Here is a 55,709-nt window from a genome sequence, read left to right on the forward strand (position 1 = left end):
CCGTGGCTGACGACCACCGACTGGCCGGTGAGCGCGGCGCTCGGGAATGCCGACAGGAACAGCACCGTCTGCGCGACATCCTGCACCGTCGTGAACACGCCATCGACCGTGTTGCCCAACATCACCTTCTTGATCACGTCCTCTTCGCTGATGCCGAGCTCCTTCGCCTGCTCCGGAATCTGCTTGTCGACCAGCGGCGTACGCACGAAGCCCGGACACACGACGTGCGAGCGCACGTTGTGCTTCGCGCCTTCCTTCGCCAGCACGCGCGCGAGACCCAGCAGACCGTGCTTGGCCGTCACGTACGCCGACTTCAGCGGCGACGCTTCGTGCGAGTGCACCGAACCCATGTAGATCACGACGCCGCCGCGATCGTCCTTGTACATGTGCTTGAGCGCGGCCTTGGTCGTCAGGAACGCGCCGTCGACGTGGATCGCCTGCATCTTCTTCCAGTCGGCGAACGAGTAGTTCTCGATCGGGTTGACGATCTGGATGCCCGCGTTCGACACGAGGATGTCGACCGAGCCGAACGTTTCGGCCACCTTGTCGATGCCGCTGTTCACGGCCTCCTCGTTGGTCACGTCCATCGCGACGCCGATCGCCTTGCCGCCCGCCTTGACGATCTCGTCGGCGACCGCGTTCGCGCCGTCCTGGTTCAGGTCGGCGATCGCGACGGCCGCGCCTGCCTTGGCCAGCTCCAGTGCGATTTCCTTGCCGATGCCGCTCGCGGCGCCCGTGACGACTGCGGTCTTGCCATTCAGGTTGCTCATGTTCGTATTCCCGTGGTGAAAGGATTGACAGGGAGAAAGGACTGCGGACGCGTTACTGGGCCAGGTAATCGTAGACGACTTCGCCGAGGCCCAGCGTCAAATCCGCAACGAGGTGGCGCGCCTCGACGATCTCGAGCACGGGCAGATCGGCCACCGGCGCGAGCGCGTGCGGCGCCAGCTCGAGCGATGCGGGGCCCGTCCACGCGCCCTTCATCTTGATGTCCTGCATGTAATAGCGCACCAGTTCGCAGACGCGCGCGGTGCCGTCGACGTGCGGGATGATCTTCAGCAGGAAATTGGGGCCGGCGAGCCGCTTCGTCTGCTCGTCGATGTCGAGTTCCTGGTGCTTGTAGCCCATCGTGCCGGTCGCGACGCGCACCTTGCCGTAGTCGAGCGTGCCGAGAAGGTGATCGGTGTTCACGTGCAGCGTGGGCGACGCGAGCTTTTTCGGAAAGCCCCACAGCTCGCGGCCGCCGGCGATCGGCGGGTGATCGTCGAGATACATCGCGAGCGTATAGCCGCCGGCCTGGCCGTTGTATTCGACGGGGATCACCTGGCCACTTTCGGTGTAATCGCCGAAGCCGGTCGAATCGGCCATGCGGATGAATTCGTAATGCACGAGCGGCTCGGTGACCTGCAGCGGCTCGGGGACGATTTCGCGGAGGCGCTCCGGATCGGTGCGGTACGTGATGATCAGAAACTCACGATCGACGAAACGGTACGGGCCCATCGGGAACGCAGGGCTGGTCAACGGCATCGCAAACGCTTTCGATCGGACATCGCTGGGTTTCATGCGGACTCCTTGTTGTTGAGCGCTTCGTGGATGAGTGGTCGTAATCGTATGCCTGTGCGTTGCCGTTGTGCGATGCCGCAATCGGAATTAATTGTTGCCGATTTCGAATAATTTGCGGCGTAAATATTGAGATGAATGATGCAAACGGCCTGAATGGCGCTCCGGCCGCGCAATGGTCGCGCGCGTCGATGACGCCATGATGTGAAAAAGGTGAGTCTTTACGGGAGCCATGGTGAGCCTTTCCGGGAGACGGTCTCGCGAGAATATGACAATTGTGTGAACTTGTGCTGCAGTGCAGGCTCTAAGTGCGTTCGCCGCGCGAGCCTCGTCCGCGCGGCGCGCGCATTAAGCACCGCTTAAGCGGGCAACCCCTAGCATCGTTCGTATCCGGCCGGACAACCGGCCGATCCTTTCCGCCCCACGCAACCGGATTCATGCAGAACCTCAATCTCGCCCTCTTTTCCGCCATCAACGCCGGCGGTGCGCCGCACCCGGGCGTGGCCCGCCTCGCGATCTTCGCCGCCGACTGGCTCGTCTATGCGCTGCCCGCGATGCTGCTGCTGACCTGGATCTTCGGCGCGCGCCCCGCGCGGCGCCAGGCGATCGAAGCCGGTGTGGGCGTCTGCGCGGCGCTCGTGCTCGCGCAGGTGCTCGGGCACGTCTGGTTCTCGCCGCGCCCGTTCATGGCCGGCGTCGGCACGCAGCTGATTCCGCACGCACCGGACAGCTCGTTTCCGAGCGATCACATGACGTTCGCGTGGAGCATGGCGGTCGGCCTGCTGCTTGGCGGCACGACGCGGGTCACCGGATTCGTGATGGCCGCGATGGCCGTGACGATCGCATGGGGGCGCATCTACGCGGGCGTGCACTGGCCGTTCGACATGGCAGGCGGCGTGCTGGTCGGCACGGTGGGCGCACTGGCCGCACACCTGTACGGGCAACGCGTGACCGCGCTGCTCGAACGGCTCGGCGATTCGGTGCATGCAATCGTGATGGGGCGCCGGCAGGCGCCGTAACCGAAACGAAGCGGCTGGGCGGTCAGCCGGGCGAGCCGGCTGTGCGGCCCGGTTCGGCCGAGGCGGACGGGCCGCTGCCCACGTCGTGCAGTTCGGGCGTATCGGCCGGATGCCGCGCGGCATCGCGATCGAGGGCGCTTTCCTTCAGGATCGCGCACATCGCGACGAACAGCGCGAGGACCACTGCGGCGAGACCGCAATAGCCGGCGATCTTCAAGTGGCGAAGGAACGGCGAAGCGTGGTTTTCTTTTGTCATGACCGGGCGCTCCTGGCGGGCTGCGGCGGCTGTCGCCCGACAGCGGCGTCGCAGCCATACATATATACCAGCCGCGATGCCGATGCCAAGCCCGCCGCTGCGCCGGCGCCACGATTGTTGCGCCCGCCGGTCGACCGGGCGCGCCGGTCAGTCTTCCAGCGTTTCGTGCACGGCCGCCGCGCCGCGCTTCCAGTAGGCCGCCGCGCGGATACGCGACTTGTCGACGCCGCGCTCGCCGGTCAGGTGCTGGCGCACGGCGCGCATCGACAGCGCTTCGCCGGCCGCCCACACGTAGCCGTCGCCGGACGACGGCAAAGGCAGATCGCGGACGGCATTGAGCAGCACGTCGCCGTCCGCCGCGTCGGCTTCGGCGCGGAAACGCCAGATTTCATGCACGTCGGCGCGCGTATCGAACGAGATCTGCGCGGTACGATCCGCGACTTCCAGCACGACCGCCGCGCGCGCACCGGCCGGCAGTTCCTCGAGGCGCCGCGCGACGGCCGGCAGCGCCGTATCGTCGCCGATCAGCAGGTGCCAGTCGAAACCGGTCGGCACGACGAACGAACCGCGTGGGCCGCCGATGCCGAGCCATTGGCCGACGCGTGCCTGCGCGGCCCACTGCGATGCCGGGCCCGGATGGTTCAGCACGAATTCCAGATCGAGCTCGCCGGCGGCGCGGTCGAAGCGACGCGGCGTGAAGTCGCGCGCGACGGGCTTCGGTTCGCCTTCCGGAAACTCGGGGCCGTTCGCGCCGAGCGTCGGCAGCGCGGGCCGTTCCGCGCCCGGCAGCGGGAAAAATACCTTCACGTGATCGTCGAACGACGCGGATTCGAAATCCACGAGATCGGGACCGCCGAGCGTGACGCGCAGCAGATGCGGCGTCACGGGCCGCACGCGCAGGACTTGCAGCAGGCGGAACTTGAGGGTGTGGCGCACGCGGGTCACGGTGCGTTCGGACGTGTTTTGCATCGATCCGTTCTCCTTGGGTAGTGACGGGGCGGCGCGGATCACGCGCCGGCGCCGCCTTCGATTTCGGCCGTCGCACGGCGCATGATGGCCGCGATGCGGCGCTGTTCGTCGGGATCGGCGGCGCTCTTGTGCAGCAGCGCGCGCTTGAGCGCGAGACGTGCCTCGACGAATTCCGGCAGCCAGCCGGCTTGCGACTCGTCCTGCGCTTCGCTGCCCGCCGCTTCCCCGGCGAACGCGCGGCGCATGAACTCCATCTTGCGGGCGAGGTGCGTGAGGCGCGCGAACAGCGTGTCGACGCGTTCGCGCTGGGCGTCGAGATGGGCGCGGCCCGCGTCGGTCAGCGCATAGCGCTTGCGGTTGCCTTCCGCCTGCGACGCGACGAAGCCGACTTCCTCGAGATACGTGAGCGCCGGATACACCATGCCGGGGCTCGGGCTGTAAAAGCCGTTCGAGCGCGTGTCGAGTGCCTTGATCAGTTCGTAGCCGTGGCTGGGTTGTTCAGCCACCAGTGCGAGCAGCAGCAACTGGAGATCGTCGGAGCTGAACTGGCGGCCGCGCGGCATACCGTCGTCGCCGAAATCGCCGAAGCCGCGTCCGCCCCGGCCGCCGAACGGGCCGCCACCGCCAAACGGATCGTGGCCGCGGCGATGGCGGCCGATTGCGTGCAAGACGCCGGCAAACCAGTCAGGGCCGGCATGCGCCCCATGACCGTCGCATCGGGCATGGCCGCGGGAGGGGTTGTGTCGCATGATCGTGTCCTATATGTCGGAAAATATATCTAAAGATATATATCGAAAGATAGGGTGTCAAGGACCATTATTGGGGGCGGGATGGTGGATTGTGGTTGTGTAGGTTGGCAAAAAAGGTGACCCTTTTTGCAGTATTTGATCAAAGCTATTGATCTTGGAATTTGATAAAGCTTGTTGTTCTTTTATTTGCGAGTAGCCACCATTTTCATGGATGCGCGTCTGGCACCTTGGGCCTAGTCGGGCTGTAATCGCGGTGTACTGTTTGAGGCTACGCACGCAGCATCGACCGTTAAGCAGTGCTTGGCCGAACAGTCTGTAACCCGACATAGGCCGTGCGCGCGAACAGCCCGCCGCCGATAATCGAGCCGTTGCCGAGCGAATACTGGTTGACGAGCCGGAAGATCGCACGCGTGCCCGCGCCGAGGTCCTCCTTGCCTTCGAAGCCGAGCAGGTTCGGAAAGAAGATGTTGTCGTCGAGTTTCGCGGCGCCGTGGCCGCCCTGGTTGCTGACGTAGCTGATGCCGGCATCCATCAGCCCGAACATCGTCACGCTGCTCTGCGCGAACACTGCGGCGGGAAGCGTACAGGCCGCGAGCGCCAGAAAGGTCTTTTTTATCATCTCCAAAATGCTCCTCCAGGTCCGATCGAGCCGGGTGCTTTTTAATGGGACTACTGATTAATGTGAGGAAACAGAAACCGGGCGAACCCGGTTCAGCGTCAGTCGAAGAAAGATGCGCACCGCACCGCGCATCGGCAGATCGGGTCGATGCGCCGATGCGCCGCGTGCCGTGCGCTAGACCGTCGAATACCCGCCGTCCACCGGCACGACCGCGCCGGTCACGAACGACGCGCCGGGCGAGCACAGGAACAGGATCACTTCCGCCACTTCGTCGGCCGTGCCCCAGCGTCCGAGCGGCGTGCGCTCGAGGATGCGGCGCGACGCCTGTGTGTCGGCCATCAGCCCGCTGCTGAGCGGCGTGTCGATCCAGCCCGGCGCGACCGCATTCACGCGGATGCCGCGATCGGCCCACGCTTGCGCGAGCGAACGCGTGAGCTGCGCGATGCCGCCCTTGCTCGCGCTGTACGCGGGCCGGTCCTTGCTGCCGAAGTACGTGTACATCGACGCGATATTGACGATGCTGCCGCCGTTGGCCGCCAGCGCGGGCCGCGCGGCGTCGGAGGCCCGCATCACCGACGTCAGGTTCACGTTCAGCACGTGCTCGAACTGATCCATCCGGTATTCGTCCGCGTGGCGGCTGATGCCGACGCCGTTGACGAGCACGCCGAGCCGCGGCAGCGCGGCGATCGTGCGCGTCAGTGCATCGCCGTCGGCCACGTCGAGCTCCACGCACCGGATGCCGGCATGCACGGGCGCATGCGGGCCGGCTGCATGGAGCCCGAGCGCGACGACCGATGCGCCCGCCTGCGCGAACCGCAGCGCGGTGCGCGCGCCGATGCCCGACGTGCCGCCCGTCACCACGACGGACTGCCCGTCAAACGTCCACTGACGATTCATGCTCGACACTCCCGTTGGTGGAGGTACGACGGGCCGGCCGCTGCGCGGGTGAAACGAGGATCTTGATCTGCGTGCGATCGGCGAGCAGCGCGTCGAAGCCGTCGGCGACCGCATCTTCGAGCGACACGGTGCGCGTGACGATCGACGTGAGGTCGAGCGCGCCCGACGCGACGAGGCGCAGCAGGTCTTCGTACGCATGCCGATAGCCGACGCTCGCGGTGAAGGTCAGCTCGTCGTTGACCGCGCGGAACGCGTCGAAACCCGCGTGCGGCATCAGGCCGACCATCACGACGCGGCCACCCTTGCGCAGCGCCTGCATCGCCGATTCGAACGTGACCTGCAAGCCGGCCGCTTCGAAACTCGTATCGACGCCGAGCCCGCCCGTGACCGCGCGAATCGCGTGCTGCAACGCCGATGCATCGAGCCGGCGCGCATCGAACGCATGCGTCGCACCGAGGCGCGTGGCGGCGGCGAGCCGCTCGGGCGACACGTCGACGGCAATGATCGTCGTCGCGCCCTGCAGCTTCGCGAGCATGATCAGCAGCAGGCCGATCGGCCCGAGCCCGAACACCGCGCAGGTGTCGCCGAGCCGCAGTTCGCCGCGCCGCAGCGCATGCAGCGCCACGGCGGCCGGCTCCATCACCGCGGCCTGTTCGAGGCTCACGCCGTCGGGCAGCCGATGCAGCATGTAGGCCGGCACGACCGCGAAGTCGGCCATCCCGCCGTCGCCCATCAGCCCGGCGAAGCCCATCGACACGCACAGGTTGTACGACCCCGAGCGGCAGTACGCGCACTGGCTGCAGCGATATTCGGGCTCGACCGCGACGCGATCGCCCGCGCGCAGCGCCGTCACGCCTGCGCCGACTTCGACGACGGTGCCGCAGAACTCGTGGCCGAGCGTGAGCGGCGCGGTGCGGCGCGACAGCGGATGCGGCGCATCGACCGGAATCGCGTGCGGGCCGTCCGCATATTCGTGCAGATCGCTGCCGCAGATGCCGCAATACGCGACCGCGATGCGCACGTCGCCGGGGCCGACGCGCGGCGTGTCGATTTCCACGAGACGGACGTCGCGCGGGCCGTGCCATTGAAGTGCGCGCATGTCAGCGTCCTCCGAGGTTTGGCGTGTCGAGGCGGCCGGCCGCGGCGCCGGCGAGCGCGCGCTTGCGCAGCACGGCCGGCGCGGTTTCGACGAGGCCGAACGACAGCACGCACGCGAGGATCGCGCCGATGCTCGACGTCCACATCGCGAACTGCAGGCCGTACCTGTCGGCCGCGAAGCCGGCGACGGTCGGCGCGACGAAGCCGCCGATCAGCTCGCCGGCGCCCATGATCAGCCCGAGCGCGCTCGCGATCGCGTGCGGCGGCACCGTTTCGGCCGGGATCGTCGCCATGAACAGCGTGAAGCAGCCGAGGCCCGTGTACGTGGCGAACACCAGCGCGCCGAGCGCCCACACCGAGCCGACGTGGATCAGCACGACCGGGCACACGGCCGCGATCAGCGCGAACGCGATCATGGTCGGCTTGCGGCCGATCCGGTCGGAGATCGCCGGCACCGCGAAGCCCCAGAACACCCACGCGGCGCCGAGGCACGTCATCACGACGCCCATGTCGGACGGCGACAGGTGGCGGCTCTCCACGAGGAACACCGGCGCGAACGAGATGACCACGACGAACCACGTGAGGAAGAAGCAGCTGATCAGTACGCACAGCAGGATGTTGCGCTCCTTCAGCAGCGCCCAGCGGCTGACCGTCGCGCCGCCGGTGGCCACCGACGCGGTGGTTTCTGCCTGCGCGTGACGCACGCCGCCGGGCGGCACTTCGCGCACCCAGCGCCAGAGGCAGAACGCGATCAGGAAGCCCGGGATGCACGACACGTAGAACGCCTCGCGCCAGCCGTATGCGGTGGCGATGCCGATCACGACCGGCGGGCCGATCATCGCGCCGAGCAGGCCGGCGGCCGAGCCTTGCAGCAGGCCCATGTTCAGCCCGCGGCGGCTCGGCGTCGAACTCTCGACCATCAGCGATTGCGACAGCGGCAGCACCGGGCCTTCGGCGATGCCCATCAGCGCGCGAAACGCGATCAGGCTCGCGAAGCCGCCGACGAGACCCGACAGCGCCGAGCACACGGAAAAGCCGAGCACGCTCGCGATCAGCAGCGGCTTGCGGGTGCCGCGCGCATCGGACCACGCACCGGTGGCGGCGCCCGACAGCGCCCACGTCAGCGCGAGCGCGGACGACACCATGCCGAGTTGCGTGTTCGTCAGGTGCAGCTCGGCCGACATGAACGGGAACAGGAACGACAGCGCGAGGCGGTCGAAGAACACGAAACCGAACGTCATGAACAGGATCAGCAGCAGCCTGTTCTCGTACGTCCAGACGGGTCTGGAAGAGGAAGGAGCAGACATTGTGAGCCTCGCCGCGCGTCAGCGGAACAGCTTCTCGATCGCTTGCGCGCCGAGGCCGACCTTCTCGTAGTGCGCCTTGCACATCGCGATATACGAATGCACGTCGAAGTAGCCGTCGGGATTGCCTGCGTCGTCGAGCCAGATCAGCGGACCCTTGACGATGAAGAACGCGCGCATCGGCTCGGGGTGATCGAACGCGACGAGCGTGTGGCCTTCACCCGGTGTCTCGTATACGAAATCGCCGCGCGTCGCGGTCCATTCGTGTTCCAGGTAACCCCATTTGCCCGACAGCGTGTACGCGAACACCTCGTGCGGGTGATAGTGCCGGTTCACGAGCCCGGCCTGCTTCGCCATCAGGATGTCGCACCATTTGTTCTGCGACGGCGAGATCCACAGCGGCCGCGACGAAACCGTTTCGGTGAACGGAACGTAATAGCGCTCGTCGTCGGTGGCCGCGTTCGGGATGTAGGCTTCGGGCAGCGCATCGGGCTTGAACGGATTGGCAATCGCCGGAATGTTTTGCCAGAATTCGGATACGGCTTTGTCGACCACGGTGTGTCTCCTTGTATGTAGGGGGTGTCGTGGGCTCGACTTTAGCCAGCCGGTGCGCGCCGCTCTTGACTGGGCCGGACGCATTGCTTGACCGCGCCGGACATTGCATCGCATCAAAATCCAGACGAACCTTCCCCCAATCCGTGCCGCTCCGCACGCAGGCGCCAGCAGGAGGCGACGTGACGAATTCGACCGTTTTTTCACGCACGCGAGGCTCGACGGCCGACGTGCCGGTGCGCGACCGGATGGCGTACTGGGATGCGTTCAACGCGGCGACGCTCGTCGGCCTGCGCTGCTCGTCGCTGTCGCCGGCCGGGCTCGAGGCGGAGAAAACCGACATCGCGTTGCCGGAGCTCGGCATCGCCGACATCAGCGGGCAGGACCACGTGATCGAGCGCAGCCCCGCGCTGGTGCGCCAGTTGCCGAAGGAGTCGCTGTTCGCGTGTCAGATCGTGAGCGGGCGCGCGTATTTCATCCAGCGCGACCGGTGCCTGCTCGCGGAAGCCGGCGACGTCGTCGTCTACGACACGCGCGTACCGTATCTGTTCGGATTCCTGACGCCGATGCGGCAACTGCTGATCGATATCCCGATCACGACGCTCGACGATCGCCTCGATGCGGAACTGGCCGCGCTGCCGCTGCGGATCGCGCCGAAGCCGGGCGCCGGCGCGATGCTCGGCGCGACGTTGCGCGCGAGCGTCGAGCGGTTCATGAAGGCGCCCGTCGAGCGCGACGCCGCGCGGTTCACCGAGCACACGCGCACGCTGATCGCGGAGCTCATCGACACGGAAGTGAACGGCGCGGGCGCATCGCGCGCGTCGCTGTCGTACCTGCTGACCGCGAAGCAGTACATCGCGACGCATCTCGGCGAGCCGGAGCTCGCGCCGCAGGCCGTCGCCGATGCGGTCGGGCTGTCGCTGCGGCATCTGGGCCGCCTCTTCGCGGCCGAAGGCGAATCGATCACGCAGCACATCTGGTCGGAACGGCTGTCGCACGCGCACCGCGAACTGACCGACGCACGGCTGCGCAAGACGAGCATCGGCGAGATCGCGTTTCGCTGGGGATTTTCGAGCCAGGCGCACTTCAGCCGCGCGATTCGCGAGCGCTACGGCGCGTCGCCGATGGCGCTGCGCGACGCGGCGCGTGAGGCCGGGGGCTGATACCGGTTTTTCGATGATTCGACGGCGGCGGCGCGTGCATCACGCGCCGCTTTCGTTTTCGGCGCGCCGTCGCGAGATGGGGAGCAGGTGCGGCGCGAAACAGCCCGGTCGGGCCGCGCGGCCATCGGGCGGCCGCCGTTGTATTCATCCACCCTGCGCGCACCGCAGGCGGGCCGTGGAACCGTAACGCCGTTCACCCGGCCGCCCTGCCGCCGCCACGAGCCTCAGGGCGCGCTGGCTTCGTCGATCCGGCGGATGTCGTCCTGGTCGAGCGTGACGCGGATCGCTTCGCCGAGCAGCGCGAGCTGCGCGAGCGACGTGGCGCTCGCGATCGGCGCGGTGATCGTCGGCCGCGCGATCTGCCATGCGAGCGCGATCGCGGCCGGCTGCGTGCCGTGCTTCGCCGACACGGCGTCGAGCGCCGCGAGGATGCGCAGGCCGCGTTCGTTCAGATAGCCGGCGACGCGATCGCCGCGCACGCTCTTCTTCAGGTCGGCTTCGCTGCGGTACTTGCCCGACAGGAATCCGCTCGCGAGCGCGTAGTAGTTGACGACGCCGAGCTTCAGGTCGCGCACGACCGGCTCGAGATCGCGCTCATAGTCGGCGCGGTCGAGCAGGTTGTATTCGGGCTGGATGACCTGGTAGGCGGGCAGCCCGTCGCGCGCGCTGATCGCGGCGGCTTCGCGCAGGCGCGCGCCGCTGTAGTTCGACGCGCCGATGAGGCGCACCTTGCCCGCGTCGATCAGCGTTTGATAGGCGCCGAGCGTTTCTTCGAGCGGGGCCGTGTCGGCGAGATCGCGGTGCGAGAAATACAGGTCGATGTAGTCGGTCTGCAGACGGCGCAGCGAATCGTCGACGGCCTTCAGGATGTTGTCTTTCGACAGACCCGCGCGCGCGCCGAGCAGGCCGACCTTGGTCGCGATCACGACTTGCTCGCGCTTGCCGGAGCGCTTCAGCCACTTGCCGATGATCGTTTCCGATTCGCCGCCGTGGTTGCCGGGAACCCAGGCCGAATAGACGTCGGCCGTGTCGATGAAGTTGATGCCGGTGTCGGCGAGCGCGTCGAGCAACGCGAACGATGCGTTTTCGTCGACGGTCCAGCCGAAGACGTTGCCGCCGAATGCGAGCGGCGAAACCTGAATGCTGGAGGTACCGAGGGTGCGATGTGCCATGTTCTGCTCCGATAACTGCAGATAACGGGATTGAACTGCGGGATGGGTCGAGGCGATCGCGGCGGGACGGCAGGACGCGCGGGGCGGTACCGCCGTTGTCGCGGGACACTGGACATTCTCGCCGATCGTTTCGATTCGTGCAGGCGCAGTCGCGTCGCGATGGTGGACGGTTTGCGGCAGATGGCGGAGACCGTGTCCGCTGCGTGAGGATTCCGTGCGGCGGCGTTCGATCGGGAGCGAATTTTTGCGGCGACGTGCGCGTCGGGAATCAGGCAGATTGCGCCGGCGTGGCGCCCACGCGGAGGGAAAGCCGGGCGGCAGGCGGCCGCCCGTGCGAGACGGTTCGGTCAGCGCAACTGCACGGCCGCGAGAAACAGCACCATGCTGCCGATCGCGCCATCCAGCACACGCCACGCGACCGCCTTGCGGAACCATGGCGCGAGCAATCGCGCGCCATAGCCGAGCCCGAGGAACCACACGACGCTCACCGTCATCGCGCCGATCGCGAACGCGAGCCGCGCGCCTTCCGGCTCGCGCGCGCCGGCCGTGCCGATCAGCAGGAACGTGTCGAGATACACGTGCGGGTTGAGCCACGTGAACGCGAGCGTCATCAGCACGATCGCAACCGCGCCCTGCGGCGGCGGCGCGACCGCGTCGCCGCGCACGTCGAGCGTGTCGTGGCCCGGCTTGAACGCACGGCGCAGCGCGTTGATGCCGAACCACGCGAGATACGCGAGGCCGACGTACAGCACCGCATGGACGAAGGTCGGATAGCGCTCGACGAGCGCCGACGCGCCGCCGACCCCCGCACCGATCAGGATCATGTCGGACACCGCGCACAGCAGCACGATCTTGCCGACGTGCGAGCGCATGATGCCCTGGCGCAGCACGAACGCGTTCTGCGCGCCGATGGTGACGATGAGCGACGCGCACAGTGCGGCGCCGTGGGAAAAAGCGAGCCAGTTCATGAGGAGGACAGCCGTGGAAGCAATGGACGAATGAATCGGGTAGCGCTAGTCTGCGATCAGCGTGAAAATAAGAGAAGCTAAATCACCTAATGCAGATTAAGGAAATCTAATGCTCGACTACGCGTTGCTCGATGCCCTCGCGGCCGTGATCCGGCACGGTTCGTTCGAGCGGGCGGCCAAGGAGCTGAATGTCACGCCGTCGGCGGTGTCGCAGCGCGTGAAGCTGCTGGAGGAGCGGGTCGGCAGCGTGCTGGTCAAGCGCGGGCAGCCGTGTGTCGCGACCACGTCGGGCGCGCTGCTGTGCCGGCATACCGAACGCGTGCAGTTGCTGGAAGCCGAACTGGGCGGCCGGATGCCTGCATTGCCGGGCCAGATCGCGAGCGCGTGGCCGACGCTGCGCGTGGCCGTCAACGACGACAGCGTCGCGACGTGGTTCATCGACGCGGTCGGGCCGTTCTGCACGGCGCGCGAAACCCTGCTCGACCTCGTGATCGACGACCAGGATTACACGGCGTCGCGCATCCGCGACGGCAGCGTGCAGGGCGCCGTGACCGCGCAGGCCGAGCCGATCCAGGGATGCCGGTCGGAGCGGCTCGGCCGGATCCGCTATCGCGCGGTGTGCTCGCCGGCGTTTTACGCACGGTATTTCGACGCGGGTATCACGCGCGATGCGCTGCGTCGCGCGCCGTGCGTGATGTTCAATCCGAAGGACGGGTTGCAGGCGCGTTTCATCCGGCGCGTGACGCGCGCGGATCTCGATCCGCCGCAGCACTGGATACCGCACGTCGCGGGCTATCTGCGCGCGTGCGAGACGGGATTGGGATGGGGGATGTGCCCGGACCGGATGGTCGACCGCCAATTGGCGGCGGGCGAGTTGATCGACATGTCGCGCGGGCGAACCATCGACATCGATCTGTACTGGCAGAGCTGGCGTCTGTCGATCGGCTGGCTGGACGATTTCAGCGCGGCGCTGAAGGCGCGTGCCGCGCTGTTTCTCGATTGACCGGCGACGTCAGGACGCGAGGCAGGCGGCGCGCGACGGGTGCGCGCCGTGCGCCGTCAGAGGTGCTGCAAGCCGTCGAAGTCGACGATCTGCACGTGGCGGCCCTGCATCTCGATCAGGCCGCGCTTCTGGAATTTCGACAGCGTGCGGCTGACCGTTTCGAGCGTCATGCCGAGATAGCTGCCGATGTCCTCGCGCGTCATCCGCAGGTTGAACTCCGACGGCGAATAGCCGCGCTTCAGGTAACGCGACGAGACGTCGAGCAGGAACGCGGCGACGCGCTCCTCGGCATTCAGCGAACCGAGCAGCATCGTCTGCGACGTTTCGCGCACGATCTGTTCGCTCATCAGCTTGTGCATGCGCAACTGCATCGAGCCGGCTTCCGAGCACAGCGCCTTGAGCGCGCTGTACGGAATCACGCAGACCGAGCTGTCTTCGAGCGCGACCGCGGTGCGCGGATGCGTATCGTCGCAGATGCCGTCGAGACCGAGCGCTTCGCCGGCGAGGTGCAGGCCCGTGACCTGTTCGCGGCCGTCATGGCGCGTCGCGACGGTTTTCAGCGAACCCGAGCGTACTGCGTACAGGTTGTCGAATGCGTCGCCTTCGCGGAACAGCGCCTCGCCGCGCTTGACGGGGCGTGCCGCGCAGATGACCGTCTCGAGGCGGCTGAGCGCTTCGGGCGCCAGGCCCTGCGGCATGCACAGGTGCCGCATCGCGCACGACGAGCAGTGCGCGGCCTGGCGGGGAGCCCAGCTACCGGCATGGGGCGTGGCGGCGGGGCGGGTGGCGACGGGCGTCAGCATGATCGTTTACTCCGGCGTTGAATCGACGAAATCATTGTCCCACCGCAAGTTGCCGCTGTCGGGTGACAAAACGTCGCGACCGGCCGCGCTCGCAGGATGCCGCTCAGGCGGCCGGCTCGTCCGCGTGGGCGGCGGCCGGGATCAGCAGCACGGGCAGCGTCGCGTGGCGCACGCATTGTTCGGCGATGCTGCCGAGCACGAGGCGGCGGAAGCCGCGGCGGCCGTGCGTGCCGAGCACGAGCAGATCGGCGCCGAACGCCTTCGCGCCGTCGAGGATCAGCGACGATACGTCGTTGAGCGATGTCGCTTCGTTCAGCCGCGTTTCGCCTTTCACGCCGGCGGCCTGCATCAGCTTCGCGAAATCCTGCGCGAGTGCGTTGCCTTGCGCGACGAGCTGATCGCGCAGCACGGACGGATCGTAACCGGGCACGTTGTAGTAGATCGCGGCGTTCTCGACGACGTAGAACGGCTGCAGCTCCGCGCCGTGCGCTTTCGCGAGCGCCAGCGCGGCATCGAACGCGTGGCGGGACGTGTCGCTGCCGTCGACGGCAACCAGAATACGCTTGTACATAGTGTCTCCGAGTGGCGGGTTGAAACGAAGTCGGCCGGACGGCCGATCGGGCCGGGCAATGCGCGATGCTGCGAGGCAGAGTAAACCAACGGGCACGATCGTGCAGCGAGATGCCCCATGTCGCGCGGTCGCGCGGTGCCTGTCTGTCGCGGCCGTGCATGGTCATGCGCACGACGCATGTTGCACCGCCCGATGCGTGTCGCGTGGTGCGGCGTGCGTGGGTCGCACAGGTCGCGTAAACGCGTGCGCATGCATCGCCATTCAATCGCAATCGCGCCGTGGCGCCATGACTTCGGTCAATGCAAGTGCGTCGATGCGATGCGCGGCATGCATGATTTCGAATGCCGATGCCGATGCCGATGCGCGGAATCGTTCGCTTCGGCACCGTGCGAGCGAGTCCGGCACGCAGTCCGATCGCGCGCGCCGGTTCACCGCCATCGATCGATGGCGATTGCCCGACGAACGATCGATTCAAACGCCGCGCCGGCTATCTCGGCACGGCCGTCAGCTCGATGACGCGCTCCGGCCGGCGGCCATGGCCCGGCCAGTACGCGCTGCCGTACATCCGATGAACGGGACCGAACGGCGCGTCGCCCGCGGGCGGCGTGTCGAAGCCTTTCTCGATCACCATGTAGCCGGCGCGCAAGGCGAACGCAGGATGGTTGCCGTCGGGGCGGCTGTCGAAACCGGCGAAGCCGTCGCCGGCTTCGGGCATCGCATTGACGAGCGACGCGTTGCTGCGCGTGACCTGATCGGGCGAGATCGGCCCGACCCCGGCGAGGCGCGCGGCTTCGCGGTGCTTGCCGTCGGTATCGACCGTGCTGTCGTGCGTGTCGTCGTTGTCGAGTTCGATGCTGCGCGGATGCGCACGGCCTGTTCGAGCGGATGGTTCCATCGCGGCGCTCCTGGCGGCGATACGCTCCGGATCCAAGCAAATCCCGTTCCGGGCACGACGGGAAAAGGCGCGCGGGCGATCGCCGCGGTCGCGCGACGCGCACTGATTTGTCATGATTTATTTCAGCTAGAAGACGCGTTTTCTACAGAGTATGATTCTTTTCCTGCGAAGCGGCGACAGGGGATGAAGTCTCGCCGCCTCTGCCCGCGCCGGGGCGCCGCAGCACCCTTAAAGACGGGTAGCGAACAACAAAGCAAGGGACTAGAGGTGGCGGACTCATGCAAGCGACTACTGCCTTCACGCACCGCGGTTATCTGTTGAATTGCGCGCCCGCACGCGCCAGTGACGGTTCGTTCAAGCCCTACGTCGTGATCTCCCGATCGAGCGACGGGGAGCTCGTCGCGAACCGTTTTTTTCCGATCGAGCTCCAGTTCAACGACGAAGGCGACGCGATCGCGCACGCGCGCGACTGGGCCGTACGCTGGATCGACGCGAGCAGCATGTCGATGTGACGCCGTCGCTCGCATGCGTGCGGCGTCGGCCGTCCGGCCGGTCGCCGGGGTGCCGCTTCCGGACAAAAAACGCGGTAATCTTGCGGAACCCGTCACTTTATTAGCGGCCGTGCAACCCAGCGCGGCTGCCCGCATTGGCATATGTCGACATCACCCGCCCGTCAGTGGGGCCTCGAAGAAATCGTCGCCGGCTTGCGCGAATCGCGCGAGGAACTCCATCGCACGCGCCATCCGCGCGGCATCCGCGAACTGCCGTCGCGCGATGCGATCTGCAAGATTGTGACCGGCCTGCGCGCGTCGATGTTTCCGACGCACTATGGCGCGCCCGACCTCACCGACGAAAGCGTCGACTACTACGTCGGCCACACGCTCGAAAGCACGCTGCGCATCCTGTCCGAGCAGATCCGCCGTGCGTTGCCGTTCCTGCCCGAGCATGCCGATACGCCGTTCGCCGAGCTCGACGAACGCGCATTCGAGATCGCGCGCGAGTTCGGCCGGCAGTTGCCGGCGATCCGCGCGCTGCTCGTCAGCGACATCCAGGCCGCGTACGCGGGCGATCCGGCCGCGCAGCACATCACCGAGATCCTGCTGTGCTACCCCGGCGTGCTGGCGATGATGCACCATCGGCTCGCGCATGCGCTGCACCGGCTCGGCGTGCCGCTGCTCGCGCGGTTCATCAATGAAATCGCCCACTCGGCGACCGGCATCGACATCCACCCCGGCGCGCAGATCGGCCCGAGCTTCTTCATCGACCACGGCACCGGTGTCGTGATCGGCGAAACCGCGATCATCGGCGAGCGCGTGCGCGTGTACCAGGCCGTCACGCTCGGCGCGAAGAGTTTCCCGGCCGATGGCGACGGCGCGCTGGTGAAGGGCAATGCGCGGCACCCGATCGTCGAGGACGACGTGGTGATCTATGCGGGCGCGACGATTCTCGGCCGCGTGACGATCGGGCGCGGCTCGGTGATCGGCGGCAACGTGTGGCTCACGCACAGCGTGCCGCCCGGCACGAGCGTCGCGCAGGGCAAGGTCCGCGAAGGCGGGAGCGCCGAGAAGCCGTAACGCGGCGGGTATCGGCGCGCCCGGTGCGCGCGGGTGTGCGCCGTGTGCGTCAGTGCTTGCCGGCGGGCGAGCGGTGCTTGTACAGCACGTCCTGGTCCACGCGGATCAGGTTCTGGCCCGCATCGACGACGAAATCCACGCCGTTGTATGCGTTGCCCGTCAGCAGCAGGATCGCGCTGGCGACGTCGTCGGGGCCCGCGATGCGCGCGAGCGGCGTCGATGCGCGGCTCGCGTGTTCGAAGTCGGCCTGCGTCTGGTCGTCGCTCGGCAGCATCAGCCCCGGGAATACCGCATTCACGCGCAGCACCGGCGCGGACGACAGCGCGAGCATCTGCGTCAGGTTGCCGAGCGCGGCCTTCGCGACCGTGTAGCTGAAATGGTCGCGGTGAAAGTTTTCCTTGATCTTCTGGTCGACCACGTTCACGACGACACCCTGCGTGCCGGCCGCGCGGGCCCGCTCGTAGAACGCGCGCGTGAGCAGGATCGGCGCGCGGCAGTTGACGGCCCACGCCTGGTCGAACGCCGCGAGATCGAAGCTCGGGAAATGGTCCTGCCAGAACACCGACGCGTTGTTGACCAGCACGTCGAGGCGCCCGAAGCGCGCATAGACCTGATCGATCAGCGCGGTGATCTGCGCGGCATCGGACAGGTCGGCCTGCAGCGCGACCGAATCGTGGCCGCATTCGGCCATCGCGCGGGCGGCGGCCTGCGCGGCATCGGCCGAACGGTCGTAGTGCACCGCGGTGCGATAGCCGTGCGCGGCGAAATACTCGGCGAACGCGCGCCCGGCCCGGCGCGCGGCACCGGTCACGAGCACGACGGGCGCGTGCGCCGTTTGCTTCGTCTGCTCCATCAGGTATTCGTCAGGTTGACCGAGGAAGGATTCGCGACGATCGACAGGAATTCGCGACGCGTCGACGGATCGGTGCGGAACGTGCCGAGCATGCGCGACGTGACCATCTCGACGCCCGGCTTGTGCACGCCGCGCGTCGAGATGCACTGGTGCGCGGCTTCGAGAATCACGCCGACGCCCTTCGGCTGCAGCACGTCGAACAGCGTGTCGGCGATCTGCACGGTCATCTTTTCCTGGATCTGCAGGCGCTTCGCGAACGCGTCGACGAGGCGCGCGAGCTTCGAGATGCCGACGACGCGATGGTTCGGCAGATATGCGACGTGCGCGCGGCCGATGATCGGCACCATGTGGTGCTCGCAGTAGCTTTCGAAGCGGATGTCCTTCAGCACGATCATTTCGTCGTAGCCGTCGACTTCGCTGAACGTGCGCGCGAGGATGTCGCGCGGCTCCAGCGCATAGCCTGCGAAGAACTGCTCGTACGCGCGCACGACGCGCGCGGGCGTGTCGAGCAGGCCTTCGCGCGCGGGATCGTCGCCGGCCCAGCGCAACAGCACGCGCACGGCGTCTTCGGCTTCTTCACGGCTCGGCCGCGAGGCGAGCGGCTGGGGCTGCGCGGATTTCTTTCCCTTACCCATGTAGTGGCTCCATCGAAGGCCGCCTGCGGCGGCCGATATCCGGCCATTGTTTCATGCTTTCGCCGGTCGTGCGTGCGGGCCGTCGCGCGCCTTTCTTCACTTCGGCCATTCGTCCTGTTCGTCATTGAACAGCGACGCGACGACGCCGCGCAGCCACGCGGTGCGCGGGTCGTTGTGGTACTTGCGATGCCAGTGCTGTTTCAGGTCGAAACGCGGCAGCGCGAGCGGCGGCTCGACGGGCACGATGAACGCGTGCTCGGCCGCATACGCATAGCCGATCGCGTGCGGCACCGTCGCGATCAGGTCGGTGCGGCTCAGGATGAACGGCAGGCTCATGAAGTGCGGCGTCTCGAGCACCGCGCGGCGCTGCATGCGCTGCTTCGCCAGGTATTTCTCGAGCACTTCCTGGCTGCGGCCTTCGGCACGCACCACCGCGTGCCCGCACGCGAGGAATTGCTCGACCGTGAACGGCGGCGTCTGCTCGAACGGATGGCCGCGCCGCATCAGGCAGACGAACCGGTGCGTGAACAGCCGCTGCTGGAAGAAGTTGTTGCCGTCGAGATCGGGAAAGTAGCCGACCGCGAGATCGATCGACCCGGCTTCGAGGCCGCGTCCGACTTCGTCGTGCGCGAGCGAGACCGAGCGCAGGTTCGCGTGCGGCGCATGCGTCGCGAACGCCTGCAGCAGCTTCGGCAGGAACACGATCTCGCCGACGTCCGACAGCGCGATCGAGAACGTATGCGTGCTCGCGGCCGGATCGAAGTCGTGCGGCGCGACGAGGCCGCGCTCGATCTGCGCGAGCGCGTCGCGCGCGGCCGGCAGCAGCGTGAGCGCGCGCGGCGTCGGCTCCATTCCGCGCGACGTGCGCACGAACAGCGGATCGCCGAAGTACTCGCGCAGGCGGCCGAGCGCCGTGCTCACGCGCGGCTGGCTCACGCCGAGCAGGTCGCCCGCGCGGCTCACGTTGCGCGTGTCGTCGAGGGCGACGAGGTAGGGAATCAGGTTCAGATCGAGCGCTTCCATCGCCGGGGCCGGTATCTCCAGAACGTATACAACATATCTCCTGAATCGCGTTGCCGCATAGTCGGGAAAGCGCTCAAATGTGTTCCACGATTCGAATTAATGTTCTGGAGACGAACAATGCGCACCCAAGTCGCGATCATCGGCGCCGGTCCGTCCGGCCTTCTGCTGTCCCACCTGCTGCGCCTGCAAGGCGTCGATTCCATCCTCGTCGAAGCGCGTTCGCGCGAATATTGCGAGAACCGCATCCGCGCCGGCGTGCTCGAGCAAGGCACGGTCGACACGCTGAACGAAGCGGGCCTGGGCGACCGGATGCGTCGCGAAGGGCTCGAACATCACGGCATCGAGCTGCTGTTCGATGGCCAGCGCCATCGCATCGACCTGTCCGGACTGACGGGCGGGCGCGCGATCACCGTCTACAGCCAGCACGAAGTCGTGCGCGACCTGATCGCGGCCGGCGTCGAGCACGGTCATCAAATGCACTTCGAAGTCAGCGACGTCGCGCTGCACGACGTCGAAAGCGCGCACCCGTTCGTCACGTTCAAGCACGCGGACGGCCGCGCCGACCGCATCGACTGCGATTACATCGCCGGTTGCGACGGCTTCCACGGCATCGCGCGCCAGACGATTCCCGCCGAGCGGCTGAAGACGTTCGAGCGCGTCTACCCGTTCGCGTGGCTCGGCATCCTCGCCGACGCGGCGCCGTCGCTCGATGAGCTCGTGTACGCGCATCACGACAACGGTTTCGCGCTGTTCTCGATGCGCTCGCCGACGGTCACGCGTCTGTACCTGCAGTGCAAGCCGGATGAAGACCTCGCCGAATGGTCCGACGCGCGGATCTGGGACGAACTGCACACGCGCTTCTCGAACGACACCGGCTGGACGCCGACCGAGGGCCGGATCACGCAGAAGAGCGTGACGCCGATGCGCAGCTTCGTGTCGGAGACGATGCAGCACGGGCGTCTGTTCCTCGCCGGCGACGCCGCGCACATCGTGCCGCCGACCGGCGCGAAGGGCATGAATCTCGCGGTGGCCGACGTCCGCGCGCTGTCCCGCGCGCTCGGCGCGCGCTACCGGACGGGCGACGCGACGCCGCTCGAGCGCTATTCGGCGACCTGTCTCGAACGCGTGTGGCGCGCCGAGCACTTCTCGTACTTCATGACGAACATGCTGCATGCGTCGCCGGACGATTCGCCGTTCGTCAATCGCCTGAAGTTTGCCGAGCTGAAATACGTGACGCGTTCGCGGGCCGCCGCGCAGTCGCTCGCCGAAAACTACGTCGGCTTGCCGTTCGACGACGCGACGGCCCCCGAGGGAACCCGCCTTGACAACGCGCTGTGCGCGACTCTATGATCGGCCCATCGTTCGCTAATCGAATCTAGGTTCGATTGGCGAACAAATGCCGGGTTCGACATCGGCCCCGGTGCGGCACGCGGCACGCGCGTGTCCCCTCGACAGGCCGCGCACGAGCCGCGGGTTCGCATCAGGAAGAGACATGGTCAACAAGATTTTCGAATCGCTTCAGTCGGCGGTTGCCGACATCCACGATGGCGCGACAATCATGATCGGCGGCTTCGGCACGGCCGGCATGCCGTCCGAGCTGATCGACGCGCTGATCGAGCAGGGCGCGCGCGACCTGACGATCGTCAACAACAACGCGGGCAACGGCGAGACGGGCCTCGCGGCGCTGCTGAAGGCGAAGAAGGTGCGCAAGATCATCTGCTCGTTCCCGCGCCAGAGCGACTCGCAGGTGTTCGACGCGCTGTACCGCGCGGGCGAGATCGAGCTGGAGCTCGTGCCGCAGGGCAACCTCGCGGAGCGGATCCGCGCGGCGGGCGCCGGCATCGGCGGTTTCTTCACGCCGACGGGCTATGGCACCAAGCTGGCGGAAGGCAAGGAAACGCGCGTGATCGACGGCAAGCCGTACGTGTTCGAGACGCCGATCCACGCCGATTTCGCGCTCGTGAAGGCGTACAAGGGCGATCGCTGGGGCAATCTCGTGTATCGCAAGACCGCGCGCAACTTCGGGCCGATCATGGCGAGCGCCGCGAAGGTCGCGATCGTCCAGGTGTCGGAAGTCGTGCCGCTCGGCGCGCTGAACCCGGAGCACATCGTGACGCCGGGCATTTTCGTGCAGCGGATCGTCGAAGTGCCGCAGGCCGCGCACGCGGCCGAGCTGGCCGCCGAACACGCTGCATCGCAAGCCGCCTGACCCGCCTGGAACTTCATATGGGACCGGAGCAAGCGCTGAAGCGCCGACTCCGATCGACAGGAAACCGACATGAAACGACTGACCCGCGATGAAATGGCCAAGCGCGTCGCCCAGGACATCCCCGAAGGCGCGTATGTGAACCTCGGCATCGGCGTGCCGACGCTGGTGGCGAACCACCTCGACCCGAGCAAGGAAATCTTCCTGCACAGCGAGAACGGCCTGCTCGGCATGGGCCCGGCGCCCGCGCCCGGCCAGGAAGACGACGAACTCATCAACGCCGGCAAGCAGCATGTGACGCTGCTCACCGGCGGCGCGTATTTCCACCACTCGGATTCGTTCGCGATGATGCGCGGCGGCCACCTCGACTACTGCGTGCTCGGCGCGTTCCAGGTGTCCGCGAACGGCGACCTCGCGAACTGGCATACGGGCGCGCCCGACGCGATCCCGGCCGTCGGCGGCGCGATGGACCTCGCGATCGGCGCGAAGCAGGTGTTCGTGATGATGGAGCACCTGACGAAGCAGGGCGAGAGCAAGATCGTTGCGCAGTGCTCGTATCCGGTCACCGGCGTGCAATGCGTGAGCCGTATCTATACGGATCTCGCCGTGCTCGACGTGACGGCCGACGGCCTCGCGGTGAGCGAAATCTTTACCGACCTGTCGTTCGACGAGCTGCAGACGCTGACCGGCGTGCCGCTGATCGACGCGACGCAGAAGGCCGCCGCCTGAACGGCAAGCATGCCGGTGCGCGCATTCGAGCGCACGCCGGCACGCTTGGGTAGACAATAGGCGCACGCCGTTTCCCCATTCCGATGCCATGCTCGAAGACAGCGCCCGCCTGACCTCCCTGATCTGCGGCACCGAGCCGCTCAACCGGATCTGGTCGCCCCGCGCGACGATCCAGCGCATGCTCGACGTCGAGGCCGCGCTTGCGCGCGCGCTCGCCGCGCAGCAGGTGATCCCCTCCGCCGCGGTCGCGCCGATCGAGCGCGCGTGCGACGCCGGCCGGCTCGACGCCGATGCGCTCGCGCACGGCGCGGCGCTCGGCGGCAATCTCGCGATTCCGCTCGTCAAGCAGCTCACCGCGCAAGTGAAGGCCGACGACCCCGAGGCCGCGAAGTTCGTGCACTGGGGTGCGACGAGCCAGGACATCATCGATACCGCGACCGTGCTGCAGCTGCGCGACACGCTCGACGTACTCGAACCGATGCTCGACGAAGCCTGTGCGTCGCTCGCGGCGCTCGCGCGCACGCATCGCGCGACGCCGATGATCGGCCGCACGTGGCTGCAGCAGGCGCTGCCGATCACGCTCGGCCTCAAATTCGCGCAGTGGCTCGATGCACTGCTGCGTCATCGCGCGCGTTTCGCCGAGTTGCGCGAACGCGCGCTCGTGCTGCAGTTCGGCGGCGCGGCCGGCACGCTCGCGAGCCTGCGCGAACACGCGGCCGGCGTGAGCGCCGCGCTCGCGGCCGACCTGAAGCTCGCGTTGCCCGCGGTGCCGTGGCATACGCAGCGCGACCGCATCGCGGAGGCCGCGTCGTGCTTCGGGATGCTGACCGGCACGCTCGGCAAGATCGCACGCGACGTGTCGCTGCAGATGCAGACCGAAGTCGGCGAACTCGGCGAACCGGCGGCTGCCGGCAAGGGCGGCTCGTCGACGATGCCGCACAAGCGCAACCCGGTCGGCTGCGCGGCCGTGCTCACCGCCGCGGTGCGCGCGCCGAACCTCGTCGCGACCGTGTTCGCGGGGATGGTGCAGGAGCACGAGCGCGCGCTCGGCGGCTGGCAGGCCGAATGGGACGCGTTGCCCGATCTCGCCCGCCTGACAGGCGGCGCGCTCGCGCAGATCGCGCAGATCGTCGCGGGCCTCGACGTGAATACCGATCGCCTCGCCGCGAACCTCGACCTGACGCACGGGCTGATCCTCGGCGAAGCCGTGATGCTCGCGCTCGGCGACCGTATCGGCCGGCTCGACGCGCACCACGTCGTCGAGCACGCGTCGAAGGAAGCCGTGCGCACCGGCACGACGCTGTTCGACGTGCTCGCCGCCGACGCGACCGTGTCGGCGCACCTGTCGCGCGATGCGCTCGCGCGGCTGCTCGATCCCGCACATTACGTCGGCGAGGCGCAGGCCTATGTCGACGCCGTGCTCGCGCTGCACGCGGGCGCGCAATAACCAGGAGAACCTTGAGATGCCTTTCGCCACTGTCAACGGCGTGAAACTGCATTACCGGATCGACCGTGCCGCACGCGACGACGCGCCGTGGCTCGTCTTCTCGAACTCGCTCGGCGCCGACCTGCAGATGTGGGCGCCGCAGATCCGCCCGCTCACGCAGCACTTCAACGTCCTGCGCTACGACACGCGCGGCCACGGCCATTCCGATGCGCCGGCCGGTTCGTACACGATCGACCAACTGGCGGGCGACGTGATCGGCCTGCTCGATCACGTCGGCATCGAGCGTGCGCATTTCTGCGGCATCTCGATGGGCGGGCTGACGGGCGCCGCGCTCGCCGCACGCTACCCGTCGCGCATCGTGCGCGCGGTGCTGTCGAATACCGCCGCGAAGATCGGCTCGCCGGAAGTGTGGGCGCCGCGTGCGCAGAAGGCGCGCGCCGAAGGCATGGCCGCGCTCGCCGACGCCGTGCTGCCGCGCTGGTTCACCGACGCATTCGTCGAACGCGAGCCGCGCCTGTTCGATGCGATCCGCGACACCTTCGTGCATACCGACAAGGACGGCTATGCGGCGAACTGCGACGCACTGAACGCGGCCGACCTGCGCGAGGAAGTGAAGGGCATCGCGTTGCCGGTGCTCGTCGTGACCGGTGCGAAGGACATGTCGACGCCGCCCGATCAGGGCCGTGCGCTCGCTGCCGCGATTCCCGGTGCGCGTCACGTCGAATTCGACGCCGCGCATATTTCGAACATCGAGTGCACCGACGGTTTCAACCGTGCGCTGCTCGATTTCCTGACTGCGTGAGGGACCGGCGATGGACGACCAGCAACGTTATGAAGCAGGGATGAAGGTGCGTCGCGCGGTGCTCGGCGACGCGCACGTCGATCGTTCGATCGAGAACCGCACCGAGGTGACGGAGGAATTCCAGAACCTGATCACGCGCTATGCATGGGGCGAGATCTGGACGCGCGACGGGCTGCCGCGCCATACGCGCAGCCTGCTGACCATCGCGATGATGGTCGCGCTGAACCGCGGCGAGGAACTGGCGCTGCACCTGCGCGCCGCGCGCAACAACGGCGTGACGCGCGACGAGATCAAGGAAGTGCTGCTGCAGACCGCGATCTACTGCGGCGTGCCGGCCGCGAATTCCGCGTTCCATCTCGCGGACAAGATCTTCAAGGAACAGGATGCGGCCGCCTGAGTGCCGGCGGTAGTCCGCCAGCGCCGCATCGCCGATGCTGGCGGGCGGTTGACGATGCACGAGCGCACCGGCAGCGAATCGGTGCGCGAACGAAGGAAGGGCGCGGCCACAGGGCCGCGCTTGTTGCATATATCAATGTTGGATCGGGCCGGAGCACGCGCTGACGCGCCCAATTCGGCCGACAAGGAGACTAGCGATGAATCGCACCCCCGTGGTCGATGTCCAGACCTTCATCAACGAGCAGCCGTTCGGCGGCTTTCAGTGGCTCGTGTTCCTCATGTGTTTCGTGATCGTGCTGCTCGATGGCTTCGATACGGCCGCGATCGGCTTCATCGCACCGTCGTTGCTGGGAGAATGGAACCTCACCAAGCCCGATCTCGCCCCCGTGTTGAGCGCCGCGCTGTTCGGCCTTGCGTGCGGCGCACTCGTGTCGGGCCCGCTGTCCGACCGGCTCGGCCGCCGCTCGCTGTTGCTCGGCTCGGTGTTCCTGTTCGGCGTCGCGTGCCTGATGTCCGCGTTCTCGAACACGATCGGCCACCTGACCATTCTGCGTTTCATCACCGGCGTCGGGCTCGGCGCGGCGATGCCGAACGCGGTCACGATGATGGGTGAATTCTGCCCGGACAAGCGCCGCGCGACCGTGATCAACCTGATGTTCTGCGGTTTTCCGCTCGGCGCCGCATGTGGTGGTTTCCTGGCCGCGTGGATGATTCCGCATTTCGGTTGGCGCAGCGTGCTGGTGCTCGGCGGCGTGACGCCGCAGCTGCTCGGCGTGTTGTTGCTGTTGAAGATGCCGGAATCGGTGCGCTTCATGGTCGCGACCGGCCAGTCCGTCGACAAGATCCGCGCCACGCTCGCGCGCATCTCCCGCGACGCGCTGAACGCCGGCTCGTTCGCGCTGACCGAAGCCGCGCCGCAGACCGGCGGCAAGGGCCTCGGCGTCGTGCTGTCGCGCTCGTACATCGTCGGCTCGGTGATGCTGTGGCTCGCGTACTTCATGGGCCTCGTGATCTTCTACGCGTCGATCAACTGGATGCCGATCCTGCTGAAGGATGCGGGCCTGACGCCGAAGAGCGCGACGCTGATCTCCGCGCTGTTCCCGCTCGGCGGCGTGGGCGCCGTGCTGTGCGGCGTGCTGATGGACCGCTTCAACGCGAACCGCGTGATCGCCGTGTGCTACGCGCTGACGGCGGTGAGCGTGTATGCGATCGGGCAGGCGGCCGGCAACGTCGGGCTGCTGGTGCTGGTCGTGTTCGTGGCCGGCGTGCTGATGAACACCGCGCAATCGTCGATGCCGGCGCTGGCCGCCGCGTTCTATCCGACCGAAGGGCGCGGCACGGGTGTCGCGTGGATGCTCGGCGTCGGCCGTTTCGGCGGGATTGCGGGGTCGTTCCTCGTCGCCGAATTGACGCGCCGGCACTTCTCGTTCGCGGGGGTGTTCGCGACGATCGCCGTCGCGGGCGTGCTCGCCTGTGTCGCGCTGCTGATCAAACAGATGGCGCGGCCGCATGGTGTGGCGCAGCCGGCAGGCAAGATCGAGTCGCTCGGGCATTGAGCGGCGTGTGGGCCGGTGCGGTGCGCCGGCCCGGCGCATGACCGGGTCGGGCCGGTCGCAAGCAGGCCGACCGGCGCACGACGACAGACCGGGCCGCCTTCGCGGCCCGTCGACATTCCGCCCGCCGCACGGCTACTCCTCCGCGTCGTGTTCCTTGACGAAGTTGCGCAGATACGCGCGCAGCGCGGCTTCCTGGCCGCGATGATCGTCGTGGTTCGCGGCGCCCATTCCTTCCTCGTCGCCGAACAGCGTCGGCGGCGCGCAGTAAGTGCCGACTTCGACGTTCTCGCGCAGCACGCGGATATCGTGCGTGAGCGGGTGATATTCGGCGATCCAGTGCATGCCTTCGATGTGCTCGCCCGTTCTCAGCATTGGCTTCATCGGCAATCTCCATGCAGCAGCGGCGCAACCGCCGAAGCGGTTGCACGCGCCCGTACCGAAAGGGTACGCCTGCATCACGTGAAGCTCAACGGGCGCGCTGGTGAGCGCTTACTGCGGCAGCAGGTGTGCAATGAGCGGGTACAGCGACAGGATCAGCAGCACGGCCATCGTCACGTTGAAGATGCGCAGCGCGCGCGGATTCGACAGGAAGCGCCGCAGGCCGAGACCGAATGCCGCCCACAGGCTGATACATGGAAAGCCGATCAGGATGAACAAGATGGCCATCCACGTGGCATTCATTCCATAGTCGGCGGACAGGCGGATCGTCGTCGCGGCGGTCAGCACCATCATCCACGCTTTCGGGTTGACCCACTGGAACGCGGCGGCTTCGATGAACGTCATCGGCCGAGGCTTGGCGCCGTGCGCCTTCACTTCGCCCGACGTGCCGATGCGCCACGCGAGGTACAGCAGGTACGCGACGCTCGCGGCTTCGAGGATCGTGTACAGCAGCGGCAGGCGCTTGAACGCTTCGCCGAGGCCGAAGCCGACGCAGAGCATCAGGATCGCGACGCCGATGCTGATGCCGAACAGGTGCGGCATCGTGCGGCGGAACCCGAAGTTGACGCCGGATGCGAGCAACATCGTGTTGTTCGGGCCGGGCGTGATCGTCGTGACGAGCGCGAACAGCATGCCGGCGGGCAGCGCGCTGAGGGTCAGGAATTCCATCGCGGAGTCTCCATTCGGTTCTAGGCTGGGATGGAGATCAGTGTAGCGGTGGTTTTCTGTACAGTACCGGTACAGTTGGATTGACGATTGCCGGTACGGGGACGGGGGAAAGGGGCGAGCGTTGTTGTTTGTGGGTTCTCAGAAAAGCTGTCTGCAGTCTTAATATGTTGTGTTTGAGGATTTGAGAAGTGAATCTGAGATAAGCGTCGTGGACGCCCAGCCGCAGGATGGCCTTCGTTTGCCTCTATCGGTATGATGGCCGACGAGATTTGATCGACCTCGCGACTTCGCGTTGACGGGCGATTAGACGGAGGTAGGCGCCGATTTCGCAATGGAGAATACGTAAATTTATGCATCTACGACGCCTATGTCTTCTGCTTAGTAAAAAATCCTCATGCCTTATTTGGGCGCTTGGCCAACTTTGACTAAAGAGCGCATTTCCTTGGAAGTTCGAACTTCACTCCGGTGACTCCTTTTGCGGCCGTGACATAATTCTCATCACCTAAGGACGCCGTTCGATAATTGGATGGCATCTTGCACTCTACACCTGGGTACATATCAAGCTCGTATATCGAGTTACCAATGAGCCATTCTATTCTTGGATTGTTCTCGCCGAGAGCGTGCAGAAAAATTTTTGGTGTAACGGCTCCAATCACGGAATAGAAGATTGTTTGGAAAATAACCGTCGCAATCATGTAGCGGTATTTTTCGCTTTTAATTTCAATGCCTAAAATCCATTTCGTGATTCGTGGCGAGTCATTCATGAATTTTGAGATGTATATCGCGGCTGGGGTGAGGATTATGGATAGTGGCACATAGATTGCCCCGGCGGCCACAAACAGGAAGGGAATGGTGAAGATCGCGAGAAATGACAGGGTGTGCGGGAATGTCGAAGCTGGAACGTGCGTCAATTCACCGATGACTTTTCCTGAGATGCTAAAGGCGAGATTGGAGCCAATGGCAAATGCAATCGCAATAAGGCCTTTTCCAATCAAGGTGCTGGAAAGTGAGACGTATATTCGACAAATATCATATGTTGCTACGCCGAGACAGTATGTGTAGAACAAAAATAGAAGTGGGACGAACAGCGTTTTGGGATCCAGCAAGTAGATATAGATCAGGAATGGAATGCACAGTACAACGTTAAGGTACAGTTGCTGATGGCGACTGAGCCCTTCATACCAACTTAGTGAGATGTTTATAATATTGGAAAATAAGAATCTCCCGGGATAATTGATCTGCAAGATTCTTATGCTGATGGTCGGAATTAGTAATATTAGGCTTGTGGTGAGGTATACGGTTCGCCAACTGGCTGGAATTAAAGTCGTCAATACCGCCAGCATCACAATGCATACGGATACTCTCTTTAATAAGTCCCGAAAACTTTCACGTCGACTCGGAGATGGGCGTGGATTGTTGTCGACAGGTTTGGGATTTTTTGATTTTTCGCTATTCTGCATCAATTGATTCAATTGTTGATGGGTTGTCGTGTTTTGGGGTGTGATGCCCGTTCCTGATATCGGCGGGAAGAAGAATAACTTTAGATTTGATGTGCCAATGGCAAATGTCGATATGCAGCAGCCGATCTTTGTTGTGATATGAATATCAAGAAAAGTGATTTTTAGTCTGATATTGGTGAGTGATGCATATTGTGTTCATGTGGAGGTTTGATGTGGCTTGGGCTGCAGAGGAGCTGACATCAAGTAGTCACGATCCAAAATTCATGCTCAGGGAATCCTGGTTCCCACCTTGGTTGAGGCCATATCGTGCTCACCATCACTTTGATTCCGGCATTTCGTCGATAGTTGCGAGCAGTTCACTATCCTAACGATGTCGCGCAAAAGATGCAGGACTCAAGCTAACGGCGATGAGCCTTGTCGTCAGGGGGCGAGATACCTGGGCCGGGGCGCGATGTTCGCAAAGACAATTTTTCTGAGAATTTACGGCCCAGGGACATCTTTTCTGAGATGGGCGCAATGCGATTTTCTCAGAAAATGTGTCCAAGTCCTTGATTTGTCTAGGGGGCCAAAGACACCTTTTCTGAGAGCCCACAGTTGTTATATGTTAGATCGACATCATCGTGTCGTTGTTGTCGCACTGAGGGCACTCAACCGCCACTTCACTTCGAACGCTTATCGGTAGAGGCAGGAGCGGGGAGCGCGAACGGCTGACGCTAAGCTATGAAGGGCGTAACTCGGCCAGGTCTCCTCCAACTGCGTTCGTCTTAAGTGGCATGCCTGCGATGACATGAGCCACATATTGGCCATCCTCGGGGAGCGGCTGGTTGCGGGGCGGGAGTACAAGATCGATGTCCATCTGTTCCGGATCATTGCGGAACAAGGTGAGGTCAGTCCGACCACATCGGGGATTCACCAGGACGGGTTGGAATGGGTCTTCATGCATTTCATCGACAGTCGCAATATCCGGCCGGTCGTATCGGAGATCCACGCGTCGAAAGTTTCCACCGTCCCCTTGTTCGCACGGCCGCTGACGGATTTCCTCGATACCGTGATCGTGAACGATGCCGTGCTGTACCACAGTGCCAATGCCGTTCAGCAAGCCAACCCGGACGAACTCGCGTTCCGGGACATGTTGCTGATTTCCTTTTCCTCAGCGAGATGAGCTGCCATGAAATCCGAGCTGGTTCTAGAAAAACGCGCTTCGTCTTCGTTGGCGCAGTTGTACGTCTGGTTGTCGTTCAAGACGATCTCGGACATCAGTTCGACGATGATCAGCATCGTTCTGGCGACCTATGCGCTCGAGGTCACGGGCTCCGCCGCGCTGCTCGGCCTGACGATGGCGTCGCGCCTGCTGGGTGCGGTGGCGGGCGGCGCCGCGGTGCCGCGGCTGAGCCGGTTCTCCCGCCGTACCCTGATCTTCGCCGCGGAAGCGGGCAGTGCACTGGCGATTGGCGTGCTGGCGATTTCGTCGCGTGCCGCCGACGCGTCGCTCATCTATTTCGTGCCGTTCTTCATCGGCCTTTTCCAGGGGATCTACCGGGTGTCCATCATGTCCGAGGTGCCGGAAATGGTCGGGCAGGAGGGCCGGCATCGTTTCAATGCGGTCCTCAGTGCGACCGATGGGGTGTCGGTGGTCGGGGGTAGCCTGCTCGCATCGGTGATCACGCAGTACCTGGCCTACAAGAGCGTATTCCTGATCGATTCGATCACGTTCGCGATCTCCGCCATCGCATTTCTGATGCTGGTGGGCAACATGCCGCGCCGCCATCGACCGGCCGAGGAGACGCACGCTGCGGCCGAGGCCGGCGCACTGCCACGGGCGGCGCGCTATCTGTCGGTCATCGTGATGCTCGTGATCGGCGCGCGCTTCGTCGAAGCGTTCGGCTCCGGTACGCACAATGTCGGCTTCCCGATCAGGTCGCAACTGTTCGACCCGAATCAGCCCGCGTTTCTGTACGGCTGGCTGATGGCGGTGTGGGGTGTCGGACGGCTCGTTTCCGCGGCAGTGACACCGCGCTTGCTGGAGCGTCTCGAATCGCGCCACCAGCCGCTCGAGCCGTATTTCATCGCGTTGCTGATCCTGACCTTCGCCTGCTTCCTCGGCGTCTTCGAGGTGCGTGGCATGCCGGGCATGTTGGGCTTCGTCTTGCTGGCGGGCATTTTCGACGCCGCCACGGAGACGATCTACTATTCGCTCCTGCAGTCGACGCCGGCCGCGTCACGCGATCGCGTGATCGGTATCTCGTACGTTGCCGAGCGCACCGGCCTCGGATTGGGCATGCTGGCGGTCGGGTTCGTGTTCTCCCGGCTCGGAACGGACGTGACGGCGCTGCTGTTCTATGGTGGCTCCGTCGCGCTGGCCGGCCTGGCGTTCGTGGGCGTCAAAAGACGGCTGGCGCAGGGGGCAGCGGTCGGGCAGGTCGACTGATTCCGGATGTGTTCTCTGGTTCGTTAAGGCGACCCGAGACATCTTCTCCGAGCGCCCGCAACGGGCCGACGAGCGAGAACGTCGAACAATGAGCGTCGAACAATCAAAGAGGCTTCCGCCGGTGCCCTGCCGTCGGTGAGGTCATGAGCCTGCATGCCACCGCGCTGCGCGGCCGGCATAGCGTGACGACGGTCGTCAGCGTTACGCGGGTACCCGGCAGGGTTCTGCCTATCACAGGCGAACGATGGATCGTCAACGTTGCGGCGATTCGTTGAGCGCAGACGTTACAGCGGGCGGCAACGGGCGATTCGCAATCTCGACCGCTTCAGCTCGCGGCACACCCAGCGTCTGCAAAAGGGATGAAGCTGCACGCTCGGCAAAGCCATTCTGACTGTACCCGATCATGTTCAACATGTCGGTAACCGGCTTCTCGTCCGCATCGAATCGCAGTTCGATCGCAATGGCCGTCAGTACCGCCCCTCCGACCGTGATTACGCTCATCAGCGGGTCGCTGGCAGAGAATCTCCCGGCCAGGATCCCTTTCTGAATATCCCTCAACAACCGGGGCCCGAGACCACGGCTGAGCGCTCGCATGGACAACCCTTCGCGCAGGAGAAATTGTCCCCAGACCGGCTCGCTTCTGGCTCGCAGCAACGTATGGCGCAGCGACACCGAAATGATCTCGGCCGGGTCGGTCAGGTCGCCTGCGATGCGGTCCAGGGTATCCGCGAACTCTTCGAAGACGATTTCCAGAACCGCAGCATGAATCGCTTCTTTCGATTCGAAGTGGTTATAGAACGAGCCGAAACCCACGTCCGCGGCTTCCGTAATTTCATTGATCGCGACGCCTTCCATCCCCTTTTGCGCCATGAGTACAAAGGCGGCATCCAGCAATCGCGCGCGCGTCTCGCGCTTGCGGCGCGCGCCCCGCGGCTCGCGAACCTCGGGGCTCGACGGCGCTTGCCCGTTCGAGACGGCCGGCGACGGTGTTCTGGTGCGACGGGAAGAAGTGTTGGGCATCGGCGTGCGCATGGTTTCGGTGTTCGAGTATACGTTCGAACGTCAAAATTGACAAAATTATCAGTTATGACTTTAATGTCATCAAGACGGCCGGCAGTGGCCAGTCTGAAGAATTGGAGGCAGAACGGTGGTGGAGACAAAACTGACGCGCGAGTCGGGCGTCCGTGAAGGCAACGACGACGCGAGCGCTTCCGGCGGCCGCGACTTGCCGTCGGATGTCGACGTGCTTGTGGTGGGCTGCGGCCCCGTCGGCGCGGCGATCGGCGCGCTTCTTGGCCGGGACGGCGTGCGTGTGCTTGTCGTCGACCGGGCGGCGGAGATCTTCATGGCGCCGCGTGCGATCGCGCTCGACAACGACGCGCTTCGCATCCTGCAGTACATCGGGGTGAACGAAGCCGACCTCGATACGGTGGCGATTCCGTACGTCCGGATGCGCTCGCCGTGGTTCGGCGAATTCGGGCGTATCAATACGCTCGGGAGCGTCGATGGCCATCCGAAGCTCGTGACGTTCTATCAACCGGACCTCGAGCGATGCTTGCGTGCCCGACTGACCGCGCAGCGCACCGCCGGAATGGCGCTCGGCGTAACGCTCGTCTCGCTCGACGAGCACGCCGATCACGTCGTCGCCACGCTCGACAGCGGGCAGGGTGCGCCGCACGTCGTGCGCGCTCGCTACGTCGTCGGTGCCGACGGTGCCAGCTCGATGGTGCGCCAGTTGATCGGACAGGATTTCAAGGGCAAGACGTTCGCGGAAGACTGGTTGATCGTCGATGCGCGAAACGTGCGCCGACCCATCGACCATGTCGAGTTCCTCTGCGACCACCGGCGGCCGACGCCTCATATGACTGCTCCCGGTGGGCGCGAGCGTTGGGAGTTCATGCTCCATCCCGACGAGACGCGAGAGGAGATGGAATCCGACGAACGCATCCGCGAACTGCTCGCGCCGTGGGGCGGCATCGAGGACATGGTGATCGAACGCAAGGCCGTGTACCGTTTTCATGCCCGAACCGTCACGACGTTCAGCAAAGGGCGCGTTTTTCTCGCGGGCGACGCCGCCCATATCACGCCGCCGTTCGTCGGCCAAGGGCTCGTCGCCGGCCTGCGCGATGCCGCGAATCTCGGCTGGAAACTGGCGTGGGTCGTCAAAGGCCACGCCGCCCCGAAAATTCTGGACTCCTACGATCAGGAGCGCCGACCGCACGCCAAGGCGATGATCGGTGTCGCGAAATTCATGGGCAAGCTCGTGATGCCGCGAAACGCCGGGATCGCGTTGTTCACGCATGGTCTGATGCGACTGACGCGGCTCGTTCCGCCGCTACGGAATCACTTCGACGAACTCGGGATCAAGCCGAAGAATGCGTTTCGGAGGGGCTTGTTCGTCCCCGGCTCTTCGTCCACGCGGCTCGTGCGCGGCGCAGCGCTTCCGCAGGGGTGGCTGCGCAAGCACGATGGGTCGATTCGCCTGAGCGACGACGTATTCGGTAGCGGTCTCGCGCTGATCGGGTTCGGACGGGATCCAGGCGTTGCGCTCGACGCCGGCGCGCGCGCCGCGCTGATCGCGGCGGGCGGCGTCGTGGTGCAGGTCGTGCACCGCGGGCAGCGCCTTCATCGCATGGAGAACGATGGATGGGAGGACCTGGACGGCACGTTCATGCCGGGTGTCGTGCGGTTTGGCTGGGCGGCCGTGATTCGGCCGGACAAGACGGTCCTGCACGAAGGCCCGGTGGCCGACTCGACGCGCCTCGTTCTCGAATCCCTGCGATTGCTTGGCGCGCGTACCTCGTTGTCGTCGCTATCCGGTCACGTTGCCCAGCCGATTTCCTGAGGCCCCCATGAAGCTCACTACTGCACAACCCGCACGGAGTCCCCGGCCGACGACGAAGGCTCGGGCGCTTTCCTATTTGATGTTCGAGCGCCCCGATCCAGAACGGGCCGAACGATTTCTCAACGACTTCGGCCTGCGGACGGTATGCCGTGACGCCGAATATCTGTTCCTCCGGGGCACGGCCGCCACACCGTTCTGCTACGTCGTCCGCCGGGCTGAAAAAAGCCGCTTCGTCGGCTTCGGGCTGGAAGTTGACGGCATCGACGCACTGCGAAAGCTTGCCGACGTGCCGGGCGCGTCGGACGTGGAGCCGTCACCGTGGCCCGGCGGCGGGTATCGCGTCACGCTCGTCGATCCATCGGGTTTTCGTGTGGACGCAGTCGCGGGCCAAGCGCCGGCCGGCGCCCTGCCGCACCGGTCGGCGTTACCGTTCAACTCGCCCGATTCCATCGTTCGCGTGAACGATACCCAGCGTCCGCCGCTGGAGGCGCCGGAAGTGATTCGCCTCGGTCATGTCGTGCTCGAACTCGCCGATTTCCAGGCGACCTGCGCGTGGTACACGTCTCACTTCGGCTTCATCCCGAGCGACGTGCAGGTATTGCCGGATGGATCGCCCGCCGTCGCGTTCTTGCGACTCGATCGCGGCGCGACGCCCGCGGATCACCATACGCTGGCGTTGGCTCAGGGATTCGCGGCGCTCTACAGCCACTCGGCATTCGAGGTGGTCGACGCGGACGCCGTGGGGGTCGGGCAACGCGTGCTGACCGAAAAAGGATGGACGCACGCATGGGGGATGGGCCGCCACATTCTCGGCAGCCAGGTCTTCGACTATTGGCAGGACCCCTGGGGCGACAAGCACGAACACTATTGCGATGGGGACATGTTCACGGCAGACGTGGCGACGGGCATCCACGAAGTCAGCCGTGAAGCGATGTCGCAGTGGGGCCCCCCGATGCCGCGCAGCTTCACCAAACCGAAGATCACCGCGGCAAGCATCGCATCGCTCATCCGAAACCTCCGGACCAGTCCGGATGTCACGTTCGCGAAGCTGCGCACGCTCGCGAAACTGTTTGCGTGAGCTTCATCTCCACTCAGACCTGTTCGAGGCATCTTCATGGCATTGCACGTCTTGCACTACCGGCATCAGGGGCGCACCCAATGGGGCGTGGTGAGGCATCACCGGATCACACCGATACCGGGCGACTACCCGACGACGGGCGAGTTCGTGCGCGCGCATCGGATCGATGAACTCGCCGCGCTCGGCGGAGACACGATTCCCGAGTCGGACGTCGAGTGGCTGTCGCCGGTCACGCGCAATCAACGGTTCGTTTGCCAGGGCGCCAATTATCGCCAGCACATGATCGAGTCCGGCATGAATCCGGACGCGAAGTCATTCAACATGATCTTCACGAAGGCGACCAGCTGCATCGTCGCCGCCGATTCCGACGTCATCCGGCCGCGACATGTGCAGTTTCTGGACTACGAGATCGAACTGGGGCTCGTGCTTCGCCGCGATATCACGTCCCGGCAAGCGATCACGGACAAGAACCTGCACGAGTACGTGGCCGGCCTCGTGATCGTCAACGACTATTCCGCGCGCGATATCCAGATTCCCCAGATGCAGTTTTACAAGGGGAAAAGCTATCGGACGTTCGGGCCGGTGGGACCGTATCTGTGCCTGCTGGAGGCAGGCGATATCGCGCGGCTGCGCGCGCTGACACTGACACTGACCGTGAACGGGGAAGTGCGGCAGAGCGATTCGACCGGGAACCTCGTGTACGGTCCGGCCGAGACGCTCACCGAGCTGTCGGGTGTTCAGGATCTGAACGCCGGTGACTTGCTTGCAACGGGTACGCCGTCCGGATGCGCGCTCAGCATTCCGTCGCCGGCGAAGCAGCGGATTGCCGCATTGCTGCCCGAGCACATGAAGTGGCGGATCTTCACGAAGGTTCAGGCCGCGCGCCCGCAGTACCTGAAGGCCGGGGATCTGGTCGAATCACGGATCCGGAGCCGCGACGGGGCGATCGACCTCGGTGTGCAACGCAACCGAATCGTGGACGAGCTCGCATGAACGCCATCGCAACCGAAGCGGACGTGCTTCGGATCGAGAACCAGGGGCCGCCCGCCGACCTCCCGGCCAGCACCTACGAGATGATCGGCCGTGGCGCGGCGATCGATCCGACCGCGCCGGCCTTGTCGTTTTTCCTGCGCGCCGACGATCATCGCAAGCCATTGCGCTGGACCTATGCCGAGCTTCTGCGGGACATCACCCGGGCCGCCAACATGTTTTCGCGCCTCGGCATCGATCGCCGCTCGGTGGTCGCCTACGTGCTGCCGAACTTGCCGGAGACGCATTTCGTCATCTGGGGAGGCGAAGCGGCCGGGATCGTATGCGCGATCAATCCGTTGCTGGAAGCGCCGGCAATCGCATCGTTGCTCAAGGCCGCGAACGCAAAAGTGCTGGTGACGCTGGCGCCCTTTCCGGGAACCGATATCTGGTCGAAGATCCAACCCATCCTGGGCCAGGTACCGTCGCTGCAAAGCCTCGTCCTGATCGACCTGGCAGAGCGCGTGCAAGGGTGGCGCCGAATGGCGGCGCGCGTGATGCAGCGTCGCGAATGCAAACGGTTGCACGGGCGCGCGGGCGTACGCGGCGCCGTTCCGCGCCACATCGAGATCCATGATTTCGACCGTGCGATGTCGCGTGAATCCGGCGATTCGCTGCTGAGCCCGCGGCGTTTCGAAGCCGACGACGTATCGTCCTACTTCTGCACGGGCGGCACGACGGGATTGCCGAAAATCGCGGTTCGCCGGCACGGCAACGAGGTGGCCAACGCCTGGAGCGTCGGCCAGGTCGTCGGTGCCGGGATGGGGCCGGGGAAGACCGTTTTCTGCGGGCTGCCGCTGTTCCATGTCAATGCCGTGCTGGCAACCGGCCTGGTGCCGTTCTCGCGCGGCGCGCATGTGGTGCTGGGCACGCCCCAGGGCTATCGCGGCGACGGCGTCGTCAAACGATTCTGGGAAATCGTCGAGCACCACCGGATCAATTTCTTCAGCGCGGTGCCGACCTTGTATTCGGCATTGCTCGACGTGCCCGTCGACGGCCGGAACATCGACTCGCTCGAGTATGGGCTCTGCGGTGCTGCGCCGATGCCCGTGGAAGTATTCCGCACGTTCCAGGATCGCACCGGAGTCCGGATCCTCGAAGGATACGGGCTCACCGAGGGCGCATGCGTCAGCAGCGTCAATCCGCCAGGCGGCGAACGGCGTCTCGGTTCGATCGGCTTGCGCATTCCCGGCCAGATGATGAAGACGGTGATACTCGACGACGCGGGCCGCTACGTGCGCGATTGCGTCGAGAACGAAGTCGGTGTGCTGACGATTTCCGGGCCGAACGTGTTCGCGGGCTATCTTCAGGAAGATCAGAACAAGGGCTTATGGCTCGAGCTCGGCGACGGCCGGCAGTGGCTCAACACCGGGGATCTCGCGCGACGCGATGCACAGGGCTACTTCTGGCTCACGGGCCGCCGCAAGGAGCTCATCATCCGGGGCGGTCACAACATCGATCCGGCGACGATCGAAGAACCGCTGCACCGTCACCCGGCAGTGCAGATCGCCGCGGCAATCGGACGTCCCGACGTGCATGCCGGCGAGCTGCCGGTCGCCTACGTGCAGTTGAAAGCCGGCGCAACGGCAACCGAGACGGAGCTCGACACGTTCATACGCGGCTCGATCGGCGAGCGTGCGGCGATACCGAAGCGGATTCATATCGTCGAGGCGATGCCGCTCACGGCGGTCGGCAAGATCTTCAAGCCCGAACTCAAACGACGGGAGACGCTCGATGCGCTGATCTCCGCGCTGAAGGATGCCGGCGTCGAGGGTGCTCGAGTGAGCATGGTGGACGACTCGTCGTGTGGGCTCGCCTTGCACGTGGCGCTGAGCGATCGCGCGCAGATGGCCAAGACCAATACGGTGATGGGCCGCTTCCCGTTTGCCTTTTCAACTTCGGTCGAGCCCGGACCTCAGTGATCGTCGATTCCCGGAACGTTCGAGGTTGAAGTATGAAAATAATTTGGGAATCCGAAGTTATTAAAAGAAGGACTCGATTAACGAAGCAGCACCCGACGCTTCTGGCGTCGCGCTTCATAAGCGCAGGAACAGCCCGCGAGTCACGTCTGGCGCACGGGGATGAAGGCAGGTTTCACGATGCTTGAACACCAACACCAAAATCTGGAGACAATCATGAAACGAATGAGTGCAGCAACCGTCGTACTGTTCGCGGCCATCTCCGGCGCGCATGCGCAATCAGCCGGGCAGTGGGTAATCAACGCCGGCTGGTCTCACTTTGCCCCGCAGGGGGCGGCGGATCCGCTCACCGTCAATGCGCTCGGCCAGTCGCAAGTGATGACCGGCAGTGGTGCGGACATCGCAAGCGGCGATACGTTCGGACTGACCGCAACCTACTTCGTGACCGATCACATCGCGGCGACGACGATCATGGGGTTTCCGCCGACATGGCACTTGAACGGCACAGGTACGCTCAGCGGCTTCGGCGAGCTGGGGACCGCGCGGGCCTGGAGTCCGGCGCTCATCTTCAACTACTACTTCGGCCAGCCGAATGCACGGTTCAGGCCGTATCTGGGCGCCGGTGTCACCTATACGTGGTTCAGCAACGTCAAGCTCAGCAACCCCGTTTCCACTGGCCAGATCTATTTCTCGCCGACCGTCGGGACAGCGCTCGAGGGGCCGACATCGGTGTCGCTCAGCAAATCCTTTGCGCCCGTCGTGAATGGCGGCCTGACCTACAACATCGATTCTCACTGGTCGATCAACGCATCGGTGGCGTATTCGTGGGTATCGACACGCGCCACGCTGACGACCCGGTCATCCGTCGGCACGGTTACGAGCACCAGCAAATTCCGGGTCAATCCGATCGTGACGTTCCTTTCGGTCGGATACCGATTCTGAACCGCAGCCGTGATTGAACCCGTTCCGAGGATATGTTCGACCACATGAATTGACAAATTTATCATTCATGATTCAAATGTCATTGACTCGATGAGTCATGGTGGTACCGAGTGTTTTTTTGCCGATGGCGCGCACGTATCACGCAGCCCTTCGACGGGCAGGGACCCGTTGCAGGGCTGCGCGGCGGCGCGAACTTGCGGCGTGAGCCCGGCAACGGCGAGAGACGGCTCAAGACGGGTGATCTGAGGAGCAGTCAGTTTGTACAGAGTCGGCGCTCGATCCAATCTTCCCGGACCGTTCTCGATCATGCCTACGCGCTTGCCAGGACCGACAGCGCCTCATTCAGTGCCCGATCTCGACGGGGCGCACATTCTCGTCGCGGACGATCGGCCGGATGAACTTCGGCTACTCCTGGAGATCCTGCGTACCGCCGGTTGCCGGATCAGCATCGCGTTCGATGGATTGCAGGTCTATCACCGCGCACAAGCGATTGCGCCGGATCTTATCCTGATGGACATCCGCATGCCACGCATGGACGGATTTGCCGCCTGCCGGCTTCTGGCCGCGACCCCATCCACACGAACCATTCCGATCGTCATCCTGACCGCCGCCTACGATGTCGAATATCGCATCGAGGGGCTCACGACAGGCGCGATCGACTACATTGCGAAGCCGTTCGAACCGATCGAAGTGATCATGCGTATCCGCAATCACTTGAGGTACGCCCGCAGCGTTCACACTGAACGGACCGTGCCCGATCTTCCCGACACGCCCGATGCGGCGCTGGTGCGCGCCGCGAGCGAAATCTTGTTGCGCGATTTCCGCAATCCGCCGGCGCTCGAGGATCTCGCCGCGCTTGTCGGTACGCACGAAAAGCGACTATCCCGCGCCTTCCGTCGACATCTCGGCCGGTCCGTATTCGGATATCTGCGTGAGTCACGACTGCACGCGGCGATGCAGTTTCTCGCGACGACCTCGATGAGCATCGAGTCCATCGCGCAAGAGATCGGGTTTTCAACGGCTGGCAATTTCGCGACAGCATTTCGAGAACGATTCGGCACCACACCGTCGGAATGGCGGAGGAAGCAGGGTACGAAGGGGATGGACGCTCCGGACTAGACGATACGCGCAGGTAGAAATCGCCTCGGGTCGAGTAACCGCGTGGTGGATGTGAGGTTGTCCAGATGGACCAGCATGGCGCGGTCGAAATAAGCAGGATCACTAACGTTAATGTCGAATATGACCAAACCAGGTGCGGATGATGAATATGACATCGACGTTACGGAGTATTCGAATAGGCATTCGACGGGTCCCGCTATCGCAACAGATCGGCAATCCTGTCGGCCGGTTTGCCGCAGACAACAACGGCGTGATCGTACAAATGCCGCAGATTTCGGAAGACGGCCGGGAAAGCGCGACGGGCTCGTTGATTTTTGGCATCGGCACGCGAAGCAACAATGCGTTCGGTGCCACCACGAAGCTGATGTCGACGGCGACAGGCGATGTGCCGGGGGCGTTTCTCTCCAGAACGGTCGCCGCGTTCTTCGATACTGGATCAAACGCGAATTTTTTCGACGACTCGTCGCAGATTACCTGTACGAAGAACCCGCAATTCTATTGCCCGTCGACGACGACCACGTATGCCGCGACGCTGGTCGGGCTCGACGGCACGGCGAGCATGATTTCCCTATCCGTTGCAAACGCCGATACGCTGTTCTCAAGAACTTCAACCTATGCATTCAATGACGTCGCAGGGCACTTCGGATCGTCCTCTTGGCTCGATCTCGGGTTGCCCTACTTTTACGGTCGGACCATCTATTTTGGCCTGGATCGTTCGGCGGACGGCGGCTCTGCGCCTTACATCGCATACTGAGGCATCGAGAAGAAGCCCACAGCCCGCGGCAGATCGTGGATTTCACTCAAAAAGCCCGACAAGCAACCTGTCATACGCTTCGATCTGCTTCGGATTGGTCGACAAAAACCGCCCGATCCTTTCTCGTTGCTGATTTCGATAGTCTTGCCAGCTCGCGTCATGAACTTCGACGGCTCGCTCGAGCTGCCGACAACCTTCCTCGACATCGTTTTCAGTGTAAAAGTAGCCCAGCTCGCGGCAGAGGTCGGCGTTGTGGACGAGTGCGTAACCGTTCCAGCACACGTCGAAATAGAAATAATTCAATGCCAGCCCCGATTGATGGGAGACGACGATGTCGGTGAATTCCGAAAGGAACTGAGGCGTATTGTGGTAGCCGACGAAGCTTATTTTCGAATCCCGCACAAGATCGAGGTGATGCGCGATACCGATGAATTCGGGGCTGCCTTTCGCAAGATGCTCGGTGTTCGTCGCGTGCACGTAGGCAATTTTTGCGCCGAGCTTCCGGTAACCCAATTCCGCGATCAGGATCGGGTAGAGGCAGAACTTGGTGACGTCGATATTCGGCTCCATGACGGACAACCGCTTCGGTTGCCCGGTCGGACGATATTCGCCGCGATGCGGGAGCGCGGCCGATCGTTCTTCCACGCAGATCGGATCCCAGACGAACGGTACCTCGCGAACCGGCTGGCGCCGCAGTACGCTGAAGAAACCGGCGCTGGTCTCGGCGACTTGCGGGATGATCCACACCTGGTCGTAACGTTGGTTGATGAACACCGTTTCAGCATGCCGTCTGCCGAAAATCATCGCCTGCATCATGTGCACGTATTCCGGACCGCAACAGTAGCTCACGACTTTCGTGCCGCGTGCCTGCAGATACGCGGTTTGTTGTCGATCGATTTGCCCGCCGAGCTCGATCAGCACATCGAGCGAATCTTTCGCGTCGTCGAAGGAGCACGCCGGAAACTGCCCGAGATCCCACGGAAGGTCGGACGAGACCTTGACGCTCGTCGTGTTGACGAGCGTGACCCGATGTCCGAGCGGCGAATGCTGAAAGAGCTTCATCAGGTACAGGGCGTTCTGCTTGATGCCGTTGACCCAAAGGCTCTCCGTGGCATGGTGCAGGCCGATTGTGATGCCGATTCTGAGTGATCGTGCGGAACGCATGGGGTCTCCGGTATGCGCGTCAAGGTGCGAACGAGATCATAGCGCCGCCTCTTTTTCGGGCGGTTAAAAACTGTCAAAAACTGGTCCCCGCCACCTCGCACGCGGTTCAGTGTCGAGCGCCAGCAGTGTGACGAGGCGGGCCGACGCATCGGCGAAGCACGCTCCGCACCAAGGTATTCGCGTCGGTCACGATTGCGCGCGCCCGATTGACAGGCGGCGCGAGGCCGACTAGATTCGACCCATGAACGCACGTTTCGTCACGACCACCACGACCACCACCAAGACCGCCAACGGCGGGCCGGGGGGAGGTTGCACGTCGTAGATCCATGCGTCACATCATCCCCAGGAGCCCCGCCGGAAACGGACGGGGCTTTTTTCATGCTCCGTTCGACCGGCACACCACGTCAATGGAGAACATGATGGACGATTTCGATCATCGAGTGCTGGGTAACAGGCTCGATCTGTTTCACCAGCAGGATGAAAGTCCGGGCGCCATTTTCTGGCATCCGCGCGGCATGGTTCTTTATCGGGTCGTCGAGGAATACATTCGGGTCCGGATGCGCCAAGCCGGCTTTGCCGAAATCCGGACACCGCAGATCGTGTCGCGCAGCCTGTGGGAGCAGAGCGGGCATTGGGAGAAGTTCGGGCGAAACATGTTTTCCCTCGAAAGCGACAGCAACCCGTACTGCCTGAAGCCGATGAGCTGCCCGTGCCATGTGCAGGTCTTCAGGAAAGGCTCGCGTTCGTATCGCGATCTGCCGATCCGGTACGCGGAGTTCGGCGCGGTTCACCGGGCGGAGCCGTCCGGCGCATTGCATGGCCTGATGCGTGCGCGCGCATTCACGCAGGACGATGCCCATGTGCTGTGCACGCCCGATCAGGTCGAGGCCGAGGTGGCGCGCTTCTGCGTGCTGCTGAAGACGATCTATGCAGACTTCGGTTTCGACGGATTCGACGTGGCGCTGTCGACGAGGCCGGCGCTTCGGGCCGGCGACGATTCGGTGTGGGCGCGTGCGGAAGCGATGCTGGCGTCCGCTGCGCGCGCGGCGGGCGTCGATTTCGCGATCCAGGCGGGAGAAGGGGCATTCTACGGCCCGAAGCTCGAGTTTCATTTGCTCGACCGTCAACGGCGAAAGTGGCAGTGCGGAACGATCCAGCTCGACTTCGTGTTGCCGGAGCGCCTCGGTGCAACCTATGTCGCGGAGGACGGTGCGAAAGCGACGCCCGTGATGTTGCATCACGCGGTGCTCGGCAGCCTCGAACGGTTCATCGGCATTCTGCTCGAGCACTACGAGGGATGGTTGCCGACGTGGCTGGCGCCGGATCAGGTCGTCATCGCGAATATCGGAGAAGGCGATCGCGCGTTCGCCGACGACACGGCATGCGCGTTCGAAGCAATCGGCTGCCGGGTGCTGCGGGATTTCCGTCCCGAGCGTTTGCCGCGCAAGATCGTCGACGCGAGGGAACTGGCTGCGCCGATCGTCGCGGTGACGGGGCGGAAGGAAGCGCTGGCCGGCGAGGTGTCGTTGCGGATGCGGGGCGGCGAGCAGCACGTGCTGAAGATCGACGATGCGCTTGCGTACCTGACGCAGCATGTGCGTGCACCGTCCGCGTCGCGGGTGTTCCGCCCTTCGGTCTGACCTGACGGCGGGATCCGTCCATGTGGGACCGTGGCAGGGTCGGGTATCGGGGAACGGGCGGCTGGGCGACGTGCGGGCGCAGCCACCGGCGGCGATGCTTGCTACCCGCGCCCGCCGATCGGCCCCTTCACGCACTTGAACCACAGCCTCACGGCGCCGACCCCGCCCGCCACCGGAATCCGCGGCAGCAGAAACGGATCGTCGGCCGCACCCGCGCACCCGCGGCGGGTCGTCGTCGCATTGCCGTAACCGGCAGCGACGACCTGGTCGCGCACGCGTGCGTCGAGATCGCCGTACGGATAGCAGAACGATTCGACGCGCTGGCCGCTCAGCATTTCGAGTTGCCGCTTCGATTCGGTCAGCTGAAAGCTCGCGACAGGCGCCGGCACATATGACAGCGCGACGTGATCGAGCGTATGCGAGCCGATTTCATGGCCGTGATCGCGCCACGCGAGCATGTCCTCGCAGGTCATCAGCGGTGAGCGCGTCGTCGGCGCACCGGCATCCCAGTCGTTCGCGCCGCCGAAGCGGCCGGCGACGAAGTAGCAGGTCGCGGTGAATCCGAGCGCGTCCAGCACGGGCATCGCATGCGTGAGCACGTTGAGAAAACCGTCGTCGAACGAAATGCCGAAGACCTTGTCCGCCCGCTCCCCGCGCAGGTACGGCTGCAGTTCGCGCACGCTCAGGCCGCGGTAGCCGAGCCGCCTGAACAGCGTCATCTGGCGGCGGAACGCGTCGGGTGCGACGCTGAGGCTGCGCAGCCGGTCGGTCGGCGGCGGCAGCGGGCGGATCTGGTGATACATCAGGATCGGATAGCGTGGAGTGCGCGCAAGCATCGGTGGATCGCGGGAAAGCGGGATTACGCGGCCTTGCGGAAAATCCGCAGGGGTTTGAAGTCGCCGATTTCGGCGAAAGCGGCATGCGCGGCCCATGGCGGGATGATCGGGGCGGCCTTGCGGTCGGCCGACGAGCCCTTGTAGAACAACGGGCGGCCATCGGCCGCGGTATGGCGCGCGAACAGGTCGAGTGCTTTCTCGTCGGTCTTCGCGCCGTAGCGGCTGTTCGCTTCATCACGGAACCCGTACTGATGAAACAACCTGACGGCGTCGAAGGTCGGCAGCAGGCGTGAATTGCTCGCGCAGCACGGCTTCCAGATATTCATTACCATTTCGTGGATCTCAACGCGGTCACCCAGTGATACGGGTTGTGTCGAATCGACTTCTGATAGACGGACAAGGTCGCCGCGACGAACGCATCGAACGAGAATTCGCGCTTGCCTTTCAGCCGCGCGCTGCGTCCCATCGCGCGGACGCGGCCGGGTTCCTGCACGATCGCGCGCAGGATCGCTGCGATCGCCGCGGGCGCGTGCGGCGGGACGACCCAGCCGTCCACGCCCGGTTCGACGTTTTCGGGCAGGCCGCCCACGCGCGTCACGATCGCGGGGCAGCCGAGCGACATCGCTTCGCGGCATGCATACGACAGGCTCTCGTGGTACGACAGCACGAACGACACGTCGACGATCGAAAGCGGCGCCTGCCCGTCGTCGAGCCGTCCGGTGAACGCGGTGCGTGATGCCATGCCGTGCCGCGCAAGCTGCTCGCGCTGCGCGCCGGACGGTTCCGCGCCGACCAGCAGTACGCGAAACCGCTCGCGCTCGGCCTCGGACAGGCGGCCGAGCGCCGCGATCAGGTCCATCCAGCCTTTTTCGGGCGCGGTGCCGGCGCTGCTGCCCAGCACGATCGCATCCGCGCCGGACGCGCCGAACAGCGCGATCTTGCGGCGGCGGATCTCGTCGCTCGCGAGTCGTTCGGCAGCCGGCCGGCGCACGCCGTGCTTGACCACCGTGACGTTGCCGTATGGCGAGCGCAGCGCGAGCATGCTCGCGACGTAGTCGCTGACCGCGATCGTGTGGTCGGTGGCCAGCCGGGCGCGCAGCAGGTTGCCGACGCTGTCGGCGCGATAGGTGTTGTGCTTGGTCAGCACGACCGCGGGCCGATACCGGCACCCGAGCAGCGCCAGCATCACCTGCCGGTGATCGGCGGACCCGTTCACGTGGATCACGTCGAAGCGCTCGGCGGCGATCCGCTGTCGCAGCCGCAGGATCTCCCGGCACAGCCGGTTCCAGCGCGGCTTGAATTCCATGTCGAAGATGGCCACGTCGGGACTGTCCTTCAGTAGTCGCGACAGGCGGCTGCCTTCCGGCGACGCCACGGTCACGCGGTGATGGCGGCTCATCGCGACGGCGAGATCGCGAACGTAGGTGTCCTGGCCGCCGCCGTAATCGCCGTGGAAGTTGGTGTACAGAATGTTCATCACGATGCCGCTTTTGCTCGATCCTCGGTTTAAAAGGAATACTGATGAAATGGCGGGCCCGGCCTGATGGAAGCAATCACGCGAACGCGGTGCCGCATGTCCGGTTCGGGATTGCGCGTCGACGTCGGCGCACCGCATCGACACGAATCATTTCCAAATATTACAGATCGTTTACGTGACTTAGTGTCGAGGTCTGCGCATCTTTGTGAGGATGTGTCGCGTTCGCTGGCGCGTGTCGCGCCGTGCGTGACGATCGCCCGCGGCCGTGGCGGAAACGGCCGCGCCGGGCTGGATCATGACCGAGACAGGACGCAAATCAACCCGCGCCGCTTTCAGATTTGAAAGCCGTCGCACCATTTGCGTTAGAATGCCCCCCCTTGTCCGCCCCGGCGACTGCCCGAGGCGGACGGGTCGCCCGCATGGAGACACAGGTTTCGATTCGCAGCCGGACGCGAACGATTGGCCAGCCGTTAGCAACATACGCTTTGTAATTTGGATCACTAATGAAGAAGAAACACAACATTACCAAGTACATCGTTGTCGCGATGATTCTTGGTATCGCCGTGGGTTACGCCTGCCATAGCGCGTTTCCCGACCCGAAGATGGCGAAGGAGGTCGCCGGATACGTGTCGTTGCTGTCCGATGTGTTCCTGCGCCTGATCAAGATGATCATCGCGCCGCTGGTATTCGCGACGCTGACCGTCGGCATCGCGCAGATGGGCGACGGCAGCGCGGTGGGCCGCGTGGGGGTCAAGGCGTTCGGCTGGTTCTTCATCGCGTCGTTCACGTCGTTGCTGCTCGGTCTGCTGACCGCGACGATCCTGCAGCCGGGCAGCCACCTGAGCCTGCCGCTGCCGCCGTCCGATGCGGCGCTCAACCTGAAGACGGGCGCGTTCACGCTGAAGGATTTCGTGGTGCACCTGGTGCCGAAGTCGATCGCCGAGGCGATGGCGAACAACGAAATCCTGCAGATCGTCGTGTTCTCGATCTTCTTCGGCACCGCGCTGTCGGCGCTCGGCGAATCGGGCAAGCGCCTGACCGGCGTGATCGAAGATCTCGCGCAGGTGATGCTGAAGGTGACGGGGGCGGTGATGTGGTTCGCGCCGGTCGCGGTGTTTGCCGCGCTCGCGTCGACGATCACGACCGAAGGGCTCGGCATCCTGCTCACGTTCGCGAAATTCATGGCGAGCTTCTATCTCGCGCTCGCGCTGCTGTGGGCCGTGCTGACGCTCGCCGGCGTGACGTTCCTCGGCAAGCGCGCGTTCACGCTGATCCGGCTGATCCGCGAGCCGTTCCTGCTGTCGTTCGCGACGGCCAGTTCCGAGGCCGCGTATCCGAAGCTGCTCGACGCGCTCGACCGCTTCGGCGTGAACCGCAGGATCTCGAGCTTCGTGCTGCCGATCGGCTATTCGTTCAACCTCGACGGCTCGATGATGTACTGCACGTTCGCTGTGCTGTTCATCGCGCAGGTGTATGGCATCCATCTGCCGCTCGGCACGCAGATCACGATGCTGCTGATGCTGATGGTGACGTCGAAGGGGATGGCCGGCGTGCCGCGCGCGTCGCTCGTCGTGATCGCGGCGACCCTCAACCAGTTCAATCTGCCGGAAGCCGGGTTGCTGCTGATCATGGGCGTCGACATGTTCCTCGACATGGGGCGCTCGGCCACCAACGCGGTCGGCAACTCGATCGCGGCGGCCGTGGTCGCGAAGTGGGAAGGGCAGCTCGACGCGCCGCGCGGCGACGACGATTCGGACGGCGGGCGCGTGGCGGAGATCAAGGTGCGCGAAACGTCGGCATGACGCGTGGCGATGCGGCGGTGCAACGCCGCATTGCCCGATCCGCAATGAACGACATTCGCCGGCCTGGATTCGACACGGATTCTGGCCGGCGATTTGTTTGTGTGCGGTGGCTTTTCTCGATGATTCTGAAATGGCATGCGCCGTTTCAATCTATCGCCGTTGAATTCGCGGCGATATTCGTGCAGGCAAGTGCCTGATTTTCCCCTTTCCCGATCGGGCGCGTGAGTGACCATTCACTGACGCGGGGTCGCGCTCGCCGAAAGCGCCGGCGATTCGCAATTTTTTTCGATTTATATAACGCTATTCTCGCCCTGCGCATTATCGAATGCATGCCGTACGTCATACCGACTGCGCCGGATGATTCAGGGAAGAATTTACATCTCGCGGGCTTCAAGCCATCTGGCCGGCCGATCCCTCATGTGAATGTTTGCCTCATTCAGGAGAGCATCCGTCATGTTCGCCAGAAAACACCTCCACGCCGCGCTCGTTGCCGCGGCGATCGCCGCGCTTGCGCCGGCCGCTCACGCAGCCAACACCACCGACTGGCTGGCGAACACGTACGGCACGCTCGCCGCGCACGTCGGCAACGTCGCGCGCGCGATGTGGGTCGCGCCCGAAGGCGTGGTCTACACGGCGTCGATGTGGGACGAGGATGAAGGCGGCGTCGCGATCTACCAGAACGGCAAGAGTATCGGCTCGATCGGTGCACATTCGGAATTCCAGGGCAGCGCGATCACCGGCAACGCGACGTCGCTGTTCGTCGCGCTGCAGCCCGGCAAGACCTACGGCAGCGGCGCGGTGGGGCGCTACAACCGCGCGACGAAGGTTCGCGATCGCGTCATCCAGATCACCGCGGCGACCAACCAGCCGCGCATCGACGTCGTCACCGGGCTCGCGACGGCCGGCTCGCTGTTGTATGCCAGCGACTTCTACGGCAATCGCGTGCGCGTGTTCACCACCGAGGGCGTGTGGCAGCGGGACATCGACGTGTCGGCGCCGGGCGCGCTCGCGGTGGACGGCGCGGGCAACGTGTGGGTCGCGCAGAAGAGCGCCGGCTCGATCGTCGGCTTCAGCCCGTCCGGCGCGCTGCTGAACACGATCCGGATGCCGGCCGGCTCGCATCCGTCGGCGCTGTATGTCGATGCGGCGGCCGGGCAACTGCTGGTGGGCGACGAGGGCCCCGACCAGAACATCAAGCGCTATTCGATCTCGGGCCGGCCCGCGCTGGCGGGCACGTTCGGCGTGCGCGGCGGCTATCTCGACACGACGACGGGCATCAAGGGGCAGGTCGGCCCGCAACGCTTCACGCGCATCGCCGGGATCGGCAAGGACACCGGCGGCAACCTCTATGTGCTCAACAACCCGTGGGGCGGCAGCTGGGATCTCGGCCGCAACGGCGCGACCGACATTCATGCGTACGGCAGCAGCGGCAACCTGCGCTGGACGCTGCAATCGCTGAACTTCGAAGGCATCGCCGCGCCGGACCCGGTCACCGACGGCGCGTTGTTCTACGGCGGCACGCATATCTATAGCGGCAGCGCGGGCGGCAAGTTCGTAGCGAACACCGTCGATCCGTTCACGTATCCGTCCGACCCGCGCATCGACATGAGCGACACGCAGCGCGACGAGCACTTCGGGCTGCTCACGTCGGTCGGCGCGAACCGGATCCTCGTCGCGGCCGGCCAGAACCCGCCGGTCTTCTATTTCTATCATTTCAACGCGGCGAACGGCTACATCGCGATTCCGGACGGCTCGCTTCCGGGCCCCGCGTTCAACGCGACGCAGCGCGTGACGGGCGGCTTCAGCCTCGACAGCCAGGGCGGCGTGTGGGCCGGCCTCGACAAGACCGGCGCGATCACGCATTACCCGCTGACGGGCTTCGACGCGAACGGCAAGCCGTCGTGGGGGCCCGGCGTCGCGACCCGCATTCCGGCCAGCATCCAGCCGCTCACGCGCATCGTCTATCTCGCGGACAGCGACACGATGGTGCTCGCGCAGGGCGCGCTCGGCAGCAACGACTGGACGTCGATCGGCACGCGCATCGAGGTGTATCACGGCTGGCGCGCGGGCAATACGACGAAGCCCGACCCGGTGATCACGCTGCCGCACAGCGGCGCGAAATCGATCGACGCGGCGGGCAATCACCTGTTCGTCGGCTACTGGTTCAGCAGCAGCGGGCCGCTGTGGCCGAACGTCGACGCGTTCAACCTCACCACCGGCAAGCTCGACACGACGCTGGTCAACACGAGCCCGGCAACCGTCGATACGAGCAGCGCGATCGACGCGATGTACAGCATTCGCGCGTACCGTCGCTCGAACGGCGAGTACGTGGTGATGAAGAACAACGTGAAGGGGAACAGCATCACCGTGTACCGATGGACGCCCTGACGCGCCGAACGTGCGGCCGCTTCGGGCGGCGGCCGTTCGCGGAAAGTCGCGAAGGCAATCGATGCCTTTCGCGGAATGGTTGCGCAACGCGCATGCAATGAACGGCGGGCACAATGCGCGCCGCGCCGCGTCGGACCGGCTTCCTGAACCTCCCGACACGCGAACGCGGTTCCGTGCACAATGGCAGCGGCTCCCGCAGACGCTGCGCGGGCATGCACGATGAACGGGCGCGGCTGCCCCTGCCGCGTTTCTTATGCGCGAAGCGACCCAACCATGAAGATGAAGACGACACCGAACCGCCTGATGCTGATTGCCGCGCTGGCCGGCGCACTGAGCGGCCCCGTCCACGCACAGACGGCGGCGACCGTCGCGACCGTCAACGGCACGCCGATCACGCAGGCCGACGTCGATACGCTGCTGCGCGCGTCCGGGCAGCCCGATTCGCCGCAGATCCGCCAGGCGATCAAGAATCAGCTGATCACGCGCGTGCTGGTTCAGCAGGCGGCCGAGAAGGCGAACTACGCGGACAAGCCCGAGGTCAAGGCCGCGATGCAGCAGGCGAAGGTGACGGCCGAGGTGCAACTGTACCTGCGCGACAACGTGAAGCCGGAGCCGGTGACCGACGAGCAGGTCAAGGCGCGCTACGACGAACTCGTGGCCGCGCTCGGCAAGAACGAGTACAAGCCGCGCGTGATCGTCGTCAGGGACCCGGTCGCGGCGGCGACCGTGCTGAGCGAGCTGAAAGCGGGCAAGTCGTTCGACGGGCTGGCGCGCCAGTACAGCCTGGCGCCGAGCCGCGATGCCGGCGGCGAGCTGCCGTGGGTGAGCTTCAACACGCCGGCCGCGGAAGGCAAGACGGCCGGGTTGCCGCTGCCGGTTGCCCAGGCGCTCGAGAAGCTGACGGTCGGCGCGACGACGAAGGATTCGATTCCGGTCGATGGCGTGCGCGCGATCGTGAAGCTGGACGCGAAGCGACCGACGCAGGTGCCGAGTTTCGAAACCGCGAAGCCGACGCTTCAGCAGCAGTTGCAGGCGATCGCGGTCGAGAAGGCGAGCGCGCAGATGATCGGCAATCTGCTGAAGGACGCGAAGATCACGCAGTAATGGCCACGCGGCGGCGTCGGGACGACGCACGTCACGCGCGCCGGATCATGTTCGCGCTCGTGTCCGTTTCCGACACGACGCGAAAGCCGAGCCGTTCATAGAGCCGCCGCGCCGGGTTGCCGTGCAGCACGCTGAGCGACACGGGCACGTGCTCGCGTGCCGCGTCGGTCAGCAATGCGTGCAGCACGGCCTCGCCGATTCCCTGGCCCTGGCGCGCGGGCAGGATCTGGATCTGATGGACGTGCCATTCGCCGGCGGCGCGCGTCACCTTCAGCAGGCCGATCGCGTCGGCGCCGTCGCAAACGATCATCGCGTCGTCGAAGTGCGCGCGGATGCGCCGGTCGTGCGCGTCGTCGTCGGTCGGCGCGCCGACGCGCTGCAGGTGCTCGGTCATCGTGAGTCGACGGAGCGTCAACAGGAACGGGAGGTCCTCCTGAGACGCAGCACGCAGATGGATCGCCGGTTTCATGAGGGGTGAGCGGTCGAGTCGGGTGCTACGCTGCGACGTGGATCACAGGCCCGACAACGGAATCTGCAGGCCGGCCGATCTGAACGCCTATTTCGACTTGCCGTTTGCCGCGAGTCCGATCAATCGTACTCGACACGGGATCCGTAGGCCGGAGATTGCCGGGCCATGTCCTGCAGGCAGTCGCGCATCAGCTTCGCGTCGCGGGGAAAGCGGCGCTCGAATTCCGGCCAGCCTTTCAGCCGGAGAATGAGCGGCATATCGACCAGCGCGGTAATGGCGTCCCGGAACGCATCCCGGTTTCTTCCATACCAATCCGGGAAACGCAACTTCTTCATCAGCCGCACGTGCAACTGTTCGGTCGATTCGATATCGTCCAGTTCGATTTCTACCCGCTTGTCGCGTGCCATCATGTTCTCCGACGGATCGATCGCGCATATTTCATTTTCCGCTCCGTGCCGGGCATGATAGCGCGCGCTTCCGGCCGCCGCGCAATCCGCTCGCGGACTTCCGGCGCCGCCAGGCACGTGGCCACGGCTTCATACCCGGGCGCGCCGGCGTGACGAGGCCGTGCCGCTCGTACAGCCGCAGCGCCTTGATCGAGACGCCGAGCCGCGCGGCGGCGGCCGATGCGGTCAAACGGGGCGTGGCTGCACCCATCCGTCACCTCTTTGCTGTCGATTCGTTGCGCTCAGCATAAAGGCGATCCCAAGGGCCGGATCAAGCGCGACCGCGTGGCCGCTCAGTTGGCCGCCGCGAACTCGTCCCGCAACACGCGATACAGCCGCCGATAGCGCGCGAGCCGCCCTGCCAGCAGGTCGACCGACGCGGCGTCGGGCGCGACCGTCTCCGCGACGGGCGGCGCGACACAGACAGCCTCCAGCGTGTCGCCCGTCGCGGCGAGGCGCGCGAGCCGCGCGGCGCCGAGTGCCGCGCCGACCGCGCCGTCCGCATGGCGCTGCATCGCGAGCCCGGTCGCATTCGCGCACAGCCGCGCCCAGAACGCGCTCTTCGAGCCGCCGCCGATGAACGACACCGCGTCGAGCGTGGTACCGGCCGCGCGCAGCGCGTCGTAGCCGTCGGCCATCGCGAACGCGACGCCTTCCATCACCGCGTAAGCGAAATCGTCGGCATCGTGTTCGTTGGTCAGCCCGAAGAACACGCCGCGCGCATGCGCGTCGTTGTGCGGCGTGCGTTCGCCGCCGAGATACGGCAGGAACAGCGGCGCGCGGGCCGGATCGGCGCGTTCGGCGCGCGCGGCCAGCGCGCCGGGCGTCGTGCCGTGCGCGCGTGCGAGCCAGTCGAGGCTCGCGGCCGCCGACAGGATCACGCTCATCTGGTGCCAGCGCCCTTCGACGCAGTGGCAGAACGCGTGCACGGCCGCGTCCGGGTTCGGCGCGAAGCGGTCGTTGCCGGCGAACAGCACCCCCGACGTGCCGAGCGACAGGAAGCCGCTGCCCGCGCCCGTGACGCCCATGCCGATCGCGGACGCCGCGTTGTCGCCGGCGCCGCCGGCAATCGTCACGGGCCCGGCGATCCCCCATTCGCGTCGCAGCGCGTCGCGCAGTTGTGCGGCGGCCGCATTGCCTTCGACGAGGCGCGGCATCTGCGCGCGCGACAGCCCGGTCGCGGCGAGCATCCGGTCGGACCAGTCGCGGCGTGCGCAGTCGAGCCACAGCGTGCCCGACGCGTCCGACATATCGGACACGAATTCGCCGGACAGGCGCCAGATCAGGTAGTCCTTCGGCAGCAGCACCTTGTGCACCGCGCGAAACACGGCCGGCTCGTATTTCGCGAGCCACAGCAGCTTCGGTGCGGTGAAGCCGGGCATCGCCATGTTGCCGGTGATCGCGCGCGATTCCGGCACCAGCGCCTCGAGCTCGACGCATTCGGTGCCGGCGCGCGTGTCGTTCCACAGGATCGCCGGGCGCAGCACCTGGTCCGCGCGGTCGATCAGCGTCGCGCCGTGCATCTGGCCGGACAGCGCGATGCCGCGCAGCGCGGCGAAGCCGGCCGGGTGCGCGGTGCGCACCGACGCGATCGCGTCGAGCATCGCGTGCCACCACGCCTGCGGGCTTTGTTCGGACCAGTGCGGATGCGGCCGGCTGATCGACAGCGTGGCCGAGCCGGTCGCGAGGGGGACCCATCCGGAATCGGTGAGCAGAACCTTGACCTCGGACGTGCCGAGATCGATGCCGAGATATGTCACGTATGAAGCGTCCTGTCTGGGGCGCGCGGCGGCGCGCGTCGCAAGGGCGGCGCGTCGTCGCGGCCGTGCGGTTCGTTGAGCCGGTGCAGCGCGCGGAACTTCGACGGCGGCACCTGCTTCATCGCGAGAAACTGACGGTTGAAGTTCGACAGGTTGTTGAAGCCAACCCGGTAGCAGATGTCGGTCACCGTCAGGTCGGAAAACATCAGCAGCTCGCACGCCTCGTTGATGCGCAGCCGGTTCAGGTAGCGCACGAACGACGAGCCGGTATGGCGCCGGAAAAACCGCGTGAAGGTGCTGACGCTCATGCCGGCGAATGCGGCGACGTCGGCTTCGCGCAGCATGCCGGGCAGGTTCTGCTGCAGGTACGACAGCACCTGGTTGATGGTCGACGACATGTAGTGCTGCGCGTCGCTGCGGTAGCCGGGCCCCGCGAGCACGCGGCGCTCGCGGCACGACGACAGCCGGTCGAACAGCGACATCAGGATCTCGACGCGCCGGCAGCCGTGCGCGTTCGCGAGCTCGAGCATCAGCGGCGCGACCTCGAGGCCGACGCGGTCGGGAAACTGCACGCCGCGCGCGGCGTCGTCGATCAGCTCGATCACCGGCTGCAGCTCGCTGAACGCGTCGACCATCTTCTCGATCGCGTCGCGCGAGAACTGCAGCACGACGTCGCGCGACGGCACGCGTTCGCCGTCGGCAAGCTCGCTGACCCAGTTGTGCGGCAGGTTCGGCCCGGTGACGATCAGGTTGCCGGGGCCGAAATCGCCGATGTGGTCGCCGACGAACACCTTGCCGCGCGACGCCTGGATCAGGTGAATCTCGTACTCGGGATGGAAGTGCCACTTCGCGACCGAATGCGGATAGTCGTGGACCCACGCGCGGAACGACTCGTCGCGATGGGTGGGAACGATCTCGAGATCCGGGTTCATCGTGTGCTCCGTCGGAACGTGCCGGCGTGCTACGGACGGGACATCGACCAGCCCGTCGCGGCAGGCGGCGTGGCGCGCGTCGCGGCCGCCGGCGCCGCCGCGTGCGCGATCGGGTTCGCGTCCGGCAGCGTGACGTTGCGCTCGGTGCCGGCGTCGAACAGATGCAGGGCTTCTTCGTCGAAGCGCAACGC

The 55,709-nt window shown here is 65.2% G+C and carries 55 protein-coding genes and 3 pseudogenes (1 of these 58 running past the window's edge); 26 read left to right on the forward strand and 32 right to left on the reverse strand.

Going from position 1 to position 55,709, the window contains the following annotated elements:
• Window positions 1-770: 3-hydroxybutyrate dehydrogenase (locus HWX62_RS04060; protein ID WP_175930428.1), on the reverse strand; the 770-nt coding region annotated here is incomplete at its 3' end.
• A 52-nt stretch (window positions 771-822) separates the two neighbouring features.
• The gene (locus HWX62_RS04065; RefSeq protein WP_175930427.1) at window positions 823-1,563 is read right to left on the reverse strand and encodes an acetoacetate decarboxylase; all 741 of its coding nucleotides are present in this window, start codon (window positions 1,561-1,563) and stop codon (window positions 823-825) included.
• Window positions 1,564-1,997: 434 nt separating this feature from the next.
• On the opposite strand from HWX62_RS04065, the gene HWX62_RS04070 reads away from it, so the two are divergent.
• Window positions 1,998-2,579 carry a phosphatase PAP2 family protein gene (locus HWX62_RS04070; RefSeq protein ID WP_175930426.1) on the forward strand — a complete coding sequence of 194 codons (582 nt, stop codon included), beginning with the start codon at window positions 1,998-2,000 and terminating at the stop codon, window positions 2,577-2,579.
• Window positions 2,580-2,601: 22 nt separating this feature from the next.
• Here the strand turns inward: HWX62_RS04070 and HWX62_RS04075 are convergent, their stop codons facing one another.
• The 8 genes and pseudogenes from HWX62_RS04075 to HWX62_RS04110 all read right to left on the reverse strand — a co-directional run bounded on the left by HWX62_RS04075 (window position 2,602) and on the right by HWX62_RS04110 (window position 9,026).
• Complete coding sequence (locus HWX62_RS04075) at window positions 2,602-2,835, reverse strand: hypothetical protein (protein WP_175930425.1); 234 nt, start codon at window positions 2,833-2,835, stop codon at window positions 2,602-2,604.
• Window positions 2,836-2,982: 147 nt separating this feature from the next.
• Entirely contained in the window at window positions 2,983-3,804 is an 822-nt protein-coding gene (locus HWX62_RS04080; protein WP_175930424.1) for a siderophore-interacting protein, read from the reverse strand.
• Window positions 3,805-3,842: 38 nt separating this feature from the next.
• On the reverse strand, window positions 3,843-4,553 hold the full coding sequence (locus HWX62_RS04085; RefSeq protein ID WP_175930423.1) for a PadR family transcriptional regulator: 711 nt from the start codon (window positions 4,551-4,553) through the stop codon (window positions 3,843-3,845).
• A gap of 313 nt (window positions 4,554-4,866) precedes the next feature.
• A pseudogene (locus HWX62_RS04090) lies at window positions 4,867-5,172 on the reverse strand (porin); the annotation flags it as partial.
• 174 nt (window positions 5,173-5,346) lie between these two features.
• On the reverse strand, window positions 5,347-6,069 hold the full coding sequence (locus HWX62_RS04095; protein WP_175930422.1) for an SDR family oxidoreductase: 723 nt from the start codon (window positions 6,067-6,069) through the stop codon (window positions 5,347-5,349).
• Complete coding sequence (locus HWX62_RS04100) at window positions 6,047-7,168, reverse strand: 2,3-butanediol dehydrogenase (RefSeq protein WP_175930421.1); 1,122 nt, start codon at window positions 7,166-7,168, stop codon at window positions 6,047-6,049. The genes HWX62_RS04095 and HWX62_RS04100 overlap by 23 nt, the downstream gene beginning before the upstream one ends.
• 1 nt (window position 7,169) lies before the next feature.
• The gene (locus HWX62_RS04105) at window positions 7,170-8,474 is read right to left on the reverse strand and encodes an MFS transporter (protein ID WP_175930420.1); all 1,305 of its coding nucleotides are present in this window, start codon (window positions 8,472-8,474) and stop codon (window positions 7,170-7,172) included.
• Window positions 8,475-8,492: 18 nt separating this feature from the next.
• A complete protein-coding gene (locus HWX62_RS04110; protein ID WP_175930419.1) occupies window positions 8,493-9,026 on the reverse strand; it encodes a 2,4'-dihydroxyacetophenone dioxygenase family protein in 534 nt (177 codons plus the stop codon).
• A 179-nt stretch (window positions 9,027-9,205) separates the two neighbouring features.
• On the opposite strand from HWX62_RS04110, the gene HWX62_RS04115 reads away from it, so the two are divergent.
• On the forward strand, window positions 9,206-10,186 hold the full coding sequence (locus tag HWX62_RS04115) for a helix-turn-helix domain-containing protein (protein WP_175930418.1): 981 nt from the start codon (window positions 9,206-9,208) through the stop codon (window positions 10,184-10,186).
• Window positions 10,187-10,410: 224 nt separating this feature from the next.
• On the opposite strand, the gene HWX62_RS04120 is transcribed toward HWX62_RS04115, so the two are convergent.
• Both HWX62_RS04120 and HWX62_RS04125 read right to left on the reverse strand, forming a co-directional pair.
• Window positions 10,411-11,358 carry an aldo/keto reductase gene (locus HWX62_RS04120; protein WP_175930417.1) on the reverse strand — a complete coding sequence of 316 codons (948 nt, stop codon included), beginning with the start codon at window positions 11,356-11,358 and terminating at the stop codon, window positions 10,411-10,413.
• Between the two features lie 347 nt (window positions 11,359-11,705).
• Window positions 11,706-12,326 carry a LysE/ArgO family amino acid transporter gene (locus HWX62_RS04125; RefSeq protein ID WP_175930416.1) on the reverse strand — a complete coding sequence of 207 codons (621 nt, stop codon included), beginning with the start codon at window positions 12,324-12,326 and terminating at the stop codon, window positions 11,706-11,708.
• A 109-nt stretch (window positions 12,327-12,435) separates the two neighbouring features.
• Between HWX62_RS04125 and HWX62_RS04130 the strand changes: the two genes are divergently transcribed.
• Window positions 12,436-13,329, forward strand: a complete 894-nt coding sequence (locus HWX62_RS04130; protein WP_059581311.1) for a LysR family transcriptional regulator ArgP — start codon at window positions 12,436-12,438, stop codon at window positions 13,327-13,329.
• Window positions 13,330-13,385: 56 nt separating this feature from the next.
• Here the strand turns inward: HWX62_RS04130 and fnr are convergent, their stop codons facing one another.
• The 3 genes from fnr to HWX62_RS04145 all read right to left on the reverse strand — a co-directional run bounded on the left by fnr (window position 13,386) and on the right by HWX62_RS04145 (window position 15,598).
• Complete coding sequence (gene fnr, locus HWX62_RS04135; RefSeq protein WP_175930415.1) at window positions 13,386-14,132, reverse strand: fumarate/nitrate reduction transcriptional regulator Fnr; 747 nt, start codon at window positions 14,130-14,132, stop codon at window positions 13,386-13,388.
• Between the two features lie 103 nt (window positions 14,133-14,235).
• Window positions 14,236-14,703, reverse strand: a complete 468-nt coding sequence (locus HWX62_RS04140) for a universal stress protein (RefSeq protein ID WP_175930414.1) — start codon at window positions 14,701-14,703, stop codon at window positions 14,236-14,238.
• Between the two features lie 487 nt (window positions 14,704-15,190).
• A complete protein-coding gene (locus HWX62_RS04145; protein ID WP_175930413.1) occupies window positions 15,191-15,598 on the reverse strand; it encodes a DUF3005 domain-containing protein in 408 nt (135 codons plus the stop codon).
• 278 nt (window positions 15,599-15,876) lie between these two features.
• Here HWX62_RS04145 and HWX62_RS04150 point away from each other — a divergent pair, with 278 nt between their 5' ends.
• On the forward strand, window positions 15,877-16,110 hold the full coding sequence (locus HWX62_RS04150) for a hypothetical protein (RefSeq protein WP_175930412.1): 234 nt from the start codon (window positions 15,877-15,879) through the stop codon (window positions 16,108-16,110).
• Window positions 16,111-16,251: 141 nt separating this feature from the next.
• Window positions 16,252-17,172 carry a serine O-acetyltransferase EpsC gene (gene epsC / locus HWX62_RS04155; protein ID WP_175930411.1) on the forward strand — a complete coding sequence of 307 codons (921 nt, stop codon included), beginning with the start codon at window positions 16,252-16,254 and terminating at the stop codon, window positions 17,170-17,172.
• A gap of 49 nt (window positions 17,173-17,221) precedes the next feature.
• On the opposite strand, the gene HWX62_RS04160 is transcribed toward epsC, so the two are convergent.
• The 3 genes from HWX62_RS04160 to HWX62_RS04170 form a co-directional block, all read right to left on the reverse strand.
• Window positions 17,222-18,025, reverse strand: a complete 804-nt coding sequence (locus HWX62_RS04160) for an SDR family oxidoreductase (RefSeq protein ID WP_175985095.1) — start codon at window positions 18,023-18,025, stop codon at window positions 17,222-17,224.
• Window positions 18,025-18,660 (reverse strand): GTP cyclohydrolase I FolE, encoded by a 636-nt coding sequence (gene folE / locus HWX62_RS04165; protein WP_175930409.1) that lies wholly within the window; start codon window positions 18,658-18,660, stop codon window positions 18,025-18,027. Before folE ends, HWX62_RS04160 begins: the two co-directional genes overlap by 1 nt.
• Before the next feature lie 96 nt (window positions 18,661-18,756).
• Entirely contained in the window at window positions 18,757-19,683 is a 927-nt protein-coding gene (locus tag HWX62_RS04170; protein WP_175930408.1) for a LysR family transcriptional regulator, read from the reverse strand.
• 117 nt (window positions 19,684-19,800) lie between these two features.
• Here HWX62_RS04170 and pobA point away from each other — a divergent pair, with 117 nt between their 5' ends.
• The 7 genes from pobA (at window position 19,801) to HWX62_RS04205 (ending at window position 26,819) form a co-directional block, all read left to right on the forward strand.
• On the forward strand, window positions 19,801-21,033 hold the full coding sequence (pobA, locus tag HWX62_RS04175) for a 4-hydroxybenzoate 3-monooxygenase (protein ID WP_175930407.1): 1,233 nt from the start codon (window positions 19,801-19,803) through the stop codon (window positions 21,031-21,033).
• A 142-nt stretch (window positions 21,034-21,175) separates the two neighbouring features.
• Window positions 21,176-21,892: a 3-oxoacid CoA-transferase subunit A gene (locus HWX62_RS04180; RefSeq protein ID WP_175930406.1), complete on the forward strand. Its 717-nt coding sequence runs from the start codon at window positions 21,176-21,178 to the stop codon at window positions 21,890-21,892.
• Window positions 21,893-21,961: 69 nt separating this feature from the next.
• The gene (locus HWX62_RS04185; protein ID WP_175930405.1) at window positions 21,962-22,618 is read left to right on the forward strand and encodes a CoA transferase subunit B; all 657 of its coding nucleotides are present in this window, start codon (window positions 21,962-21,964) and stop codon (window positions 22,616-22,618) included.
• 88 nt (window positions 22,619-22,706) lie between these two features.
• Complete coding sequence (locus tag HWX62_RS04190) at window positions 22,707-24,065, forward strand: 3-carboxy-cis,cis-muconate cycloisomerase (protein WP_175930404.1); 1,359 nt, start codon at window positions 22,707-22,709, stop codon at window positions 24,063-24,065.
• A gap of 16 nt (window positions 24,066-24,081) precedes the next feature.
• A complete protein-coding gene (gene pcaD, locus HWX62_RS04195) occupies window positions 24,082-24,867 on the forward strand; it encodes a 3-oxoadipate enol-lactonase (RefSeq protein WP_175930403.1) in 786 nt (261 codons plus the stop codon).
• Between the two features lie 10 nt (window positions 24,868-24,877).
• The gene (gene pcaC, locus HWX62_RS04200) at window positions 24,878-25,264 is read left to right on the forward strand and encodes a 4-carboxymuconolactone decarboxylase (protein ID WP_040138995.1); all 387 of its coding nucleotides are present in this window, start codon (window positions 24,878-24,880) and stop codon (window positions 25,262-25,264) included.
• 196 nt (window positions 25,265-25,460) lie between these two features.
• Window positions 25,461-26,819 carry an MFS transporter gene (locus HWX62_RS04205; protein WP_175930402.1) on the forward strand — a complete coding sequence of 453 codons (1,359 nt, stop codon included), beginning with the start codon at window positions 25,461-25,463 and terminating at the stop codon, window positions 26,817-26,819.
• A 132-nt stretch (window positions 26,820-26,951) separates the two neighbouring features.
• Here HWX62_RS04205 and HWX62_RS04210 read toward each other — a convergent pair whose 3' ends face one another.
• The 3 genes from HWX62_RS04210 to HWX62_RS04220 all read right to left on the reverse strand — a co-directional run bounded on the left by HWX62_RS04210 (window position 26,952) and on the right by HWX62_RS04220 (window position 29,170).
• Window positions 26,952-27,200, reverse strand: coding sequence for a hypothetical protein (locus tag HWX62_RS04210; protein ID WP_175930401.1), 249 nt, complete (start codon window positions 27,198-27,200; stop codon window positions 26,952-26,954).
• A 108-nt stretch (window positions 27,201-27,308) separates the two neighbouring features.
• Window positions 27,309-27,926, reverse strand: a complete 618-nt coding sequence (locus HWX62_RS04215) for a LysE family translocator (RefSeq protein ID WP_175930400.1) — start codon at window positions 27,924-27,926, stop codon at window positions 27,309-27,311.
• Between the two features lie 425 nt (window positions 27,927-28,351).
• Window positions 28,352-29,170: a hypothetical protein gene (locus HWX62_RS04220; protein WP_175930399.1), complete on the reverse strand. Its 819-nt coding sequence runs from the start codon at window positions 29,168-29,170 to the stop codon at window positions 28,352-28,354.
• A gap of 1,003 nt (window positions 29,171-30,173) precedes the next feature.
• Between HWX62_RS04220 and HWX62_RS04225 the strand changes: the two genes are divergently transcribed.
• Both HWX62_RS04225 and HWX62_RS04230 read left to right on the forward strand, forming a co-directional pair.
• Window positions 30,174-30,548 carry a 2OG-Fe dioxygenase family protein gene (locus HWX62_RS04225; RefSeq protein ID WP_244135956.1) on the forward strand — a complete coding sequence of 125 codons (375 nt, stop codon included), beginning with the start codon at window positions 30,174-30,176 and terminating at the stop codon, window positions 30,546-30,548.
• A 6-nt stretch (window positions 30,549-30,554) separates the two neighbouring features.
• On the forward strand, window positions 30,555-31,814 hold the full coding sequence (locus tag HWX62_RS04230; protein ID WP_175930398.1) for an MFS transporter: 1,260 nt from the start codon (window positions 30,555-30,557) through the stop codon (window positions 31,812-31,814).
• A 252-nt stretch (window positions 31,815-32,066) separates the two neighbouring features.
• Here the strand turns inward: HWX62_RS04230 and HWX62_RS04235 are convergent, their stop codons facing one another.
• Window positions 32,067-32,846, reverse strand: a complete 780-nt coding sequence (locus tag HWX62_RS04235) for a TetR/AcrR family transcriptional regulator (RefSeq protein ID WP_175930397.1) — start codon at window positions 32,844-32,846, stop codon at window positions 32,067-32,069.
• 118 nt (window positions 32,847-32,964) lie between these two features.
• On the opposite strand from HWX62_RS04235, the gene HWX62_RS04240 reads away from it, so the two are divergent.
• The 7 genes and pseudogenes from HWX62_RS04240 to HWX62_RS04270 form a co-directional block, all read left to right on the forward strand.
• The gene (locus tag HWX62_RS04240) at window positions 32,965-34,659 is read left to right on the forward strand and encodes a bifunctional 3-(3-hydroxy-phenyl)propionate/3-hydroxycinnamic acid hydroxylase (protein WP_244135957.1); all 1,695 of its coding nucleotides are present in this window, start codon (window positions 32,965-32,967) and stop codon (window positions 34,657-34,659) included.
• Between the two features lie 7 nt (window positions 34,660-34,666).
• Window positions 34,667-35,737 (forward strand): VOC family protein, encoded by a 1,071-nt coding sequence (locus tag HWX62_RS04245; protein WP_175930396.1) that lies wholly within the window; start codon window positions 34,667-34,669, stop codon window positions 35,735-35,737.
• A gap of 36 nt (window positions 35,738-35,773) precedes the next feature.
• A complete protein-coding gene (locus tag HWX62_RS04250; RefSeq protein ID WP_175930395.1) occupies window positions 35,774-36,730 on the forward strand; it encodes a fumarylacetoacetate hydrolase family protein in 957 nt (318 codons plus the stop codon).
• Window positions 36,727-38,688, forward strand: a complete 1,962-nt coding sequence (locus HWX62_RS04255) for an acyl-CoA synthetase (protein WP_175930394.1) — start codon at window positions 36,727-36,729, stop codon at window positions 38,686-38,688. The genes HWX62_RS04250 and HWX62_RS04255 overlap by 4 nt, the downstream gene beginning before the upstream one ends.
• A gap of 213 nt (window positions 38,689-38,901) precedes the next feature.
• A complete protein-coding gene (locus tag HWX62_RS04260; RefSeq protein ID WP_175930393.1) occupies window positions 38,902-39,627 on the forward strand; it encodes an OmpW family outer membrane protein in 726 nt (241 codons plus the stop codon).
• Window positions 39,628-39,933: 306 nt separating this feature from the next.
• Window positions 39,934-40,746, forward strand: coding sequence for a response regulator (locus HWX62_RS04265; RefSeq protein WP_175930392.1), 813 nt, complete (start codon window positions 39,934-39,936; stop codon window positions 40,744-40,746).
• A 190-nt stretch (window positions 40,747-40,936) separates the two neighbouring features.
• Window positions 40,937-41,500 (forward strand): annotated as a pseudogene (locus tag HWX62_RS04270) (DUF3443 family protein); the annotation flags it as partial.
• Window positions 41,501-41,542: 42 nt separating this feature from the next.
• Here HWX62_RS04270 and HWX62_RS04275 read toward each other — a convergent pair.
• Complete coding sequence (locus HWX62_RS04275) at window positions 41,543-42,664, reverse strand: DUF2827 domain-containing protein (protein WP_175930391.1); 1,122 nt, start codon at window positions 42,662-42,664, stop codon at window positions 41,543-41,545.
• 326 nt (window positions 42,665-42,990) lie between these two features.
• On the opposite strand from HWX62_RS04275, the gene thrS reads away from it, so the two are divergent.
• Window positions 42,991-44,304 (forward strand): threonine--tRNA ligase, encoded by a 1,314-nt coding sequence (gene thrS, locus HWX62_RS04280; protein ID WP_244135958.1) that lies wholly within the window; start codon window positions 42,991-42,993, stop codon window positions 44,302-44,304.
• Window positions 44,305-44,405: 101 nt separating this feature from the next.
• On the opposite strand, the gene HWX62_RS04285 is transcribed toward thrS, so the two are convergent.
• From HWX62_RS04285 to HWX62_RS04295, 3 genes are read right to left on the reverse strand one after another with little or no spacing between them, the layout of a single operon-like run.
• Entirely contained in the window at window positions 44,406-45,140 is a 735-nt protein-coding gene (locus HWX62_RS04285; protein ID WP_175930390.1) for a polysaccharide deacetylase family protein, read from the reverse strand.
• 23 nt (window positions 45,141-45,163) lie between these two features.
• On the reverse strand, window positions 45,164-45,466 hold the full coding sequence (locus tag HWX62_RS04290) for a hypothetical protein (RefSeq protein ID WP_244135959.1): 303 nt from the start codon (window positions 45,464-45,466) through the stop codon (window positions 45,164-45,166).
• Window positions 45,466-46,617 carry a glycosyltransferase gene (locus HWX62_RS04295; RefSeq protein WP_175930389.1) on the reverse strand — a complete coding sequence of 384 codons (1,152 nt, stop codon included), beginning with the start codon at window positions 46,615-46,617 and terminating at the stop codon, window positions 45,466-45,468. The genes HWX62_RS04290 and HWX62_RS04295 overlap by 1 nt, the downstream gene beginning before the upstream one ends.
• Window positions 46,618-47,120: 503 nt before the next feature.
• On the opposite strand from HWX62_RS04295, the gene HWX62_RS04300 reads away from it, so the two are divergent.
• The 4 genes from HWX62_RS04300 to HWX62_RS04315 all read left to right on the forward strand — a co-directional run bounded on the left by HWX62_RS04300 (window position 47,121) and on the right by HWX62_RS04315 (window position 51,911).
• Window positions 47,121-48,419: a dicarboxylate/amino acid:cation symporter gene (locus tag HWX62_RS04300; protein WP_175930388.1), complete on the forward strand. Its 1,299-nt coding sequence runs from the start codon at window positions 47,121-47,123 to the stop codon at window positions 48,417-48,419.
• Window positions 48,416-48,616, forward strand: coding sequence for a hypothetical protein (locus tag HWX62_RS04305; RefSeq protein ID WP_175930387.1), 201 nt, complete (start codon window positions 48,416-48,418; stop codon window positions 48,614-48,616). Before HWX62_RS04300 ends, HWX62_RS04305 begins: the two co-directional genes overlap by 4 nt.
• A 256-nt stretch (window positions 48,617-48,872) precedes the next feature.
• Complete coding sequence (locus tag HWX62_RS04310) at window positions 48,873-50,807, forward strand: SMP-30/gluconolactonase/LRE family protein (protein WP_175930386.1); 1,935 nt, start codon at window positions 48,873-48,875, stop codon at window positions 50,805-50,807.
• A gap of 273 nt (window positions 50,808-51,080) precedes the next feature.
• The gene (locus HWX62_RS04315; RefSeq protein ID WP_175930385.1) at window positions 51,081-51,911 is read left to right on the forward strand and encodes a peptidyl-prolyl cis-trans isomerase; all 831 of its coding nucleotides are present in this window, start codon (window positions 51,081-51,083) and stop codon (window positions 51,909-51,911) included.
• Window positions 51,912-51,942: 31 nt separating this feature from the next.
• On the opposite strand, the gene HWX62_RS04320 is transcribed toward HWX62_RS04315, so the two are convergent.
• From HWX62_RS04320 to ugpC, 6 genes and pseudogenes are all read right to left on the reverse strand, one after another.
• On the reverse strand, window positions 51,943-52,380 hold the full coding sequence (locus HWX62_RS04320) for a GNAT family N-acetyltransferase (RefSeq protein WP_175930384.1): 438 nt from the start codon (window positions 52,378-52,380) through the stop codon (window positions 51,943-51,945).
• 119 nt (window positions 52,381-52,499) lie between these two features.
• Window positions 52,500-52,787, reverse strand: a complete 288-nt coding sequence (locus tag HWX62_RS04325; protein WP_175930383.1) for a barstar family protein — start codon at window positions 52,785-52,787, stop codon at window positions 52,500-52,502.
• 139 nt (window positions 52,788-52,926) lie between these two features.
• A pseudogene (locus tag HWX62_RS04330) lies at window positions 52,927-53,037 on the reverse strand (MerR family DNA-binding transcriptional regulator); the annotation flags it as partial.
• A gap of 82 nt (window positions 53,038-53,119) precedes the next feature.
• Complete coding sequence (gene xylB, locus HWX62_RS04335) at window positions 53,120-54,586, reverse strand: xylulokinase (RefSeq protein ID WP_175930382.1); 1,467 nt, start codon at window positions 54,584-54,586, stop codon at window positions 53,120-53,122.
• Entirely contained in the window at window positions 54,583-55,518 is a 936-nt protein-coding gene (locus HWX62_RS04340) for an AraC family transcriptional regulator (RefSeq protein ID WP_175930381.1), read from the reverse strand. Before HWX62_RS04340 ends, xylB begins: the two co-directional genes overlap by 4 nt.
• 29 nt (window positions 55,519-55,547) lie before the next feature.
• Window positions 55,548-55,709 carry the final stretch of a sn-glycerol-3-phosphate ABC transporter ATP-binding protein UgpC gene (gene ugpC, locus HWX62_RS04345; protein ID WP_175930380.1) on the reverse strand. Its footprint extends 1,032 nt past the window's final position, so only the last 162 of its 1,194 coding nucleotides appear in the window; its start codon lies beyond the right edge, outside the window; it ends in the stop codon at window positions 55,548-55,550.

The organism is Burkholderia sp. BCC0506 (assembly GCF_902833145.1).
Taxonomy (GTDB): Bacteria; Pseudomonadota; Gammaproteobacteria; order Burkholderiales; family Burkholderiaceae; genus Burkholderia.

Excerpts from the sequence above, each read along its gene's own strand:
- HWX62_RS04205 (WP_175930402.1), top strand. The coding sequence starts at position 25,461 with ATGAATCGCACCCCCGTGGTCGATGTCCAGACCTTCATCAACGAGCAG.
- HWX62_RS04210 (WP_175930401.1), bottom strand. The coding sequence starts at position 27,200 with ATGAAGCCAATGCTGAGAACGGGCGAGCACATCGAAGGCATGCACTGG.
- HWX62_RS04305 (WP_175930387.1), top strand. The coding sequence starts at position 48,416 with ATGACGCGTGGCGATGCGGCGGTGCAACGCCGCATTGCCCGATCCGCA.
- folE (WP_175930409.1), bottom strand. The coding sequence starts at position 18,660 with ATGGGTAAGGGAAAGAAATCCGCGCAGCCCCAGCCGCTCGCCTCGCGG.
- HWX62_RS04235 (WP_175930397.1), bottom strand. The coding sequence starts at position 32,846 with ATGCGCACGCCGATGCCCAACACTTCTTCCCGTCGCACCAGAACACCG.
- HWX62_RS04300 (WP_175930388.1), top strand. The coding sequence starts at position 47,121 with ATGAAGAAGAAACACAACATTACCAAGTACATCGTTGTCGCGATGATT.
- fnr (WP_175930415.1), bottom strand. The coding sequence starts at position 14,132 with ATGCTGACGCCCGTCGCCACCCGCCCCGCCGCCACGCCCCATGCCGGT.
- pobA (WP_175930407.1), top strand. The coding sequence starts at position 19,801 with ATGCGCACCCAAGTCGCGATCATCGGCGCCGGTCCGTCCGGCCTTCTG.
- HWX62_RS04075 (WP_175930425.1), bottom strand. The coding sequence starts at position 2,835 with ATGACAAAAGAAAACCACGCTTCGCCGTTCCTTCGCCACTTGAAGATC.
- HWX62_RS04125 (WP_175930416.1), bottom strand. The coding sequence starts at position 12,326 with ATGAACTGGCTCGCTTTTTCCCACGGCGCCGCACTGTGCGCGTCGCTC.
- HWX62_RS04290 (WP_244135959.1), bottom strand. The coding sequence starts at position 45,466 with ATGAATATCTGGAAGCCGTGCTGCGCGAGCAATTCACGCCTGCTGCCG.
- HWX62_RS04160 (WP_175985095.1), bottom strand. The coding sequence starts at position 18,025 with ATGGAGCAGACGAAGCAAACGGCGCACGCGCCCGTCGTGCTCGTGACC.
- HWX62_RS04225 (WP_244135956.1), top strand. The coding sequence starts at position 30,174 with ATGAGCCACATATTGGCCATCCTCGGGGAGCGGCTGGTTGCGGGGCGG.
- epsC (WP_175930411.1), top strand. The coding sequence starts at position 16,252 with ATGTCGACATCACCCGCCCGTCAGTGGGGCCTCGAAGAAATCGTCGCC.
- HWX62_RS04340 (WP_175930381.1), bottom strand. The coding sequence starts at position 55,518 with ATGAACCCGGATCTCGAGATCGTTCCCACCCATCGCGACGAGTCGTTC.
- HWX62_RS04145 (WP_175930413.1), bottom strand. The coding sequence starts at position 15,598 with ATGGAACCATCCGCTCGAACAGGCCGTGCGCATCCGCGCAGCATCGAA.
- HWX62_RS04260 (WP_175930393.1), top strand. The coding sequence starts at position 38,902 with ATGAAACGAATGAGTGCAGCAACCGTCGTACTGTTCGCGGCCATCTCC.
- HWX62_RS04295 (WP_175930389.1), bottom strand. The coding sequence starts at position 46,617 with ATGAACATTCTGTACACCAACTTCCACGGCGATTACGGCGGCGGCCAG.
- HWX62_RS04120 (WP_175930417.1), bottom strand. The coding sequence starts at position 11,358 with ATGGCACATCGCACCCTCGGTACCTCCAGCATTCAGGTTTCGCCGCTC.
- HWX62_RS04105 (WP_175930420.1), bottom strand. The coding sequence starts at position 8,474 with ATGTCTGCTCCTTCCTCTTCCAGACCCGTCTGGACGTACGAGAACAGG.
- HWX62_RS04275 (WP_175930391.1), bottom strand. The coding sequence starts at position 42,664 with ATGCGTTCCGCACGATCACTCAGAATCGGCATCACAATCGGCCTGCAC.
- HWX62_RS04310 (WP_175930386.1), top strand. The coding sequence starts at position 48,873 with ATGTTCGCCAGAAAACACCTCCACGCCGCGCTCGTTGCCGCGGCGATC.
- HWX62_RS04065 (WP_175930427.1), bottom strand. The coding sequence starts at position 1,563 with ATGAAACCCAGCGATGTCCGATCGAAAGCGTTTGCGATGCCGTTGACC.
- HWX62_RS04250 (WP_175930395.1), top strand. The coding sequence starts at position 35,774 with ATGGCATTGCACGTCTTGCACTACCGGCATCAGGGGCGCACCCAATGG.
- pcaD (WP_175930403.1), top strand. The coding sequence starts at position 24,082 with ATGCCTTTCGCCACTGTCAACGGCGTGAAACTGCATTACCGGATCGAC.
- HWX62_RS04185 (WP_175930405.1), top strand. The coding sequence starts at position 21,962 with ATGAAACGACTGACCCGCGATGAAATGGCCAAGCGCGTCGCCCAGGAC.
- HWX62_RS04230 (WP_175930398.1), top strand. The coding sequence starts at position 30,555 with ATGAAATCCGAGCTGGTTCTAGAAAAACGCGCTTCGTCTTCGTTGGCG.
- HWX62_RS04140 (WP_175930414.1), bottom strand. The coding sequence starts at position 14,703 with ATGTACAAGCGTATTCTGGTTGCCGTCGACGGCAGCGACACGTCCCGC.
- thrS (WP_244135958.1), top strand. The coding sequence starts at position 42,991 with ATGCGTCACATCATCCCCAGGAGCCCCGCCGGAAACGGACGGGGCTTT.
- HWX62_RS04085 (WP_175930423.1), bottom strand. The coding sequence starts at position 4,553 with ATGCGACACAACCCCTCCCGCGGCCATGCCCGATGCGACGGTCATGGG.
- HWX62_RS04320 (WP_175930384.1), bottom strand. The coding sequence starts at position 52,380 with ATGAAACCGGCGATCCATCTGCGTGCTGCGTCTCAGGAGGACCTCCCG.
- HWX62_RS04150 (WP_175930412.1), top strand. The coding sequence starts at position 15,877 with ATGCAAGCGACTACTGCCTTCACGCACCGCGGTTATCTGTTGAATTGC.
- HWX62_RS04180 (WP_175930406.1), top strand. The coding sequence starts at position 21,176 with ATGGTCAACAAGATTTTCGAATCGCTTCAGTCGGCGGTTGCCGACATC.
- HWX62_RS04255 (WP_175930394.1), top strand. The coding sequence starts at position 36,727 with ATGAACGCCATCGCAACCGAAGCGGACGTGCTTCGGATCGAGAACCAG.
- HWX62_RS04325 (WP_175930383.1), bottom strand. The coding sequence starts at position 52,787 with ATGGCACGCGACAAGCGGGTAGAAATCGAACTGGACGATATCGAATCG.
- HWX62_RS04170 (WP_175930408.1), bottom strand. The coding sequence starts at position 19,683 with ATGGAAGCGCTCGATCTGAACCTGATTCCCTACCTCGTCGCCCTCGAC.
- HWX62_RS04100 (WP_175930421.1), bottom strand. The coding sequence starts at position 7,168 with ATGCGCGCACTTCAATGGCACGGCCCGCGCGACGTCCGTCTCGTGGAA.
- HWX62_RS04080 (WP_175930424.1), bottom strand. The coding sequence starts at position 3,804 with ATGCAAAACACGTCCGAACGCACCGTGACCCGCGTGCGCCACACCCTC.
- HWX62_RS04285 (WP_175930390.1), bottom strand. The coding sequence starts at position 45,140 with ATGCTTGCGCGCACTCCACGCTATCCGATCCTGATGTATCACCAGATC.
- HWX62_RS04245 (WP_175930396.1), top strand. The coding sequence starts at position 34,667 with ATGAAGCTCACTACTGCACAACCCGCACGGAGTCCCCGGCCGACGACG.
- HWX62_RS04130 (WP_059581311.1), top strand. The coding sequence starts at position 12,436 with ATGCTCGACTACGCGTTGCTCGATGCCCTCGCGGCCGTGATCCGGCAC.
- pcaC (WP_040138995.1), top strand. The coding sequence starts at position 24,878 with ATGGACGACCAGCAACGTTATGAAGCAGGGATGAAGGTGCGTCGCGCG.
- HWX62_RS04190 (WP_175930404.1), top strand. The coding sequence starts at position 22,707 with ATGCTCGAAGACAGCGCCCGCCTGACCTCCCTGATCTGCGGCACCGAG.
- HWX62_RS04070 (WP_175930426.1), top strand. The coding sequence starts at position 1,998 with ATGCAGAACCTCAATCTCGCCCTCTTTTCCGCCATCAACGCCGGCGGT.
- HWX62_RS04265 (WP_175930392.1), top strand. The coding sequence starts at position 39,934 with ATGCCTACGCGCTTGCCAGGACCGACAGCGCCTCATTCAGTGCCCGAT.
- HWX62_RS04315 (WP_175930385.1), top strand. The coding sequence starts at position 51,081 with ATGAAGATGAAGACGACACCGAACCGCCTGATGCTGATTGCCGCGCTG.
- HWX62_RS04095 (WP_175930422.1), bottom strand. The coding sequence starts at position 6,069 with ATGAATCGTCAGTGGACGTTTGACGGGCAGTCCGTCGTGGTGACGGGC.
- HWX62_RS04215 (WP_175930400.1), bottom strand. The coding sequence starts at position 27,926 with ATGGAATTCCTGACCCTCAGCGCGCTGCCCGCCGGCATGCTGTTCGCG.